Source organism: Burkholderia sp. LS-044, from assembly GCF_004803625.1.
GTDB classification, from domain to species: domain Bacteria; phylum Pseudomonadota; class Gammaproteobacteria; order Burkholderiales; family Burkholderiaceae; genus Burkholderia; species Burkholderia cepacia.
In genome coordinates, this window is record NZ_SSWO01000008.1 from 114,323 (window position 1) to 170,712 (window position 56,390).

General features: G+C 65.5%; 55 protein-coding genes (1 of these 55 cut by a window edge). 38 read left to right on the top strand and 17 right to left on the bottom strand.

Going from position 1 to position 56,390, the window contains the following annotated elements:
• From E9536_RS21535 to E9536_RS21565, 7 genes are all read left to right on the top strand, one after another.
• Positions 1-44 carry the final stretch of a biopolymer transporter ExbD gene (locus E9536_RS21535; RefSeq protein WP_027792450.1) on the top strand. The gene continues 382 nt to the left of window position 1, outside the view, so 44 of the gene's 426 nt are visible here — the last part of the coding sequence; the start codon falls outside the window, past its left edge; the stop codon is at positions 42-44.
• A gap of 270 nt (positions 45-314) precedes the next feature.
• Complete coding sequence (locus E9536_RS21540; protein ID WP_060193696.1) at positions 315-890, top strand: XRE family transcriptional regulator; 576 nt, start codon at positions 315-317, stop codon at positions 888-890.
• 272 nt (positions 891-1,162) lie between these two features.
• Positions 1,163-3,937, top strand: coding sequence for a TonB-dependent receptor (locus tag E9536_RS21545; protein ID WP_059619712.1), 2,775 nt, complete (start codon positions 1,163-1,165; stop codon positions 3,935-3,937).
• A gap of 114 nt (positions 3,938-4,051) precedes the next feature.
• On the top strand, positions 4,052-5,938 hold the full coding sequence (locus E9536_RS21550; protein ID WP_136470717.1) for an extracellular solute-binding protein: 1,887 nt from the start codon (positions 4,052-4,054) through the stop codon (positions 5,936-5,938).
• A 19-nt stretch (positions 5,939-5,957) separates the two neighbouring features.
• Positions 5,958-7,010 (top strand): ABC transporter permease subunit, encoded by a 1,053-nt coding sequence (locus E9536_RS21555; RefSeq protein ID WP_027792453.1) that lies wholly within the window; start codon positions 5,958-5,960, stop codon positions 7,008-7,010.
• Positions 6,964-8,076, top strand: coding sequence for an ABC transporter permease (locus E9536_RS21560; protein WP_060180903.1), 1,113 nt, complete (start codon positions 6,964-6,966; stop codon positions 8,074-8,076). Before E9536_RS21555 ends, E9536_RS21560 begins: the two co-directional genes overlap by 47 nt.
• A complete protein-coding gene (locus tag E9536_RS21565; protein ID WP_247873484.1) occupies positions 8,076-9,746 on the top strand; it encodes a dipeptide ABC transporter ATP-binding protein in 1,671 nt (556 codons plus the stop codon). The genes E9536_RS21560 and E9536_RS21565 overlap by 1 nt, the downstream gene beginning before the upstream one ends.
• A gap of 105 nt (positions 9,747-9,851) precedes the next feature.
• On the opposite strand, the gene E9536_RS21570 is transcribed toward E9536_RS21565, so the two are convergent.
• A complete protein-coding gene (locus tag E9536_RS21570; RefSeq protein WP_027792455.1) occupies positions 9,852-10,775 on the bottom strand; it encodes a recombination-associated protein RdgC in 924 nt (307 codons plus the stop codon).
• A gap of 374 nt (positions 10,776-11,149) precedes the next feature.
• Here E9536_RS21570 and E9536_RS21575 point away from each other — a divergent pair, with 374 nt between their 5' ends.
• Positions 11,150-11,551 carry a hypothetical protein gene (locus E9536_RS21575; protein ID WP_060193700.1) on the top strand — a complete coding sequence of 134 codons (402 nt, stop codon included), beginning with the start codon at positions 11,150-11,152 and terminating at the stop codon, positions 11,549-11,551.
• 90 nt (positions 11,552-11,641) lie between these two features.
• On the opposite strand, the gene E9536_RS42145 is transcribed toward E9536_RS21575, so the two are convergent.
• Complete coding sequence (locus E9536_RS42145; protein ID WP_247873485.1) at positions 11,642-11,872, bottom strand: DUF2147 domain-containing protein; 231 nt, start codon at positions 11,870-11,872, stop codon at positions 11,642-11,644.
• A gap of 152 nt (positions 11,873-12,024) precedes the next feature.
• On the opposite strand from E9536_RS42145, the gene E9536_RS21585 reads away from it, so the two are divergent.
• Positions 12,025-12,855: an oxidoreductase gene (locus E9536_RS21585; protein WP_027792457.1), complete on the top strand. Its 831-nt coding sequence runs from the start codon at positions 12,025-12,027 to the stop codon at positions 12,853-12,855.
• A 79-nt stretch (positions 12,856-12,934) separates the two neighbouring features.
• Positions 12,935-13,951 carry an AraC family transcriptional regulator gene (locus E9536_RS21590; RefSeq protein ID WP_247873486.1) on the top strand — a complete coding sequence of 339 codons (1,017 nt, stop codon included), beginning with the start codon at positions 12,935-12,937 and terminating at the stop codon, positions 13,949-13,951.
• Between the two features lie 308 nt (positions 13,952-14,259).
• Here the strand turns inward: E9536_RS21590 and E9536_RS21595 are convergent, their stop codons facing one another.
• Together E9536_RS21595 and E9536_RS21600 are read right to left on the bottom strand one after the other, a co-directional pair.
• On the bottom strand, positions 14,260-15,279 hold the full coding sequence (locus E9536_RS21595) for an AraC family transcriptional regulator (RefSeq protein WP_027792459.1): 1,020 nt from the start codon (positions 15,277-15,279) through the stop codon (positions 14,260-14,262).
• 15 nt (positions 15,280-15,294) lie between these two features.
• A complete protein-coding gene (locus E9536_RS21600) occupies positions 15,295-15,747 on the bottom strand; it encodes a GNAT family N-acetyltransferase (RefSeq protein WP_059695816.1) in 453 nt (150 codons plus the stop codon).
• A gap of 638 nt (positions 15,748-16,385) precedes the next feature.
• On the opposite strand from E9536_RS21600, the gene E9536_RS21605 reads away from it, so the two are divergent.
• The 5 genes from E9536_RS21605 (at position 16,386) to E9536_RS21625 (ending at position 20,446) form a co-directional block, all read left to right on the top strand.
• Positions 16,386-17,255: an ABC transporter permease gene (locus E9536_RS21605; RefSeq protein WP_060317443.1), complete on the top strand. Its 870-nt coding sequence runs from the start codon at positions 16,386-16,388 to the stop codon at positions 17,253-17,255.
• Positions 17,242-18,093 (top strand): ABC transporter permease, encoded by an 852-nt coding sequence (locus E9536_RS21610; RefSeq protein ID WP_136470608.1) that lies wholly within the window; start codon positions 17,242-17,244, stop codon positions 18,091-18,093. Before E9536_RS21605 ends, E9536_RS21610 begins: the two co-directional genes overlap by 14 nt.
• Positions 18,090-19,121 carry an extracellular solute-binding protein gene (locus E9536_RS21615; protein ID WP_059695812.1) on the top strand — a complete coding sequence of 344 codons (1,032 nt, stop codon included), beginning with the start codon at positions 18,090-18,092 and terminating at the stop codon, positions 19,119-19,121. Before E9536_RS21610 ends, E9536_RS21615 begins: the two co-directional genes overlap by 4 nt.
• Positions 19,122-19,490: 369 nt before the next feature.
• The gene (locus E9536_RS21620) at positions 19,491-19,841 is read left to right on the top strand and encodes an H-NS histone family protein (RefSeq protein ID WP_049097964.1); all 351 of its coding nucleotides are present in this window, start codon (positions 19,491-19,493) and stop codon (positions 19,839-19,841) included.
• A gap of 95 nt (positions 19,842-19,936) precedes the next feature.
• Positions 19,937-20,446, top strand: coding sequence for a hypothetical protein (locus E9536_RS21625; RefSeq protein WP_136470609.1), 510 nt, complete (start codon positions 19,937-19,939; stop codon positions 20,444-20,446).
• A 469-nt stretch (positions 20,447-20,915) separates the two neighbouring features.
• On the opposite strand, the gene E9536_RS21630 is transcribed toward E9536_RS21625, so the two are convergent.
• Entirely contained in the window at positions 20,916-21,326 is a 411-nt protein-coding gene (locus E9536_RS21630; protein ID WP_247873487.1) for a fatty acid desaturase, read from the bottom strand.
• 19 nt (positions 21,327-21,345) lie between these two features.
• On the opposite strand from E9536_RS21630, the gene E9536_RS21635 reads away from it, so the two are divergent.
• On the top strand, positions 21,346-21,672 hold the full coding sequence (locus E9536_RS21635; protein WP_247873488.1) for a helix-turn-helix transcriptional regulator: 327 nt from the start codon (positions 21,346-21,348) through the stop codon (positions 21,670-21,672).
• Positions 21,673-21,858: 186 nt separating this feature from the next.
• Here the strand turns inward: E9536_RS21635 and moaD are convergent, their stop codons facing one another.
• From moaD to fdhD, 5 genes are all read right to left on the bottom strand, one after another.
• On the bottom strand, positions 21,859-22,116 hold the full coding sequence (moaD, locus tag E9536_RS21640; protein ID WP_059695806.1) for a molybdopterin converting factor subunit 1: 258 nt from the start codon (positions 22,114-22,116) through the stop codon (positions 21,859-21,861).
• Between the two features lie 52 nt (positions 22,117-22,168).
• Positions 22,169-22,741, bottom strand: a complete 573-nt coding sequence (locus tag E9536_RS21645; RefSeq protein WP_021157914.1) for a molybdenum cofactor biosynthesis protein MoaE — start codon at positions 22,739-22,741, stop codon at positions 22,169-22,171.
• Between the two features lie 46 nt (positions 22,742-22,787).
• Positions 22,788-23,912, bottom strand: a complete 1,125-nt coding sequence (gene moaA, locus E9536_RS21650) for a GTP 3',8-cyclase MoaA (RefSeq protein ID WP_136470610.1) — start codon at positions 23,910-23,912, stop codon at positions 22,788-22,790.
• Positions 23,913-24,111: 199 nt separating this feature from the next.
• Positions 24,112-25,326: a gephyrin-like molybdotransferase Glp gene (glp, locus tag E9536_RS21655; protein WP_136470611.1), complete on the bottom strand. Its 1,215-nt coding sequence runs from the start codon at positions 25,324-25,326 to the stop codon at positions 24,112-24,114.
• The gene (fdhD, locus tag E9536_RS21660; protein ID WP_124840919.1) at positions 25,326-26,195 is read right to left on the bottom strand and encodes a formate dehydrogenase accessory sulfurtransferase FdhD; all 870 of its coding nucleotides are present in this window, start codon (positions 26,193-26,195) and stop codon (positions 25,326-25,328) included. Before fdhD ends, glp begins: the two co-directional genes overlap by 1 nt.
• A gap of 425 nt (positions 26,196-26,620) precedes the next feature.
• Here fdhD and E9536_RS21665 point away from each other — a divergent pair, with 425 nt between their 5' ends.
• The 5 genes from E9536_RS21665 to E9536_RS21685 all read left to right on the top strand — a co-directional run bounded on the left by E9536_RS21665 (position 26,621) and on the right by E9536_RS21685 (position 31,212).
• Complete coding sequence (locus E9536_RS21665) at positions 26,621-28,021, top strand: cytochrome ubiquinol oxidase subunit I (RefSeq protein ID WP_027792471.1); 1,401 nt, start codon at positions 26,621-26,623, stop codon at positions 28,019-28,021.
• 3 nt (positions 28,022-28,024) lie between these two features.
• Complete coding sequence (gene cydB / locus E9536_RS21670) at positions 28,025-29,032, top strand: cytochrome d ubiquinol oxidase subunit II (RefSeq protein WP_136470612.1); 1,008 nt, start codon at positions 28,025-28,027, stop codon at positions 29,030-29,032.
• 163 nt (positions 29,033-29,195) lie between these two features.
• Positions 29,196-30,116 carry a bestrophin family ion channel gene (locus E9536_RS21675; protein ID WP_136470613.1) on the top strand — a complete coding sequence of 307 codons (921 nt, stop codon included), beginning with the start codon at positions 29,196-29,198 and terminating at the stop codon, positions 30,114-30,116.
• Between the two features lie 80 nt (positions 30,117-30,196).
• Positions 30,197-30,790, top strand: a complete 594-nt coding sequence (locus E9536_RS21680; protein WP_027792474.1) for an SMI1/KNR4 family protein — start codon at positions 30,197-30,199, stop codon at positions 30,788-30,790.
• 35 nt (positions 30,791-30,825) lie between these two features.
• Positions 30,826-31,212, top strand: a complete 387-nt coding sequence (locus tag E9536_RS21685; protein WP_136470614.1) for a VOC family protein — start codon at positions 30,826-30,828, stop codon at positions 31,210-31,212.
• Between the two features lie 22 nt (positions 31,213-31,234).
• Here the strand turns inward: E9536_RS21685 and E9536_RS21690 are convergent, their stop codons facing one another.
• The gene (locus E9536_RS21690; protein WP_136470615.1) at positions 31,235-31,501 is read right to left on the bottom strand and encodes a hypothetical protein; all 267 of its coding nucleotides are present in this window, start codon (positions 31,499-31,501) and stop codon (positions 31,235-31,237) included.
• A 557-nt stretch (positions 31,502-32,058) separates the two neighbouring features.
• Between E9536_RS21690 and E9536_RS21695 the strand changes: the two genes are divergently transcribed.
• On the top strand, positions 32,059-32,469 hold the full coding sequence (locus E9536_RS21695) for a VOC family protein (RefSeq protein ID WP_021157925.1): 411 nt from the start codon (positions 32,059-32,061) through the stop codon (positions 32,467-32,469).
• A gap of 113 nt (positions 32,470-32,582) precedes the next feature.
• Here the strand turns inward: E9536_RS21695 and trpS are convergent, their stop codons facing one another.
• Together trpS and E9536_RS41515 are read right to left on the bottom strand one after the other, a co-directional pair.
• Positions 32,583-33,596 (bottom strand): tryptophan--tRNA ligase, encoded by a 1,014-nt coding sequence (trpS, locus tag E9536_RS21700; protein WP_027792476.1) that lies wholly within the window; start codon positions 33,594-33,596, stop codon positions 32,583-32,585.
• 209 nt (positions 33,597-33,805) lie between these two features.
• Positions 33,806-33,961, bottom strand: coding sequence for a hypothetical protein (locus E9536_RS41515; RefSeq protein WP_021157927.1), 156 nt, complete (start codon positions 33,959-33,961; stop codon positions 33,806-33,808).
• A gap of 929 nt (positions 33,962-34,890) precedes the next feature.
• Between E9536_RS41515 and E9536_RS21705 the strand changes: the two genes are divergently transcribed.
• From E9536_RS21705 to E9536_RS21735, 7 genes are all read left to right on the top strand, one after another.
• Complete coding sequence (locus E9536_RS21705; protein ID WP_060193722.1) at positions 34,891-36,519, top strand: tyrosinase family protein; 1,629 nt, start codon at positions 34,891-34,893, stop codon at positions 36,517-36,519.
• Between the two features lie 87 nt (positions 36,520-36,606).
• Positions 36,607-37,038, top strand: a complete 432-nt coding sequence (locus E9536_RS21710) for a hypothetical protein (RefSeq protein WP_027792478.1) — start codon at positions 36,607-36,609, stop codon at positions 37,036-37,038.
• A 108-nt stretch (positions 37,039-37,146) separates the two neighbouring features.
• Positions 37,147-37,809, top strand: coding sequence for a hypothetical protein (locus tag E9536_RS21715; RefSeq protein ID WP_136470616.1), 663 nt, complete (start codon positions 37,147-37,149; stop codon positions 37,807-37,809).
• 385 nt (positions 37,810-38,194) lie between these two features.
• A complete protein-coding gene (locus E9536_RS21720; RefSeq protein WP_136470617.1) occupies positions 38,195-38,842 on the top strand; it encodes a hypothetical protein in 648 nt (215 codons plus the stop codon).
• A 108-nt stretch (positions 38,843-38,950) separates the two neighbouring features.
• The gene (locus E9536_RS21725) at positions 38,951-39,283 is read left to right on the top strand and encodes a RebB family R body protein (RefSeq protein ID WP_021157934.1); all 333 of its coding nucleotides are present in this window, start codon (positions 38,951-38,953) and stop codon (positions 39,281-39,283) included.
• A 198-nt stretch (positions 39,284-39,481) separates the two neighbouring features.
• Positions 39,482-39,856, top strand: coding sequence for a RebB family R body protein (locus E9536_RS21730; RefSeq protein WP_034196216.1), 375 nt, complete (start codon positions 39,482-39,484; stop codon positions 39,854-39,856).
• Positions 39,857-40,051: 195 nt separating this feature from the next.
• On the top strand, positions 40,052-40,375 hold the full coding sequence (locus E9536_RS21735) for a RebB family R body protein (protein ID WP_060060907.1): 324 nt from the start codon (positions 40,052-40,054) through the stop codon (positions 40,373-40,375).
• A 76-nt stretch (positions 40,376-40,451) separates the two neighbouring features.
• Here E9536_RS21735 and E9536_RS21740 read toward each other — a convergent pair whose 3' ends face one another.
• Positions 40,452-41,282: a Crp/Fnr family transcriptional regulator gene (locus E9536_RS21740; protein WP_240690315.1), complete on the bottom strand. Its 831-nt coding sequence runs from the start codon at positions 41,280-41,282 to the stop codon at positions 40,452-40,454.
• Between the two features lie 249 nt (positions 41,283-41,531).
• On the opposite strand from E9536_RS21740, the gene E9536_RS21745 reads away from it, so the two are divergent.
• From E9536_RS21745 to argE, 8 genes are all read left to right on the top strand, one after another.
• Entirely contained in the window at positions 41,532-42,089 is a 558-nt protein-coding gene (locus E9536_RS21745) for a sigma-70 family RNA polymerase sigma factor (RefSeq protein WP_027792484.1), read from the top strand.
• A 105-nt stretch (positions 42,090-42,194) separates the two neighbouring features.
• Positions 42,195-42,488, top strand: coding sequence for a RebB family R body protein (locus E9536_RS21750; RefSeq protein ID WP_027792485.1), 294 nt, complete (start codon positions 42,195-42,197; stop codon positions 42,486-42,488).
• Positions 42,489-42,517: 29 nt separating this feature from the next.
• Positions 42,518-43,129, top strand: a complete 612-nt coding sequence (locus E9536_RS21755) for a hypothetical protein (protein ID WP_247873489.1) — start codon at positions 42,518-42,520, stop codon at positions 43,127-43,129.
• 157 nt (positions 43,130-43,286) lie between these two features.
• The gene (locus E9536_RS21760) at positions 43,287-43,733 is read left to right on the top strand and encodes a hypothetical protein (RefSeq protein ID WP_124546998.1); all 447 of its coding nucleotides are present in this window, start codon (positions 43,287-43,289) and stop codon (positions 43,731-43,733) included.
• Between the two features lie 226 nt (positions 43,734-43,959).
• Positions 43,960-45,300: an NAD(P)/FAD-dependent oxidoreductase gene (locus E9536_RS21765; RefSeq protein WP_060172001.1), complete on the top strand. Its 1,341-nt coding sequence runs from the start codon at positions 43,960-43,962 to the stop codon at positions 45,298-45,300.
• Between the two features lie 85 nt (positions 45,301-45,385).
• Positions 45,386-45,835: a RidA family protein gene (locus E9536_RS21770; RefSeq protein WP_059682437.1), complete on the top strand. Its 450-nt coding sequence runs from the start codon at positions 45,386-45,388 to the stop codon at positions 45,833-45,835.
• Positions 45,832-46,509 carry a DUF1028 domain-containing protein gene (locus E9536_RS21775; RefSeq protein WP_136470619.1) on the top strand — a complete coding sequence of 226 codons (678 nt, stop codon included), beginning with the start codon at positions 45,832-45,834 and terminating at the stop codon, positions 46,507-46,509. Before E9536_RS21770 ends, E9536_RS21775 begins: the two co-directional genes overlap by 4 nt.
• Positions 46,502-47,665, top strand: a complete 1,164-nt coding sequence (gene argE, locus E9536_RS21780) for an acetylornithine deacetylase (RefSeq protein ID WP_136470620.1) — start codon at positions 46,502-46,504, stop codon at positions 47,663-47,665. Before E9536_RS21775 ends, argE begins: the two co-directional genes overlap by 8 nt.
• A gap of 57 nt (positions 47,666-47,722) precedes the next feature.
• Here the strand turns inward: argE and E9536_RS21785 are convergent, their stop codons facing one another.
• Complete coding sequence (locus E9536_RS21785; RefSeq protein WP_042973786.1) at positions 47,723-48,646, bottom strand: LysR substrate-binding domain-containing protein; 924 nt, start codon at positions 48,644-48,646, stop codon at positions 47,723-47,725.
• Between the two features lie 403 nt (positions 48,647-49,049).
• Here E9536_RS21785 and E9536_RS21795 point away from each other — a divergent pair, with 403 nt between their 5' ends.
• On the top strand, positions 49,050-50,471 hold the full coding sequence (locus E9536_RS21795; RefSeq protein WP_059695768.1) for a cytosine permease: 1,422 nt from the start codon (positions 49,050-49,052) through the stop codon (positions 50,469-50,471).
• 137 nt (positions 50,472-50,608) lie between these two features.
• Here E9536_RS21795 and E9536_RS21800 read toward each other — a convergent pair whose 3' ends face one another.
• Positions 50,609-52,888: an FdhF/YdeP family oxidoreductase gene (locus E9536_RS21800; protein WP_136470621.1), complete on the bottom strand. Its 2,280-nt coding sequence runs from the start codon at positions 52,886-52,888 to the stop codon at positions 50,609-50,611.
• 124 nt (positions 52,889-53,012) lie between these two features.
• On the bottom strand, positions 53,013-55,838 hold the full coding sequence (locus E9536_RS21805; RefSeq protein ID WP_136470622.1) for an AAA family ATPase: 2,826 nt from the start codon (positions 55,836-55,838) through the stop codon (positions 53,013-53,015).
• Between the last annotated feature and the right edge of the window lie 552 nt (positions 55,839-56,390).

A 56,390-nucleotide genomic window follows, 5' to 3' on the forward strand; every position in this document is an offset into this window, starting at 1 on the left:
CGACCAAGATCGGCCTCATCGGCAACGAGCAGTACATGCCGTGAAGCAGGCGGCAGGGCCGGAGACCGGCACCTTGCGAGGCCCGACGAACCCTTGACGGAGCGGACGATGCGACACGACAACCGGGAATCCATATCGATCAGTAGTGCAAATGTAGCGACGCGATGTGAAAACCGGGAAAGCCGTAACATCGAATGTCCGCCGCGCGATCACGGTTTCCGTCGGTACGCAGTCGCGCTGAATGCGCACTGCGATCGCGTCGACCGGGGGAGCGTATTCATCAAACAGTTTCGACTACGGGTTCGTGTCTCACTATGGTTTCGTCTTCCGATGAATCGATGCTTGTCGCCACCTCGATGGGAAACAAGATTCGCACGCTGCGCCGGCAGCTCAAGCTCACGCTGGATGTAACCGCCGCTGCGGCCGGCATTTCCAAACCGTTCCTGTCGCAGATCGAACGTGGACGCGCGATGCCGTCGATCGCGACGCTCGTCGGCATCGCGAAGGCGCTGGGCGTGACGATCGACCATTTCGTCGGCGCGTCGCGCGACATGCCGCCGGCGTGCCAGTGCGAATCGCTGCAGCACTGCGGTGTCGAGTCGCTCGCCAGTGCGTTCGCACAGCTTTCGCATCTGGCGAGCGGAACGAAGCTGGATGCGAGGCTGTTCCGGATTCCACGCGGCCGGGCCACGCCTGAAGCAGCACCTTACGCCGGCGAGGCATTCGTCTACGTGATGAACGGCGAGCTCGAGCTGACGCTGGACGACCGCACCGTCGTGCTGAAAGCGGGCGATGCCGCGCACTACGAGTCGACCCCGACCCAGGTCTGGAGCAACGCCACCAACGAGGAAGCGGTGATCGTCTGGGTCGGGGCGCCGGCCGGAGCCTGAGAGAACACGAAAACGCATCCGTTTCACCGGGTGCTTACATAAGTATTACTGAATGTTTTTGGACGGAACGTGTGAGGCGTGCGGTCGGGATGGCCGCGCCAAACGAAGGAGCCGGCAACACGGGGCGCAGTTCGCGTTGCCGGCGGGCTCGAGGCAGTGCAGGTGGCAGGTCGGAAATCACGGGGCCGGTGCGCAGGGCCCGGAAGCGGGCGGGGATTCACAAGATCCCGGGCAAAACCGGTGGGTTCTTATTGATGAACGAGTGGACCAAGATGAAGCAGAAAGTTTTGGCGTTGGCTATCAAGAGGATGATCTGGGCGGAAATGGCGCTGACGGCCACGCTGGCGGCGCCGGCATTCGCGCAGAGTCAGCCGTCGCCCGGGGGGGCAGAGATTGCGACGGCGGTCGCGCAGGATGCGCCTGTGCCGACCGGTGAGCCGGGCCCGGGAGCCGGCGTGCCGGCCGGTGGCGCGGCGGCGCAGGGCAAGGTCGCGCAGATCAAGCGCTTCGAGGTGACGGGCTCGCTGATCCGCAGTGCGGACAAGGTCGGCTTCAACCAGGTGCAGACCGTCACGGCCAAGGACATCGAGAACAGCGGCTACACGACGGTATCGGATTTCCTGCGCGGCGTGTCGGCGAACTCGTCAAGCAGCTGGGGCGAAGGCTCGGGCGCGCAGGGCAGTTTCGCGCCGGGCGGTGCGGGCATCGCATTGCGCGGTCTCAGCGAAAAGTACACGCTGGTGCTGGTGGACGGGCAGCGCGTGGCACCCTACGCGTTCGCCGTGAACGGCACCGACCAGTTCTTCGACCTGAACACGCTGCCGATCAACATCATCGACCGCATCGAGATCGTCAAGACCGGCGCTGTGTCGCAGTACGGCTCGGATGCCATCGCGGGCGTCGTGAACATCATCACCAAGAAGAACTTCCAGGGGCTCGAGCTTGGCGGCAGCTACGGCGGCGCGACGCAGGGCGGCGGCGGCGCGGGCACGACCCAGTTCAGCATCCTGGGCGGCATCGGCGACCTGAACTCGGATCGCTTCAACGTGACCGCGGCGCTCAGCTACTACAAGTCCAACGGGATTCTGGCGTCCGATCGCGACATGTCGCAGAACCAGAATTTCTCGAATTTCCCCGGCGGCCTGAACAACGAATCGCTGTCGTACTGGCGGCGCAATGGCACCGACGTGCCGCTGTCGCCATGCCCGCGCGGCGGCAAGGCGATTCCGGCCGGCTCGACCGCGCAGGCATTCGGCGAAAGCGGCAGCGTGTGCGGCAACAACACCGCGTACGCATCGTCGATCTCGCCGTGGACCGAACGCTTGAGCGCGAAGGTGCATGCCGACTTCAAGATCAACGACGCGATGCAGGCATTCGCTGACCTGTGGGAAAGCAACAATACGACGGTCACGAACACCGGCGTCGAGCGCCTGCGTTCGAATACGCAGACGTACGATCCCGCGACGGGGGGCGTCAAGCTGGTGCCGAACGTCGTGCCGGGCAGCAATCCGTACAATCCTTTCGGCACGCCGACGCAGCTTCGCTACACGTTCGGAGACACGCAGTCCGTTCGCACGAGCGCGAATTTCTGGCGGGCGGCGACGGGCGTCAAGGGTACCTTCTCCACACCCAAGGTGGGCGACTGGGATTGGTCGGTGGCGTACTCGCACTCGCAGAGCGAGGTGTCGAACGACTTCTCGAACCGGATGCGGGCATCCGCGCTGGAGAACATCGTTCAGAACGGCGGGTTCGACTTCGCGAATCCGGCCGCGACGCCGCATGGCCTCGATGGCGCCTATGGCAGCACCAGCACGCAGGCGATCACGAAACTCGACTCGGTCGATGCGACGATTGCGACGCCGAACCTGTTCACGCTGCCCACCGGCAACGTCGGCCTCGGCCTGGGTACGCAATTCCTGCATGAAACCCAGTACATCGGCACGGGCTCGGGCTGGGCGGACGGCACGCTCATCCGGCCGGCGATGCAGTCGGTCAACGGCCAGCGCAATGTCGCGGCGGTCTACTACCAGCTCGACGTACCGATCCTGAAAAACCTCACCTTCAGCCAGTCGGGCCGCTACGATCACTACAGCGATTTCGGCGGGGCGTTCTCGCCGCGCTTCGCGCTGCGTTTCCAGCCGGTGCGCGAGTTCACGACCTACGCGTCGTACACGCGCGGCTTCCGTGCACCGACGCTGATCGAGAATACGGCGTCACGTACCTTCTCCACGCAAGGCGTGATCGACGCGCACGATCGGAACGCGCCCGGCTCGTACAACCTGACGGAAGAAATCCAGGCGGGCAACCAGAACCTGCAGCCCGAGCGCACGAAGAACTACAACATCGGCTTCCAGCTGTCGCCGACGCGTACGACCGACATCGGCTTCGACTGGTACAAGATCCACGTCGACAACGTGATCGGTACCGACGACGTGCAGAGCGTGGTCGACGCGAACGATCCGTCTCGCGTGATACGCAACCCGAACGGTTCGATCGCGTACGTGGTGATGCCGTACAAGAACCTGTCGCATCTCGACACGGACGGCTTCGAGACGACGTTCCGCCAGTCGGTGAAGACGGCGATCGGCACGTTCACGCTGTCGGGCGACTGGGCGTACGTGTGGCACTTCAAGATGCCGGTGGGCGGCGTCGATACCGACTTCGCGGGCAACAACGGTTCGGTGAACCAGCCGTTCGGCGGCAGCTTCCCGCGCTGGAAGGGCAATACGGACCTGAACTGGAACTACCGGAAGTGGAACACGACGCTGACGTGGATCTACGTGGGCCCGTACAGCCAGGCGATCCTGCCGGCCGGGAACTACCCGAACATGCAGGACAGCGTCGCGTCGTACAGCCAGTTCAACATGACCGTCAGCTATACCGGGTTCAAGCACTGGACGCTGTATGCGGGCATCAACAACATCTTCAACCGCAAGCCGCCGTTCGATCCCGTGTACATGAACGCGGCCTACCAGACCGGCTACGACACGTCGCTGTACACGTACGTCGGCCGCTTTGCGCAGGCCGGTGCGACCTACCGGTTCTGACGGCGCGTGCCCGCGCATGCGGTCGGCCGTTGCGGTCGCCGACCGCATGCGTTTCCGCATTTCGAATCGACATGGCACCGGCCGCGCGCCGGTGCGATCACACGAAGACCGATGATGACAGTATCGATGTTGCATGCGCGGCGCGCGCAGGCGATCGCGGCCCGGGGCGCGATCGCCGTGTGCGCAGCCGCGCTCGCGTACGGCGTCGCGATCGCGAGCGCGGTGGCTGCGCCGGCGATCGCGCAGTTCGGCGCGCCGAAGTATCCGGCGGGATTCACGCATTTCGCGTATGCGGACCCCGACGCGCCGGACGACGGCACGCTGGCCTTTCAGAACTACAACGAAGCGCAGAGCTACGATTCGCTGAACCCGTTCCTCGTGCGCGGCTCGCCCGCACCGGACATCAAGAACCTGATGTTCGACACGCTGATGCAGCGCAGCTGGGACGAGCTTGCATCCGAGTATGCATTGATCGCCGACGACGTTCAGGTCGCGCCCGACGGACTCTCGGCCACGTTCCACATCGATCCGGCCGCACGTTTTTCCAACGGTGACCCGATCACGGCGGACGACGTCAAATACTCGTTCGACACGCTGTCGGGCCCGCAGGCGTCGCCGCTCTTCAACGCGCAGTTTTCGGTGATCCGGCGCGCAGTGGTCGTCGACGGCCACACGGTGCGCTTCGAGTTCAAGCATGCGGAGCGCGACGCCGCGCTGATCGCGGGCGACCTGCCGGTGTTCTCGCCGAAGTGGGGCATGCGGGCCGACGGCACGCGGCCGCCGTTCGACCAGATCGCAACGGTGCCGCCGATCGCGAGCGGCCCTTACCTGATCGAGCAGCGCAAGAACGACAAGCAGATCGTCTATGTGCGCAACCCGCGTTACTGGGCCGCGAATCTGCCGTCGCGGCGCGGCATGTACCGCTTCGCGCGCGTGTCGTTCAAGCTGTATCTCGACCAGTACACGATGCTGGAGGCGTTCAAGGCCGGCGACATCGATGCGCGCATGGAATACAGCGCGACGCAATGGGCACGTCGTTACGTCGGCCGCAATTTCCGCAACGGGATGCTGAAGCAGGGGGAATTCCCGGACGGCCCCGCACAGATGCAGGGCTTTCTGATCAACCTGCGCAAACCGCAGTTCGCCGACGTACGCGTGCGTCATGCATTGACGCTCGCATTCGACTACGACTGGATGAACCGGATGATGTTCTACGGGCAGTACCGCCGCACGGACAGCTTCTGGGCGGCGAGCCGGTTCGGCGCGAAGGGCATGCCGAGCGAGCGCGAGCTGGCGCTGCTCGCGCCGTATCGCGCCGAACTGCCGGCCGAGGTGTTCGGCCCGATGATCCGGCCGCCGTCGACGCTACCGCCTGGCTCGTTGCGCGCGAACCTGAAGCAGGCGCGCGACCTGCTCGCGCAGGCCGGCTGGCATTTCCGGGACGGTGCGCTGCGCGACGCGAACGGCACGCCGATGACGATCGAGATCATCGACGACCAGCCGGGCATGGACCGGTTGATCCTGCCGTACATCCAGGCGCTCGGCACGCTCGGCATCCGCGCGTCGCTGCACGAGCTCGACAGCGCGCTTTACCAGCGGCGCCTGGACAACTTCCAGTACGACATGACGACCTTCATCTATTCGCCCGTCACGATCCCGGGGGCGGAGCTCGCACGCCGTTTCGGCAGCGCGGCGGCGTCCCAGGTCGGCTCGGAGAACTATCCGGGCGTGAGGTCGAAGGCGGTCGACGCGCTGATCCGCGCGGCGCTCGCGGCCGACACGCTCGACGATCTCGAGACGGCCACGCACGCGCTCGACCGCGTGCTGATCAACCTGTACATCCTCGTGCCGCATTACTACCTGCCGAACGCACGGATCGCGTACAAGGCGAGCTACGGACATCCGGCCATCGTTCCGGATTCCTACCAGTATGAGGACTGGATCATCAGCTACTGGTACCGGAAGAAACTGGCGGGCGCCGCCCGGGTTTCCGGTACATGACGGAACGGAGAGCACCACGATGATTGGCTACATATTCCGGCGGCTGCTGCTGATGGTCCCGACGCTGATCGGCGTCGTGACGATCACGTTCGCGGTCACGCAGTTCGTGCCGGGCGGCCCGGTCGAGCAGGTCCTCACGCAGTTGCGCCACGGCAGCGCGCACGGCGGCGAGGCGGGCGGCGGAGGCGGGGGCTACCACGGCAGCCAGGGCGTCGATCCGCAGCAGGTCGAGCAGATCCGCAGGCAGTTCGGCTTCGACAAGCCGCCGCTCGAGCGCTACTGGATGATGTTGAAGGCATACGCGCGATTCGACCTCGGCGACTCGTACTTCGTCCATGCGCGCGTGTGGGACGTGATCCGCTCGAAGCTGCCGGTGTCGATCACGCTCGGGATGTGGACGGTGATCCTCACGTACCTGGTGTCGGTGCCGCTCGGCATCGCGAAGGCGGTGCGCAACGGGTCGCGGTTCGACACCGTGACGAGCGTGCTGGTGCTGGCCGGCTACGCGGTGCCGGGCTTCGTGCTCGGCGTGCTGCTGCTGATGCTGTTCGGCGGCGGCACGTTCTGGCAGGTGTTCCCGATGCGCGGGCTCACGTCCGACAACTTCGACGACCTGACGCTGATCGGAAAGGCGCTCGACTATCTGTGGCACATCGTGATGCCGGTGACGGCGTCGGTGGTCGGCAACTTCGCGATCGTCACGATCCTGACCAAGAACACGTTCCTCGATGAAATCGGCCGACAGTACGTGCTGACCGCCCGCGCGAAAGGCGTACCCGAGCGCGACGTGCTGTGGAAGCACGTGCTGCGCAACGCGGCGATCCCGCTGCTGACCGGGCTGCCGGCCGCGTTTGTCGGTGCATTCCTGAACGGCAACCTGCTGATCGAGACACTGTTCTCGCTCGACGGCATGGGGCAACTGTCATACGACTCGGTGATCCGCCGCGACTATCCGGTCGTGCTCGGCTCGCTGTTCCTGTTCACGCTCATCGGTCTTCTGACCAAACTCATCGCGGATATCTGCTATGTCCTCGTCGACCCCCGTATCCAGTTCAACAGCCTGGACCGCTGACCAGGCATGCGCGGCGTGCGCGGCCTCGCCGTCGCCGTGGCGGCGCACATGGTTGCGTTTTCGCACGCAGCCGCTCGGCTACTGGAGTTTCGTGATCTTCGTCGCGCTGTTCGCGATCAGCCTGTTCGCCGACGTGCTGTCGAACGACCGTCCGCTCGTGCTGCGGTATGACGGGCACTACGCGTTCCCGATCGTGACGGATTATCCGGAAACGCGCTTTGGCGGCGATTTTCCCGCGAAGACGAACTATCTCGACCCTGCCATTCGCGCGAACCTCGACGCGCGCGGCAACTTCGCGATCTTCCCGCCGAACCGCTATCGTTACGACACAATCGACTATTTCGCGTCGCGCCCGTATCCGGCGCCGCCGTCGTCGAGCAACTGGCTCGGCACCGACCAGTTCGGGCGCGACGTGCTCGCGCGGCTGCTGTACGGGTTCCGGCTGTCGGTGCTGATGGCGTTCGCGCTGACCGCGTCGGGCATGCTGATCGGCGTGCTCGCGGGGGCGGTGCAGGGTTTCTACGGCGGGCGCACCGACCTGATCGGCCAGCGCCTGATCGAGATCTGGAGCGCGCTGCCTGACCTGTACCTGCTGATCATCTTCGCGTCGATCTTCACGCCGTCGCTGTGGCTGCTGTTCGTGCTGCTGTCGATGTTCGGCTGGCTCGTGCTGTCCGACTACGTCCGCGCCGAATTCCTGCGCAACCGCGCGCTCGACTACGTGAAAGCGGCACGCACGATGGGGCTGTCGAACGCACAGATCATCTGGAGGCACGTGCTGCCGAACAGCCTGACGCCGGTGATCACGTTCCTGCCGTTCCGGATGAGCGCGGCGATCCTGTCGCTGACGAGCCTCGACTTCCTGGGGCTCGGCGTGCCGCCGCCGACACCGAGCCTCGGCGAGCTGCTCAAGCAAGGCAAGAACAATCTCGACGCGTGGTGGATTTCGGTATCGGCTTTCGCGGCGCTGGTCGTCACGCTGCTGCTGCTGACCTTCATCGGCGACGCGCTGCGCAACGCGCTCGATGCACGCACGCGTGGCTCGGCATTTGGCGGAGGCCGATGATGACGAACCCGTTGCTGGAAATGGATGGCTTCTCCGCCCGATTCGGCGACCGGGCGGTCGTGCGCGAGCTGAGCCTGTCGGTCGAACGCGGTGAGCGGGTCGCGCTCGTCGGTGAGTCGGGCTCGGGCAAGAGCGTGACCGCGCTGTCGATCATGCGGTTGGTGCGGCAGGCAAGCCTGTCGGGGCGCGTGCTGTTCGACGGTGAGGATCTGCTGACGAAGAGCGAGCGGCAGATGCGCGGCATCCGCGGCGCGGACATCGCGATGGTGTTCCAGGAGCCGATGACGGCGCTCAATCCGCTGTATACGATCGGCCGGCAGATCGCCGAGAGCTTGCGGCTGCATGAAGGGCTGAGGCCGGGTGCGGCGCGGACGCGCGGTATTGAGCTGCTGCGCCGCACCGGGATTCCGGAGCCGGAGCGCCGTATCGACAGCTTTCCGCACCAGTTGTCGGGCGGCCAGCGGCAGCGCGCGATGATCGCGATGGCACTCGCGTGCCGGCCGCGGCTGCTGCTCGCGGACGAGCCGACCACCGCGCTCGACGTGACCGTGCGCCAGCAAATCGTCGACCTGTTGCTCGACCTGCAGGAGCAGGAGGCCGCCGCGCGCGGAATGGCCGTGCTGCTGATCACGCACGACCTGAACCTCGTGCGGCGCTTCGCGCAGCGCGTGGCGGTGATGGAGCACGGCGTGCTCGTCGAGGCAAACGAAACCGGGGCGCTGTTCGGCGCGCCGCGGCATCCCTATACGCGCCGGCTGCTCGACAGCGCGCCGCGCCGTGCGATCGAGCCGGTCGCGGCCGACGCGCGAACGATCCTTGACGTGCGTGCGCTCGCGGTCGACTACCGGACCACCGCGAAAGGCTGGCGCGCGGTATTCGGGCAGACCGCATTCCGTGCGGTGCACGACGCGCAACTGAGCTTGCGTCGTGGCGAGACGGTCGGGATCGTCGGCGAGTCGGGTTCGGGGAAATCGACGCTCGCGTCGGCGGTGCTCGGCCTGCAGCGGCCTGCGTCGGGCGAGATCGAGATCGACGGGCTGCCGCTTGCGGCGCTGCGCGCGAAAGCGGAGCGCCGCGCGCTATACGGGCGGCTGCAGGTGGTGTTTCAGGATCCGTTCGGTTCGCTGGCGCCGCGCATGACGATCGAGCAGATCGTCGGCGAAGGGCTCGCGCTGCATCGGCCGGAACTGGCGGGGGCCGCGCGCCGCGCGCGCGTCGCGGCGTTGCTGGAGGAAGTCGGGCTGCCGGCCGACACGATGCTGCGTTATCCGCACGAGTTCTCCGGCGGGCAGCGACAGCGGATCGCGATCGCGCGGGCGCTGGCGGTGGAGCCCGAGCTGCTCGTGCTCGACGAGCCGACCAGCGCCCTCGACGTGTCGATCCAGAAGCAGGTGCTGGCGTTGCTGACGAGCCTGCAGGCCCGGTATCGGCTCAGCTACCTGTTCATCACGCACGATCTGGCCGTGATGCGCGCGATGGCGCACCGCGTGATCGTGATGCAGGCGGGGCGCATCGTCGAAGAAGGCGACACGCTGCAGGTGCTCAATTCGCCGTCACACCCCTACACGCGCGCGCTGCTGGCGTCGTCGATGCTCGACGACGCTGCCGGGGCGCAGATCGTGCAAGCGTGTGCCGGATCGACGGACCGTTCGGCCCGGCTCATCCCCTGAGCCGTCAGCCGGACGCGCGCATGGGGCCGACAGGCGAATCGGCAGACGAATGCGTGGCGGAGCGATTGCGGCAAAGCAGCCATGATCCGCGACAACCGACGGCGGTCAGGCTGCTGCCTTTTGAATCGAGTCGTGCTGCTGTTCACCCCCGAGGCTTTCGACGAGATCGGCGAGCATCCGCGCCAATTCACCCGTCATCAGCGTGACGTCCGAATCGAAGCGCTCATCGTCGTTCTGCGCGGTGGGATCCGCCGCCTCCTTGATCACGTCGAGCGGCGACACGCGCTTGATCGTCAGCGACGGCGTCAGCACGAAGGAGATCCGGTCGTTCCAGGTCATCGCGAGGCGCATGCATTGCTTGCCGGCCTCGATGTGCCGGCGCATGTCGTTCGCTTCCAGCGCGTGGCCGACGTATCGCACCGTGGCGCCGCCTTCGCCGCTCGAACGCAACTCGGCGTCTTGGTCCACGGTGAATCCGCCCGGCGCCTCGCCGGACAGCAGCCAGTCCGTCATCGCGGCAACCGGCGAATGCGCCACTTGAACGCCGGCGAGCGGCAACTGGTCGATCGATTTGACGAGCAGGCCGCGAATCTCGTCGGCGAGCGCCTGTGAAGCCGCATCGATGACGAGCCAGCCGTTCACCGTATCGATCCACACGCGAGTATCGCGGCGAATGCTGAACGCGCGCGGCAGCAGTTCGTCGGTGATCTGCTCCTTGAGTTCGCGCAGCTGCTTTCGTCCGACCTTGAAGCCCTGTTGCTCCTCGACCTCGAGCGCCCGGGCCTTGGTCACCTGATTGATGACCGACGCCGGAAGCAGCTTCTTTTCCGAACGAAACACCAGCAGCATCTGCCGGTTGTTCGAATACACAAGCGCGCCGTCGTCACGCGGCGACGCCCATCCGAAGCGCTGCATCTCGATGCTGTTGCACGGCTGAAACGCGTAGGGCGCCAGCCAGGCTTCCATCTGGTCGGGGGTAACGGCCCAAGGGGCCGGAAGACGATGAAGCTGAAGATTCTTGAACCACATGGGCGTACGCGCAAAGCGCATCATTCTATATGACGGCGACGTTTGCCGGTCAGGCGGGGCGTCAAACGTCGATACACCGGCTGAATTTTCCGTTGACGCCGGACGTCGACTTCGCGCGAAAGCCCGATGCCCGATGCCCGTCATGGATCGAATCGCACCGACAGACGCGAGCGTCGAATGCCGGCCCCGGTCGAAGCAGCGGCCTTCCGATCGTGGAGTAGTATTCCCCCCATGTCCGGGTTATTGTTCTGCCTCTCTGGCCTACGGCCAGCCCATCCATGCGGGGGCGGCAAGCTCGCTGAAGGGTGTGGAATCTGCTTCAACGATACGTGTGGCGGCGTTGGCCATGACAACGGCATCGACGGGAATGCATCATGTCAACCGAGTGGAAACATCGCGTCAGACTGTTTATCCAGCGCTTCTGGCAGCCGACCAGTGCATGCATGACCTGCATGCCGGGGAGCTGGGGCAACATCATGAGCGTTGCCCACTGGACTATCGCATTTCATACAGGTCTGCTTACCGGACTCCTGGCCGTCCTTTTGACGTTCACGCCCGTGGCGAAACTCTATGCGCATCGATACGGCAATGCGCTGATCGTCGGCTGCCTGACGACGTTGGGCGACGCCTACTCGCACACGAGTCACTACCGCATCCCCTATGTCGAGCACATCGTGACGGGCGCAATTTCAGGTCTCCTGACGCTGGCGGCCTCCTATCTCCTCGAAGACCGCGCGCGACGCCTTCGGGCGGTATGGGCTCGGGTATTCGGATAGCTTGTCCGTTTCATCGGAGCACTCCAGGAAATCCGCCGACGAATACCCACGGCGTCGGGGCGTTCTTGGTGCCTTTCGACGTGTATTTCGCTACCCGTTCGCGCGATGAAACACCCTGGTCTCTCCCAGCGCGGAAATGCCGAGGTAGCCGCGCAGAAGCATCTTCCCGTCCTTGATGGTCGCCTTGCAGGTGTACGTGCGCCCGGCGGAGCCGTCGTAGAGAGCGCCGCCGATCCGTCTGCGATAGACAACCGGATCGTAAGGGCCGAGGCTGGATCGGACAGTGACGGATGGCGTCGCTCCCGTTGCGAACGGCGCCATTCCCCGCGGAACAGGGGCCGCGCGGCGGAGCGCTTCCCGGCCGCCGCGCTCGCCTTGGCGCGAATTGCGACCAGAGTGGCGCCTTTCGTTAGTGCGCCGGCGCCGTGCGGCGAGTAACGTTCACGCCAGTCAGAACTCGGTGAGAGACCACGATGTTTGATAGAAGCAAGAAGACGGCCCTCGTGACGGGCGCCTCCTCGGGCATGGGCAAGGAAATTGCCCGGCAATTGATCCAGGACGGCTTTCAGGTCTACGTGGCTGCACGGAACCTGGACAAGATGATCGACCTCGAACGCCTCGGCGCGAGGCTGCTGCGCATGGACATTTCCCGCGACGCGGAGATCGTGGCGGCCGTCGAGACGATTCTCAAGGAAACCGGGGGCGTGGATGTGCTCGTGAACAACGCCGGGTTTGGGCTGTACGGGCCGGTGGAGGACATCGGCATCGAGGAGGCGCGATACCAGTTCGAGGTCAACGTGTTCGGCACGGCCCGCCTCACGCAGTTGCTCCTGCCCGCCATGCGCGAGAAGGGCAGCGGCACGATCGTCAACATCACGTCGATGGGCGGCAAGATCTATACGCTGCTCGGTGCGTGGTATCACGCGACGAAGCATGCCCTCGAAGGCTGGTCGGATTGCCTGCGGCTCGAACTCGCGCCGTTCGGCATCCGCGTCGTGATCGTGGAGCCCGGCCTGATCGAGACGGGGTTCGGCGACGTGGTTTCGCGCAGCCTGCTGACCCGCTCCGGCAGCGGCGCCTATGCGAAGCTGATCCAGGCTGTCGCGAAGGCGACGCAGCAAGCCTACGGCAACGGACGCGGCACCGACCCGGATGTCATCGCCAACGTCGTATCGCAGGCAGTGCGCGCGAGAAAACCGCGCACGCGATACGTCGCCGGCAAGTACGCGAAACCGATGATCCTGATCCGCGCCTGGTTGGGCGACCGCGTGTTCGACCGCATCATCATGAGCCAGATGCGCTAGGATGATCCGCGCGCCCGCCACGAGCCGGGCGCACGAGCGGCAGGGGCTTTTCCACGCAGGGGTAACGATGGGCGCAGTCATGGCAGACAGATGCAAGATACCGCGGGCGTTCTGGCGCTCGATGGCGCACGCCGGCTTGGCGCCGGCCGCGGTACTGCGTCAGGCCCGGTTACCCGCCACGCTGCACCTGAATCCGCAAGCGCTCGTGAGCACCGACCAGTACTTCGCGCTATGGAAAGCGGCCGGGCAACTGGCGCCCGAGCCCGGTCTGGGCATCGCGCTGGTGACCGGGAGCGAAGCCGCAACGCATCCCCCTTTCATCGTGGCTGCGTTCCATGCGCGAGACTATCGCGACGGCCTCGAGCGGGTTGCCCGCTTCAAGCGGCTCTGCACGCCGGAGCAGTTGCATATCGTCGAAGAGGGCGGCGAATGCATCCTTGCCTCGGCCTGGCCGTACGCAACTGAACCGGAACCCGCCGTTGCCACCGACGTCACGTTCGCGATGCTGCTCGAACTCGGCAGGCGCGGCACCGGGCAACACGTGACGCCGCGTCGCGTGGAGTTCGTTCGTACCGGCCCGAGGGACGAGGTCTACCGCGCGTATTTCGGCTGTCCGATTCGCTACGGTGCTTCGCGCAATGCGCTCGTGCTGAAATCGACCGATCTGGGCCGTCCGTTTCCCGGTCACAATCCTGAATTGCTCGACATGCTGACCCCCGCACTGACGGCGGCGCTGGGGGAAATCGACGCGCGCAGCCCGATCCGCGAGCAGGTGAAAGTCGTACTCAAGCGATGCCTCGCAAGCGGCCGGCCGGAACTGTCGGGCGTCGCGCGCGACCTCGGAATGAGCGAGCGGACCCTGCAACGGCGCATCACGGACGAAGGCACGACGTTCCGGGATTTGCTTGCCGAAGCGCGACAGGAGCTCTGGCGCCGGTTGCTTGCGGACCCGGCCGCGGGAATCGATGAGGTGTCCTGCCTGCTGGGTTACCAGGACACGAGCTCGTTCTATCGCGCGTTCCGCGACTGGGAGGGCATCACCCCGAACCGGTGGCGTGAACTGAATTCGCCGGGCGTTGCGACCGAACCGGTCTGACGCGCGGACATACTGCCCCGAACTTCCCTCCGTAGCCGCGACTGGTCGACGGCTACGCAGAAGCAGGCGCCCAAAGCGCGTCGCCCTGTATGACGGTGACGTGCCCCGGACGAAAGATTGCTCAGCGCGCCGAACCAGGCCAGAACGGCGGAACTATCGGCCGGGTTGGCGAGGAAGCGACAGGATTTACCCCTATTGCGCGTCGTGTCGGCGTGCACGCCGCCGTGTTCTTTTCCATACAGTCAAAAAGTTGTAAAACTTCTTCTTGCATGTGGAATCGAGGCAGGGGCGGTAATGAAATGTCGCGATCATTCAGGTGAAAATCTTGACCATCGTTTCATTGCCCGACTGAATGCGGAGGAATTCTTATACCCCAATCTGGCAGCTATCTCCTTGATTGTATATTCCTTTTCCGCAAGATATCGCGACGTCAGATCTTGTCGGACAATATCGTACAGGTCGCTAAACGATGTGCCCATTTCCTGAAGCTTCCGCTGCAAACTCCGCATTGACATTCCGAGTTTTCTGGATTGTTCCGCAATATCCTGGCACGTAGGGTCATCATACATAAGACCGAGCAGCCGCCCGATGAGGTCGGACGGAACCCAGTGCGCCAGTTCAAATTCACGCTTGGCGCACGCTTTCCTCGCGACTTCGAATTCGATCGGATGGGCGAGCGGAAGGGCAATCTCCAGCACCGATGAGCTGAATTCGAGGTAATTTTCGTCGGCCTCGAATTCGATGGGGCAGTCAAAATATTCGGCGTAAGAACTCGCGTGTGGCGGCTCGGGAAAAACAAACCCTATTCTGGAAAAATCGGGATTGTGTCCGATCAAATCGCGTATCTGTCGACGTAAGGCGGTAAATACCATATCGGTATTTACGACAAGCAGGTCGGTACGATAGGTATAGCCGCCAACTATAATTCTCGCGGTCTCGCCTATTGTGGTTATCCGGATTCTGAAATAACTGATCCCGAGCAACGGATGCTCGAAGCCCATGCGCAGCGCATCGCCCAACGTCGGGCTCACCAGCATTGCGTGGCCGCGCAGGCCGTACGACGTCACCGGGATCGCATATCCGATATGCAGTCCGATCGCGCTGTTGCCGGTCGCTTCCAGCGCATTCGCAAACAGGACCATTTCCTGTGCATGCGTCACCATTGCACCGGGCCGCTCGATGTCTGCCGGAGAAATGCCGGTGCCTTTCAGCAAGACGTCGACCGGAACACCCATGCGCTTCATCAAATCGAGCGTGATGAAGATGGTGTGCAGTGGCGCTGGACATTGCGCAGCAGTGCGGCGAATCGCGTCGGCTACCGGCTTCATTCGACTCCTTGGATTCTAGTCCACAAGCAACTTTGTAAATACGACCTGACACCCGTACTCGTCCAATTCGCCGCGCTTCCACCCAAGACGCTGGTAAAAGCCATCGGCCCGCGAGCCTGGATCGGTCACAAGGGTGACATGATTCACTCCCTTGTCTTTCAGCCATGTAAGCGCACGGGCAAGCAGCTCGCGGCCGATGCCGACACCATGGAACTGCGGTGCCACAAACAAGGCCGAGATGAACGGCGTCTCGGTGATGACTGGCAGACAGACCCCGGCGACCTCGTCGCCACATTCACAGATCCAGCCACCTCCCTGCCTGATTTTCTCGATCAGGAGGTTGCGGTTCAGAAGATGAACCTGGTGGGGATGGATTCTATTCTCGCTCACGGAGAATCGCACATCATAAAAAGCGCCGACGTCGCGCTCAGTCATCGGTCGGTATTCTAGCTGCTCAGCAGTGGCCATGTTTTTACCGTCTCTCTTCTCGTTATGTGAAATTTACGTGGCGAAACTCGGATAACTATCTCACGATTTTTGCAAATTCTCCAACGAACGTGATCGCGGGTGTCAGATAGCCGTGGTGGTCAACTGAGCACCATAACGAACATCCGTCAACAGAATTATTGTGAGTGTTATTGATCCGTTTGAAGTGTGTCGCTTGTTGTTCGCGATGGCGCAGTTGGCGCTGCATGGAAACCGTGGCGTCCACGTGTTCGCTCCGGAGGCTGGAGTCAAGCGATTCTGCCGGTGACGTCGTCGCACACCCCGCGAATTATCGGTTTGGCGTCGGCGCATGACGCTGTGCACCGTGACCGAACATTTAGACGAAATGTTCGGTTAGCCCCGAAAATTATGGATGGCGCCCTCAGTAAGACTCGAGCGCGGAAATTTCTAAATATGCAATAATCCGCAATAAAATACATTTCCTCAAATTTATAATGGAAATGGCACACAGGGGTAACACATTGGCGTGATCGGCACACATGCCGACTATAAATGATGCCATCGATTTGGTACGCTTCTTGCCAATCGAACTGAATGATTTGAGGTAGTTGGCAGTGCGCCGAGTCCCAATACTCAATCTGCTGAAATCATGGCGGCCAATGACCAGCCCGACGGCGCTCGTCATGATCGCGGGCGTTGTCCTTCCGATGATCGTTCTGGCAGTGGTCTCGCTCAGTGCACCGCGCGACTTCGGCGGCGTCTCGTGGGGCGACTTCACTGCCGGGGCATACGAGCGGATTCTCTTCGATCGGGACTGGGATGGGGGACGCGTCCTTCAGCAGGGTTATCTCGCCATTTTCATCAGGTCGATGACCATGGCCGTACTGACCACCGCGGGATGTCTGCTGATCGGGTTCCCGACGGCGCTGTTCATGGCGACGCGCTCCCTGAAGTGGAAGGCCGCGTTGCTGATCCTGATCACGATCCCGTTTTGGACCTGCGTCGTCGTCCAGATGTACGGATTGATCATCGTCATTGCGGACGACGGCCTCTTGAATCAGATGCTGTCCCGAGCCGGCCTCATGCATGGCCCGCTCGGATTGCTCTACACCGATCTTGCGACGCTGATCGGTCTCGTTTATGCATTCACGCCGTTCATGGTCCTGCCGATCTTCGCTGCGCTTGATGACTTCGACTGGCGGTTGGCCGAAGCGGCCTACGATCTGGGGGCACACAAGCCGGCGGTACTGGTCCATGTCGTCGTACCGTGTTGTCGTCCGGGCATCATGGCAGGAATCGGGCTCGTCTTTGTTCCGGCGCTGGGTTCCTATACGATCCCGGGTCTGCTCGGCGGTAACCACGCTTTCATGATCGGCAATCTGATCGACTTCCAGTTTGCCGGCGGACGGGATTGGCCATTGGGCGCCGCGATGTCGTTCGCGTTGCTCGCCGCTGTGCTTCTGGCGATGCTCGCGTCTCGACTAGGTTCGCTCTTCCAACGGCAGGAGCGCGTTCATGATTTCGCCTGAACTGCGCCGGTTTCCGTTGACCGCAACGATCGCGTGCGCGGTGCTGGTGTTCCTCTATCTGCCGATGCTGACCGTGATGGCGATGAGCTTCAACGTCGGCCCGTCGGCCCTCATATGGGACGGGTTTGGCATTCGAGGTTACATCGAGGCCTGGTCCGATCCGACGCTGGTCCGCGCCGCGAAGAATTCACTGTTGCTGGCGCTGGCGTCGACGGTGCTCTCCACCACGCTCGCGACGAGCGCGGCGGTCGCCTGGTGGTCGAGAAGTGACCGGCGTGGTTTTGATTCGGTCGGACTCGTCATTGCGCTTCCGCTCGCGATACCTGAAATCGTGCTGGCGATCGCGACCATGATGCTGTTCTCGATGTTCGAGTCAGAGCTTGGATTCGGCGCCGTGCTGTTTGCTCATGTGGTGTTCAGTGTGCCGCTGGCCTATCTGCCGATCAAAGCCAGACTCAAGACGATCGATCGCACGCTGCTCGAGGCGGCCGCGGACCTGTCGGCCACGCCATGGGCTGCATTTCGGCAAATTACCGCGCCTTTGGCTCTGCCCGGCATCATCGCAGGGGCTTTGCTGTCGTTCGTCGCGTCGATGAATGATTACGTCACCAGCTACTTTCTCGCCGGCGCCGGCATGACCACATTGCCGATGTATATCTTCGGTGCATTGAAGATCGGAATCACACCCAAGGTCAGCGCCGTGTCAACCGTCGTCATCGGCCTCTCGACAATCCAACTGACGGTAGTCTGGATCATCGGTGCGCGAGGTAAAAGAAGATCCAGGGCCGAGCAGTCCGAGATACACCACGCCAATCTCCACGCAATAGGAACAGCATGAAAAAAACAATCGGTGCGATGTTGCTTCTTGCCGCTGTCACGACCCAGGCCGCCGAGCTGCATATCGGAAGCTGGCCGAACATCCTGCCTGTCAATTTGCTCAAGAAGTTCCAGGCTGATACCGGCATCGAGACGACACTCGACACCTATGCGAGCGATGCAGCGCTGACCCAGAAACTGCAGGCAGGAGGAGGGGGGTACGACGTTGTGGTCGCCGGAGACTACTACGTTCCGGTGCTCGTGAAGTCCGGCCTTCTGCTCAAGCTCGACAAGCGCAAGTTGCCGAATGTCGCAAACATCAAGCCTGAGTACCGTCATCCGTCGTTCGATCCCCAGCGGGACTACGCGATGCCCTTCACGGTCGTCCTGACCGGGTTTGCCTACGACAGCGCGCGTGTGCCGGGCGGACGCCTCGACGATAGCTGGAAGTCGTTCTTCGAGCCCCCCGTGGCACTTCGCGGCGAGGTCGGCGATCTGGACGTCGAGGAGGAACTGTACATGGCAGCGAGCTGGTATCTGGGACAGGATGAATGCACCGAGCGCCCCGACGATGCGAAACGCGTCCTCGACGTACTGCAGAAGCAGAAACCATTCGTGAAGACCTATAGCAACGACGGAACGGTCGATCGTCTCGCGTCCAGGCAAATCATCGTGCAGCACGTCTGGAATGGTGCCGCTGCGCGAGCACAGGATCGCTTGCCGACTATCCGGTTCGTGTATCCGAAAGAGGGCGTCCGACTGTTCATGGACAGCCTGCTTGTTCCGGCAAAAGCGCGAAATGTCGACTCGGCTTACAAGTTCATCGACTGGATGATGCGACCCGAGAACATCGCGCTGGTGACGAACGCGCTACGGTACAGCAACGAGATTATCGGATCGGAGCGCTACATTGATCCTGCGCTGCATGACAATCCTGCGATCAAGACGCCGGAGCAGTATAAGGATCGACTCAAGCCTTACAAGATGTGTTCACCTGCAGCGATTCAACTGCGTAACAAGGTCTGGCTGAAGCTGAAGGGAAATCAATGAAGCGCGCTGAACGTCGATGGCGTCCCGGATGACCGATCCGCTCTGGCAGAAGTGAAGTCGATCGTGAACGAGGCGCGCCGCGCAAGCGCGCCAGCCACTGCTTCTGCCCGAATCACCCAATGCGGTCGTCGTCCCCAACGGGGATCGAACACCAGGGCACGGAGCCGGTAATCTGTCGCCGGCCCTGCCTGTGTTCGGCGACTCGCGAGATCTCAGCGCAGGCGGTTCGCGATCCCCCTCTCGATCGCGCTTTTGATTTCATACGGGTGCGGTGCGTATGATTCATATAATTCGCATACCTATATTTAATGATCGCAACATCCGAGAACCAAGGTGAGTGCTTGGCGCTCTTCTCTTCGAGAATACGATATGCAAAGCTACCGTGATTTGAAAGAGCAGATTCAGGAACTTCAAAAGCAGGCTGAGCTTGCTCGCACTCAGGAATTGGCGAGTGCGGTTAAGGAAATACAAAAATTGATCGAGGAATTCGACCTGATGCCAGAGGACCTGTTCTCTGAACGCAAGCTCAAGCTGCGTCGCGGCAAGCGTCGCGGCCCGGCCACGGTAAAGTATCGTGATCCGGAGTCTGGCGCCTTATGGAGTGGGCGGGGACGAGAGCCTCGGTGGATCGCTGGCCGGGCAAGGGAACAGTTCCTGATCCACCGGTCGAATTGGATCGCGGAGCCGGCGGCATCATCGGCAACCGATGCACTGAGTTGAATTGCCATGCCATCGTCCGTCGTCACGCATCATCCCGAATACGGTCGTTGGCCACTGAGTGCCGGTCCGGTTCATGCATAGGCTTATGCCCTGCCATGTCCATATCCTTGTCGCTCGACCGAATTCGCGTTGCGTTGGGACGCATTCGTGCTCGGGTTTCGAGTTGCATTCCCGCGGCGAATCGCAAGCCAATCGGCCTTCAATCGTCGAGCGATCTTGTCGAGGATCCGAGCGGGGCCAATGTGGTCCTCGCCGCTACCATTTCTGCCGTCAGAGCGGAAGCGAGTGTCTCCGAACTCGAAAGTCTCGAAGTTCGGCACGCGAGGCTGCCGACCGCGCATTTTCCGAGCACTCGCGCTCACGTAGACCTGATCGGCTCACGTGTCCGGAAAGCTCAGTTCCACGCCGCGCGCGCCCGCGCCCACGCCAACGCGGCGGTTTTGATTTTCATGGGCGGAACGGAGGATCACTTGGGTTCGCCGTTGGAAGACCTCAAGCGCCACGCGGAGCAAGCGAAACAGGCGCAAGTACTCGCAAGTGATCTCCTGGAAATTTCGCTCACATTAGAGCGCAGGGAAAAATCTCGTTCCCCGCGATGCCGATGAAGACACATTTCAAACTCCGGCCTCTCGGAGTCAAGCGCGTAAGCGTGTTCTTTTCCGTTGCATGAAGCGACCCCGCGAAGGAAGGCCTGTGAGCTTGGCCGGGACCGACAACGGTGCTGGCAATATCCGCTGCGCCGCGATGGTCGTGTTCGCGACGATCGTGAGGAAGTGGCTGCATTGATGCGCGCTGCGTTGCCGGGCGGTATGGGCAACGCGTGATTGCCGGAATGATGGACGACCGCACGTTCCCGCGTACAACACGCTTCGCTTCCCGCAAACACTGAACGACAGAATGTGCCGGCATCGATTGCGACGCCGGCACATTCAGCGTACCGGCCGCCACGCTGCCGCGGGCCGCAGCCAGCGCCGCCACGGAGCCGTATCGCGATTCGACGAGGATTTCAACGTGTCACTTCACCCGTGAAAAGCGCAGCGACGCGTTTCGCGTCGTGCCCGCGCGAGGCTTGTATCACGTCGCGGCCACGAACCCCGTCATACCGCTGCGCGCATTGGCGTCGGCCGCGAGGCATCGTTCCGGTTCCGTCGCATGGGTGCGATCCCATGCAAGTACCTTGGGGGGCATCAGCCGGTGCCAAAGCGGCGGAATCATCGCGACGACGATCGTCGTCAGGTAGCCGCCGATCATCATCGGCGCATCGGCAAACGGCTTGAGATCCTGATAGGGCACTTCGCCCTGAGCATGATGATGCGAACGGCGCATCAGGTTGAACATCGACCACGAACTGATGCGTCGATTGGTATTCCATGAATGGCGCGGCTGGACCGGCGTGCCCGGATCGCGAACGATGCCGTAGTGCTCCATGTAGTTGACGATTTCCAGCAGCGCCTTGCCCCACAACGCGCAGAGCAGGAAGTACACGCCCGTTCGCGGCCCGCCGATGCCCCATGCGCTTGCGCCCAGGGGCCGGCGGCTGATGCTCGAGCGGGTGGGCGCGTTCCCGTCGCAACAGTCGACCGCCCAACTGCTGAACATGACGCCTCGCACCTTGCACCGGCGATTGGCCGACGACGGAACGTCGTATCGCGAGATCCTCGAAAGCGTGCGCCACGCGCTGGCGGTCGAGAGCGTGAAGTCGGGCAAGCTCAGCCTGCAGGAAATCGCGTTCCCGCTCGGCTACGACAGTCTCGGGAATTTCCGCCGTGCATTCATCCGCTGGGAGGGCATGTCGCCGTCCGAATTTCGTCGGGCCGAAACCCGATCGTGAAGCGCCTCCGGCGACGATCCTGTCCTCGTGAGGGCCGATCGCGGTGGTGCGTGTTGCCTGCCGAACCAGATGGCATGCGCGCGTACGCATCGGGCTGCCGGAACCCGGAATCTGTATCGCGAAGGGCAAGCAGCCGACACGCGCCGGCCCGTATCCGGCCCCGGAGAGATTCCGTCCGTCGCGACGTCACCCGCCCGTCACCGGCGGGAAAAACGCGACCTCGCTGTCCTCCCGCACGACGAATTCACCCGTCACCATCTCGAGGTTGACGGCCGCGCGCACGGGCCTGTCCATCCGCAGCGCGTCCGCGCTGCGTGCGTCGCGCGCGGCCAGCGTGCTGCGCAGCGCGTCGACGGTGAGTTCGCGTGCGTCGACCTCGATGGTTTCCTCGTCGCGCTCGAGTTGTTCGCGAATGCTTGCGAAGTATTTGATCGTCAGTTTCATTGCGATGTCTTGAATGGAGTCGGCGGAATCGGAAAACGCGCGGCGGACCGGCTCAGCCCCAGCGACGCATCGCCTGGTCGTCGTGCGCCTTCGCCTCGACCCAGCCGGATTCGCCGTCGTGCCGGATCTCCTTCTTCCAGAACGGCGCGTGGGTCTTCAGGAAGTCCATCAGGAATTCGCACGCATCGAACGCACACGCGCGATGCGCGGCGGCCACCACGACCAGCACGACGGCCTGGCCGAGCGGAATGCGCCCGACGCGATGCACGATCTTCACCGCTTCGAGCTGCCAGCGCGCACTGGCTTCCTCGACGATGCTCCACAGGGCCTGCTCGGTCATCGTCGGGTAGTGCTCGACCTCGAGCGCGACGACATCGTCGACATCACCTTCGTTACGCACGACCCCGAGAAAATTCACGACCGCGCCGACATTCGGATTGCGAACGATCGGCGCGAGCTCCGCGCCTGCGTCGATCGGCGCGTACTGCACGCGCACTTCGAAGCCGGCGGTGATCGCGGGCGGCGGTTCGTGGTGCGGGTCGGCCGCATCGACGGGAGGCGGGTGGCCGCCGGCACGCAACGGATCGTCCGGCAGCCCGGCAGGGGATTCGGTGAAGGTCGTCATGACTGGTTCTCCATTTGGCGGCGCGTGCGGTGTCGCGCGGCGGCGCTCAGCCGCCGACGAGCGACATGCGCACGGTCGGATAGGTCTTGCCCGGCACGCGGGCCGGCCGCGCGGCCCGGCGCTCGGAATAGCGGTCGTCGCGGTGCGTCCAGCGATCGCGCACGGCGGCGGCGAGGCCGGCGCTCGACGCTGCTTCGTCGAGCCACGGCCGCAGGTCGGTGCCTTGCGTCGCGAACAGGCACGTATAGAGTGTGCCGTCGGCTGACACGCGGGCGCGCGAACAGGTGCCGCAGAACGGATGCGACACGCTCGCGATGAAGCCGACCTCGCCTGCACCGTCGATGTGCGCGCAACGGATCGCGGTCGCATCGTGCGCCGGTTCGCCGACGAGCACGAGCGGATAGTGCGCATCGATCAGCGCGCGCATCTGCGCGGCCGGCACGACCTTGTCGCCCGACCAGAAGCTCGCGCCGCCGACATCCATGTATTCGATGAAACGCACGGCCACGCCCGTATGCCGGAAGTGCCGCACGAGCGGCAGGATCTGGTCGTCGTTCACCCCGCGCTCGATCACCGCGTTGACCTTGACCGGCGCGAGCCCGGCCGCTTGCGCGGCCTCGATGCCGGCCAGCACGCGCGACACGGGCACGTCGGCGTCGCTCATCCGGCGGAACATCGCGTCGTCGAGCGCATCGAGGCTGACGGTCACGCGCGACAGGCCCGCGTCGCGCAGCGAACGCGCCTTCGCGGCCAGCAGCGAGCCGTTGGTCGTCAGCGCGATTTCGACGGGCTTGCCGTCGACGGTCGTCAGCGCGGCGAGGCGTTCGATCAGTGCTTCGAGGTTGCGGCGCAGCAGCGGCTCGCCGCCCGTGATGCGGATCTTTTCGACGCCGAGCGACGTGAACGCGCGGGCGATCTTTTCCAGTTGCGCGAACGACAGCCGTTCGGACGACGGCATGAACGCATAGTCGGCACCGAAGCTTTCGCGCGGCATGCAGTAGCCGCAGCGGAAATTGCACTGGTCGATGACGGACAGGCGCAGGTCGCGCAGCGGGCGGCCGAGCGTGTCGGTCGGGCGGGGGAAGGCGCCGGGCGATGCGCCGCCGGAAGCTGCGGCGGCGGCCGGCGCGGCGGAAACGATGGCATTCACGATCGGTTCGTCGGCCTGCATGAAGTAAGCGAAGGGGCGGCGCCGGTCGGCCGTGCGCATGCCGAAATGGCGGCGCACGGCGCGTGACGAGCCTCCTCGTGAGGATAGTCCGCCGGGTTTTTCCGGCAGGGACACAATCGCGCCCGAATTGCAGGAATACAGTTCGCGGTGCGGGACGCGCGGCGCATGCGCGGCTGCGGGCGCGAGTCGGGCGTCGCGCTCATGCGAGCCACGGCGCGAATTCGTAATACGGTACCGCGTCGCCGTTCGCGATGCGTCGCCCGGCCGGCAGCCGGGCCAGCCCGCTCGCCTGCACGAGCGACTGCAGCGTGCCGGCGCCTTGCTGGCGCAGCGTATCGAGGACGGGCATGCCGTCGAGGCCGACCGTGCAGTGCACGCGCACGAAGCGCTCGCGCTGCGCGTCCGGTTCGAAGTCGCCGTCGATCGGCAGCGACGGCACGATCGGCAGGCGTGCGGCGCGCCCCTGCAAGCGGCGGATCAGCGGCGCGACGAACAGCGCGAACGCGGTCATCGCCGCGCCGGGGTTGCCGGGCAGCAGCACCACCGGTCGCGTGTCGAGCCGCGCGAGTGCAACCGGCTTGCCCGGCTTCATGCGCACGCCGGCGACGATGAACGATGCGCCGAGTGCGTCCAGCGTGGGGCGCAGCAGATCCTTGTCGCCGACCGACGCGCCGCCGACGCAGATCACCAGGTCGCAGCCCGCGTGCAGATCGCGCAGCGCGCGATCGACGGCGGGCGCGGTGTCGGCCGCATGCAGGCTCATCGCGACCTCGGCGCCGGTGCCCGAGACCAGCGCGCCGAGCATCGGCGCATTGCTGTTGTAAATCTGTTGCGGCGCGCGCGGCTGGCCGCACGCGACGAGTTCGTCGCCGGTCGTCAGGATGCCGACGCGCAGCGCAGGACGCACGTCGATACGCGCGAACCCTTGCGCGGCGGCCACGCCGACATGCATCGCGCCCATGCGCACGCCGGCCGGCACGAGCAGGTCGCCGGCGCGCACTTCCTCGCCCCGGCGGCGGATGTGCGAGCCGCTGCGCTGCGGCGCGTCGAACGCGACCCGGCCGTCCTGCTCGTGCGCATGCTCCTGCATCACGACGGTGTCCGCGCCGGGCGGAATCAGGCTGCCGGTGAAGAGGCGCGCGGCCGTGCGCGGGGCCAGCGGCGCCGGCATGTCGCCCGCATAACAGCGCTGCGCGACGTGCAGCGGCTCACCGAGTGCGAGATCCGCGTGACGCACGGCGTAGCCGTCCATCGCACTCTGGTCGGCCGGCGGCTGGTCGAGCACGGCGGTGAGCGGCGCGGCCAGCACGTGGCCTGCCGCTTCGGCGACCGGGACGGACAGGGTGGCTCCGAGCGGCGCGAACGCGCTCGCGAAATGCTGCTGAGCGGTATCGAAATCGATCAGTGGTTTCATCAGGAGAAGTCCGGGTGTGCTTGCGCAAGCGCCGGTTGGTCGGGGTGAACGGCGTCGGGCGATACGTACTCGACGAAGCCGTCGTTGCGGCAGAAGCCGAGCAGCCGCACGCCGGCTTCGCGGGCGACGTCGATCGCGAGCGACGTCGGCGCCGAGATCGTCGCGATCATCGGGATGCCGACCCGCGCGGCCTTGCGCACCAGTTCGTAGCTCGCGCGGCTCGACAGGAACACGAAGCCGTCGTGCAGGTCGGCGCGGCGCCGGGCGAGCCGGCCGATCAGCTTGTCGAGCGCGTTGTGGCGGCCGACGTCCTCGAACACGTCGAGCACGGCGCCGCCCCGGTCGCACCAGGCGGCCGCGTGGATGCCGCCGGTCTCGCGCATCAGCGTCTGATGGGCCGGCAGCGTGCGCGCGGCGCGTGCGATCGCGTCGGCGCCGATGCCGGCGGCCGCGCCGGCGGCAGCGATGCGCGGCGGGTGCAGGTCGAGCTGCGCGATGCTTTCGATCCCGCAGACACCGCAGCCCGTGCGGCCGGCCAGCGCGCGTCGGTGCGCCTTCAGCGCCATGAACGCCTGCTGCGACACGGTCAGGCGCACTTCGGCGCTGCCGGGTCGGCATTCGCTCTCGATGTCGAACACGTCCGACGCACGCTCGACGATGCCTTCGCTGAGCACGAAGCCGAGGCCGAACGCGTCGAGGTCGATCGGGGTCGCCATCATGACCGTGTGTGCAATACCGTTGACCACGAGTGCAACCGGCGTTTCGTCGACGACGCGGTCGACGGTGTCGCGCACTTCGCCGGCACGGTGACGTGTCACATGACACGCGGTGCTGCCGGTCGGCTCGTCGCGGCGGATGCAGGACTCCATGCGGGTTCTCCAGGCGGATCGGCCGGCGGGCCGGCCGGGTCGGGCGCGTACGCCGGACCAGGGGAATCGGGGCTGCCGGGCGGGCGCGGCCGAGGGGCGCGCCGTGGCCGCGGACAGGCATTGCATCGGATGTTAACGGGGATGAACAGTGCGCCCGATGTACAGCGCTGCAGTGCGGAAAGCAGTACAGCTGATCGTCCCGCCGGCGCGAAATGTGTTTTCCGTACACACATCTTCGGCAACGGAAGCAGCACAGTTTCAGCGCACGTTCGAACGATTGCGAGTATCGTTGCAAACGCGATATCGTCATTCACGCTTCGATGCCATGCGAGTGACCGTTTTGTATTCGCATGTGTCGTCGGCAAGCCGTCGCGCGATTTCCTGCTTCGGGCGGACATCCTCACAAACACGAGCAAATTACGGTCATGGAAATCTTCGATGCGTTCCATCTCGCACGATTGCAATTCGCATTCACGGTGTCGTTCCACATCGTGTTTCCCGCGATCAGCATCGGTATGGCGAGCTTCCTGGCGGTGCTGGAATGGCGCTATCTCGTCACCGGCGACGCCGCCTACAAATCCATGTTCCAGTTCTGGTCGAAGATCTTCGCGATCGGCTTCGGGATGGGCGTGGTCTCCGGCGTCGTGATGGCGTACGAATTCGGCACGAACTGGGCCGGCTTCTCGCGCGTCGCGGGCAACATCACGGGCCCGCTGCTCACGTATGAAGTGCTGACGGCGTTCTTCCTCGAAGCCGGCTTCCTCGGCGTGATGCTGTTCGGCTGGCAGCGCGTGAGCCCGCGCGCCCACTTCTTCGCGACGCTGATGGTCGCGGTCGGCACGCTGATCTCGACGTTCTGGATCCTCGCGTCGAACAGCTTCATGCAGACGCCGCAGGGCTACAAGATCGAGAACGGCCTCGTCGTGCCGGTCGACTGGTTCAAGATCGTGTTCAACCCGTCGTTCCCGTACCGTCTCGTGCACATGACGATCGCGGCGTTCATCGTCGCGGGCTTCATCGTCGCCGCGTGCGGCGCGTGGCACCTGCTGAAGGGGCGCCGCGACGAGCCGGTGAAGCGCAGCTTCTCGATGGCGCTGTGGATGCTGCTGGTGCTCGCGCCGATCCAGATCGTCGTCGGCGACGCGCACGGGCTGAACACGCGCGAATACCAGCCGGCGAAGATCGCGGCGATCGAGGGGCTGTGGGAAACCGAGAAGGGCGGCACCGCGCTGAACCTCGTCGGGCTGCCCGACATGCAGGCCGAAACCACGCGCTATGCGATCCAGGTGCCGCACCTCGGCAGCCTGATCCTCACCCACAGCTGGGACGGCGAGATTCGCGGTCTGAAGGAATTCCCGCCGCAGGACCGCCCGTATTCGCCGATCATCTTCTGGACGTTCCGGATCATGGCCGGCCTCGGGATGCTGATGCTGCTCACCGCGCTGCTCGGGTTGCTGCTGAGAAAGGGCGGGCGCCTCTATGAAACGCGCTGGTTCCAGTGGTTCGTGGTCTGCATGGGGCCTTCCGGCATCGTCGCGCTGCTGGCCGGCTGGATCACGACCGAGGTCGGGCGGCAGCCGTGGACCGTGTACGGCGTGCTGCGCACCGTCGATTCCGTCGCGCCGCTCAGCGCGCAGCAGGTCGGCGTGTCGCTCCTGATCTTCGTGGTCGTGTATTTCCTGGTGTTCGGAACGGGTGTCTACTACATGCTGAAACTGATGAAGCGCGGGCCGGCTGCCCAGGCCGGGTATATCGAGCTGCACCGGCATCCGGGGCTGCGCAAGAGCGCGCTGTCCACGCCGCTGAACGTGACCGAAGCGGAGTAAGCCATGCAAATCGATCTTCCTGTCGTGTGGGCCGCGATCATCGGCCTCGGTGTATTCATCTACGTGATGCTGGACGGTTTCGATCTCGGCATCGGCCTGCTGTTTCCGTTCTTCGATGCGAAGGCCGAGCGCCAGGTGATGCTCGACACCGTCGCGCCGGTGTGGGACGGCAACGAGACGTTCCTGGTGCTCGGCGGCGCGGGGCTCTACGGCGCGTTCCCGGTCGTCTATTCGACGCTGCTGCCCGCGAACTACCTGCCGCTGGTCCTGATGCTGGTCGGGCTGATCTTTCGCGGCGCGGCGTTCGAGCTGCGCGCGAAGGCCACCCGCACGCAACACATGTGGGATCTCGCGTTCATCGGCGGCTCCGCGCTCGCGGCGTTCTGCCAGGGGATCGTGCTCGGTTCGCTGCTGCAGGGGATCAAGATCGTGAACAACCAGTTCGCGGGCGGGCCGTTCGACTGGCTGTCGCCGTTCAGCCTGATGTGCGGGATCGGCGTGCTCGTCACGTATGCGACGCTCGGCTGCGGCTGGCTGATCCTGAAGGTCGACGGCGAGCTGCAGCGCAAGATGCGGCTCCTGATGAAGCCGCTCGCGGGTGTGCTGCTCGCCGTGATGGGCGTGGTCAGCCTGTGGACCGTGATCGGGCTGCCGGCCGTCGCGCACCGCTGGTTCGGCAGCGGCAACCTCGGCTGGTTCCTGCCGGTGCCGATCCTCGTCATCGCGTGCGTGTGGGGCATCTTCCACTCGGTGAAGCGCGCGCACGAGGCGACGCCGTTCCTGCTGACGCTCGCGCTCGTGTTCCTCGGCTACACGGGGCTCGTGATCAGCATCTGGCCGAACATCGTGCCGCCGTCGCTGTCGATCTGGGATGCATCGTCGAGCCATTCGAGCCAGAAGTTCGCGCTGATCGGCACCGTGATCGTGCTGCCGATCATCCTCGTGTACAACGCGATGCAGTACCGCGTGTTCCGCGGCAAGGTGCGCGAGGGCGACGTCGGTTATCACTGAGCGCCGCATGATGTGACGGGCGCGGCGCGCGCGGGCGTATCATCTCGCGCAGCACGGCGCCCGGCCCGGCATCCACCCGACAGCGGCCCGCCACGCGCGGGCCGCTGCGCATCGGGCGCCGGCGTGCCGTAGCGCGTATTTCCCTGGCAGTCGAGAAAACACCATGATCGTCCGACCACGACAAAACTGGCTCAGGATGCTGTTCGTCTGGAACGGCTCCGTGCTGCAATCGATCATTCCGCAGCTCGTGTTCATGGCGATCGTCAGTACGCTGGCGGTCTTCACGAACGGGCGCATCTTCGGCGAGAAGATTCCCCTCAATACCGCGCCGTTCACGCTGTTCGGGCTGGCGCTCGCGATCTTCCTCGCGTTTCGCAACAACGCGAGCTTCGAGCGGTTCAAGGAGGCGCGGCATCTGTGGGGCAACCTGCTGATCGCGGCGCGCGCGCTGACGTCGCAACTGAATCGCTACCTGCCCGACAGCGTCGACGACGCCGAGCGCAACCGGCTCGCCGACCTGCTGATCGCGTTCACCTATGCGCTGAAGCATCAGCTTCGCCATACCGATCCGACGCAGGACCTGCAGCGGATCCTCGGCGCGGAGCGCACCGCCGCGCTCGCGGGCAAGTGTTTCAAGCCCGTGGCGATCCTCGACGAGCTGCGCGGCAGCATCGTCCACGCGCTGGGCCGCGCGCCCGGCAGCGACGCGACCTGCTGGATGTTCGAGGCGCAACTCGACGAGCTCGGCAAATCGGTCGGCGGTTGCGAGCGCATCCTGTCCACGCCGATCCCGTTCTCGTACAGCGTGCTGCTGCATCGCACCGTGTATGCGTATTGCGTGCTGCTGCCGTTCGGTCTCGTCGATTCGACGGAGTTCTTCACGCCGCTGATCTGCGTGTTCATCGCGTACACGCTGATCGCACTCGAGGCGATCGCGAACGAGGTGGCCGAGCCGTTCGGCCTCGCGCCGAACGCGCTGGCGCTCGATGCGATGGCGCGCACGATCGAACGGTCGGTGCTCGAACTGGGCGATCGCCCGCTGCCGGAGGAATTCGTGCCGGCGTCGACTTACCAGATCACATAGGCGGGTGCGCGGAAGAAGCTGAACGAGCGGGTCGCGTCGGGCGCTAGAATGGCGCTGGCCTGTTCTTCGGATCTGACGCGATGACCCTCGTCGACACCTATCTCGCCGGCCTGCGTGCCGTGCTGCCCGACACCGACAACGCGGCGCTCGCCGCCGCCACGGGCGCGACGCCCGCGCAGCTCGACGCGCTGCGTGCCGCGTATCCGCAGTGCCCGGCCAGCCTGCTCGAACTGCTCGGCACGCTCGACGGCACCTACTGGCGCGACTACGGCGGCACGACGGTCAACGTGCTGGTGCTGGGCTCCGACGTCTACGAATACCCGTATTACCTGCTGTCGGCCGCGCAGATGCTCGAGGAAGGGGCGAAGTACCGCGACAGTATCGCCGAGATCTACGGCGACGACGCGAACGACGACGGCGAACTCGTCGATCCACGCATTGACATCGCGCTGCCGATGGGCCGGCGGCTGTGCTTCTCGCATTGCATGAACAACGGCGGCACGTCGCAGCTCTACATCGACTTCGAGCCGGCGGCGGGCGGCAAGGTCGGGCAGGTCGTGCGGTTCCTGCACGATCCCGACAGCTACGCGGTGATCGCCGACGACTTCGACGGCTACCTGCGCCAGCTGATCGACGGCGGTTATGCGTTTGTCATCGATTTCGACGAAGAATAGCGGCGGCGACGGCTGCTATTTCAGGAGAGGTTGAAATGCGAATCTACGTGACGAGTATTTTTGTCGACGACCAGGACAAGGCGTTGACGTTCTATACCGACAAGCTCGGTTTCAAGCTGAAGAACAACGTGCCCGTGGGCGGGTACCGCTGGCTGACCGTGGTGTCGAAGGACCAGCCGGACGGCACCGAGCTGCTGCTCGAGCCGAGCAACCATCGCGCGGTCGGGCCTTACAAGCAGGCGCTGTACGAGGACGGCATTCCGGCGGCATCGTTCCAGGTCGACGATCTCGACGCGGAATTCGCGCGGCTCAGGGATCTCGACGTCCACTTCACGCTGGAGCCGATGGACGCGGGGCCCGTGCGCGTCGCGGTCGTCGACGATACCTGCGGGAACCTGATTCAACTGATGCAGATGAAGTGACGCCGCGCCTCTCGAGGTTGATCTACACGACGTTGTCCAGTGCTTTGACCTCTGCGATTCGTGGCTCGGTGATCCAGAGCGCATCGATCATCTGAAACACCAACGGGGCCAGCGGCGTACCGATGACCTGCTCCCGGGCAAGCGCGAATTCAAACAAGCCGGAATTATCGACACCCCGTTCCACGGCGTTCACGACGGAGACAGGACCGCCTCCCTCGCGCGGAATATAGATCAATGAAACCAGGACGCGGTCGGCAGGCCCGGCGCTTGCCCCCCAGTCGCCCAACACGAGGTCAATGATCGGTGGATGGTCCGGCCTTCCGGTTGCCTATTGGACGAAGTAGACGCCAACCACTGAATCGTCTTGGTGCAGTTCGCCCGTGATTCTCCTCGTCTCGCTACCACAACACGCACAATTGAAAGTGGATTCCTCCCCCGGGTACGCGTGTATCGATTCGTCGGCCGACATTGGGCAGAGTCCCAAAAGTAGTTGCAGGTTGAAGGCGGCGGTTCCTGCGGGAATCCGCGCGGATCGGGTTTCCAGGACCGCGCTCCCGGACAGGAGAGCCGCCGAAATGAAGCCTATCAAGAAACCGGGCCGCCGACCTCGAAGTGCTCCACGCATGCAGTCGGAAGAACGTCGTCCGTGGATCGCATGCGAAACGATAGCGGGTTGCGCGGGCGCGGCATCGGCGGAGTGGACCAAGGGACGGCCCGCTACCGCCATGAACGACATCGCGTGTGACAGTGTCGGGTGTGCAGGTATTGCCCACGAGCGGCAGCGTGGCTTCGGCGCGAATTGTCGCGCTCATGTAGACTCGTGTGCCCTTCAACGGAGTAGATGCAATGCAACTGCTTGATCACGTGTCAATCAGCGTGCCGGATATCGAACTGGCGCGCCCGTTCTACGATGCCATCATGGCCGCGCTGGGCGCGGCCCGGGTCTATGACCGGGGCACCGCACTCGGCTACGGCGAACGCTGCAATGCGAACGACACCGCATCGACCTTTCTCGCGATCTACCTGGATCCCGCCGAAATCGGCGTGAGCAAGCGGCACTGGTGCTTCAAGGCCGCGAGCCGCGCGCAGGTGGATGCGTTTTTCGAGGCCGGCCTCGCGACGGGCGGGCAGTCCGACGGTGAGCCCGGCTTGCGGCCGCATTATCACGGCGACTACTACGGGGCGTTTCTCGTCGACCCGGCCGGCAACCGGGTAGAGGCGGTGTGCCACGCGTCCGTGCCGGCGCATGCATCGTGACGAGAGGCGGTTGCAGCGACGCACGCACGCGCGCCTGATGCGGTGACCGCCGCGCGCCGGCCCGATACTGTCCGGCGCGCGGCGCGCGTTTACGCACGCGCTGCCTGCGCCGCTCAATCGAAGTAGTTCAACCCCATCGCCCCCTTCACCTCCGCGAGCGTCGCGCCGGCCACGTCCCGCGCGTGCATCGTGCCGCGCTTCAGGATCGCCATCACCTCGGCCTTGTCGGCCTCGAATTCGCGGCGGCGCGCGCGGATCGGCTCGATCAGCGCCTGCAGCCGCTCGTTCAGCACGCGCTTGACGACGCTGTCGCCGAGCCCGCCGCGGCGGTAGTGCGCCTTCAACTCGTCGACCTTCTGCACGTCGGGCTCGAACGCATCGAGGAACGTGAACACGACGTTGCCCTCGACCTGGCCGGGATCGCTCACGCGCAGGTGGTTCGGGTCCGTGTACATGTCCTTCACGGCCTGCGTGATCTCGTCCGGCGTCGAGCCGAGCGTGATCGCGTTGCCGAGCGACTTGCTCATCTTCGCCTTGCCGTCGATCCCCGGCAGCCGCGTGACCGCCGACAGCACAGCCTCGCATTCGACCAGCACGGGCCGGTCGACCGTCGCGTTGAAGCGGCGCACGAGTTCGTTGGTCTGCTCGATCATCGGCAGCTGGTCGTCGCCGACCGGCACGTGCGTCGCCTTGAACGCGGTGATGTCGGCCGCCTGGCTCACCGGGTAGGTCAGGAAGCCGGCCGGGATGTCGCGCTCGAAACCGCGCAGGCGGATCTCTTCCTTGATGGTCGGGTTGCGTTCGAGGCGCGCGACCGTGACGAGGTTGAGCAGGTATTGCGACAGCTCGGCGAGTTCGGGCACCTGCGACTGCACGACGATCGTCGAGATCGCCGGATCAATGCCGACGGCGAGATAGTCGAGCGCGACTTCGATCACGTTCTCGGTGACGCGCTGGCGGCGGCCCATGTTGTCGGTCAGCGCCTGCGTGTCGGCGAGCAGCAGGAACTGCTTCGCTTCGTGCTGCATCTGCACGCGCGCGCGCAGCGAGCCGATGTAGTGGCCGAGGTGCAGCGGGCCGGTCGTGCGGTCGCCGGTGAGGATGGTCGGTCGGGTCGGGTGGGTCATGTTGGTCGTTGCTCCGGGTTATCGAAGCCGCCAGCCATGTCGTCTGCGCAGAAACGCAAATGCCGCCATGGCTGGCGGCATCACGTTTGGGACATGCAAAAGGAAACGGGCCGCCTGGGTCAGGCGCGCCACCAGCAATGCACGTTCGGCGAGGCGGGTTGGGTTTCCATTGCGCGAGTATAGCGTAGAGCGGGGACGGACGTGCCGCGTCAGCGGATGACGGACTCCATCGCAAGGTAGGCGGTTTCGGCCGACGGCCACAGCAGGTACAGCAGGCCGGCCATCAGCAGCAGCGCGCCGGCGCGTACCAGCGGCGTACGGTCTTTCTCGCGCGGGAGGCGGGTGGGCGGCTTCGAGTTCTTCATGCTTGCTGGCGCGCGAGGCGCCACTCCAACGGTTGCTGCAACGGGTCGGGTGAGGCGACGCCGGGGTGTTGCGGGGGTTCGACGGGGGCTGGGGTGCGGCCGGGCACCGTGTCGCCCGGGCGGGACGGCGGGTTGGCCGCTGGCGGGCATAAAAAGGGACGGTTGAACGCCCTTTGGCTGCCATCCATGCCGAGGCGACCGGCATCCTACCAGTTCGGCGGCGCGGACACAGTCAAGAATTGTCGGGGACAGGGCCGCAGGGGGCGCGTCGAATGGCCGTGACGCTATCGGCTCGGGATAGCGTCGTCCGGATGCCGCGATGCAACCTTGCCCGTTCTCCGCGAGCTTTCAGCCGCATACGTGGCAACTGACAACCGTAAGGTTTCTTTCGGTCGATTGCATTCGTCAACATCGTCGCGCACCTGTGATTATCCCGAGCCTGTTTTTACTATCGCGTCGTAAATGGGTGTGATTATTTAAGAAAATTAAACGGGCCAATCATTACTCTCGCCTTCTGATTTTTTTGAGATTCCAGGTCGCCTTGTCCTTGCTAAAACCAATTCCATCTGCTTTATTTACTCATACCAAATCAGGATAAAACGCTATCGGGGTATCACAGTCACTTCGTCAGGTATTGGTGCCTGACGAAGTGGCATCGACTCACCACGGCATCCCTACGATCTGAAGGCGCAGCCCCTTTTCCAGCGGGCGTGCTACGCCTGTTGCGCGTGTCCGCGCCCATGGAGGCGATCAGGTGGCCACGCGGGCCCGTCCATGGCCCGCCGATTAATGCTTTCAAAATGACACGCGATATTTGAATAAAACGAATTCGATTGAGCGCGAGTTTAAATGTTTTATTAACTACCTGCTTACGTTCAAAGCCTGGCGGTCAAGCCCTAATGCTACCCACGAAGGAGGCTGGATATATCATGAATAACGCATCTGGAGTCAGAGTTCGTCCGTCGATCGAATCGTTGCAAGCCGAATATCTGAAAGGCAACAAAAAGCCGCTGGAAGACCTGATGCGCGCGTGGAAAGGCATCAAGGCATTGCCGCCCGACGATCCGAACTCGTTCTTCATGATCGGCGGCTTCCACGGCGAGCCGTTCCGCGGCGCCGGCTGGGGCTCGGCGTCGTACTGGGGCGGCTATTGCAACCACGGAAACGTGCTGTTCCCCACCTGGCACCGTGCGTACCTGCTGCGGCTGGAACAGGCGCTGCAGAGCATCCCCGGTTGCGAGCAGGTGATGCTGCCGTTCTGGGACGAAACCAGCGAAGAGTCGCTGACGAAAGGCATCCCGTGGGCACTGACCGACCCGGATTTCGAGCTCGACGGCGAAAAGATTCCGAATCCGCTGGCCTCCTTCACGTTCAACCGGGCGATCACCGACAACATCAACGGCGACGATCCGAACTACAGCAAGCCGCTGCCTTACGTCACGGTTCGCTACCCGCTGTCGGGGCTCGTGGGTACCGACAAGGACCGGGCCGCGACCGAGAAGCACAACGCCAAGTTCAAGGATGCCAAGGAGAACGTGGTGTTGCTGAACCGGAACATCGTGGACTGGCTCACGTCCTACATCGTCGTCAAGGGCAAGGTGGTGCCGACCAACGTGAAGCGCAAGTTCGAGCAGTGCCTGGACGCGCCGAACTACACGGTGTTTTCCAACACGACGTCCGCGGCCCAGTGGAACGAGAATCTGCCGGAAGGCGCGATTCCCGTCGTCCCGCTCGAGTCGCCGCACAACAAGATTCACCTGGCGGTCGGCGGGTTCGACGTGCCGCACGGCCCGAACAAGGGCGACCTCTCGCCGATTCCGGGCGCCAACGGCGACATGGGCGAAAACGACACGGCGGGCCTCGACCCGATCTTCTATTTCCATCACTGCTTCATCGATCGCGTGTTCTGGCTGTGGCAGAAGCGGCACGGCTTCACGCAGCACCTCGACGTCATCGCCGAGTATCCGGGCACCAACTCGGTCGACGCGCAGGGGCCGACGCCGGGCACGGTGCCCAACTCGTGGCTCACGCTCTCGTCGCCGCTCGATCCGTTCAAGAAGAGCGAGAACGGCAAGGAGCGCGCCTATACGTCGCTCGACTGCATCAACATCGAGGAGCAGCTCGGCTACACGTACGGCCCCGGTTCGCTGGAAGACCTGCCGAAGCTCTCGCTGGCGGCGACGACCGTGCCGGCCGGCAACAGCAGCAAGGTCGTGCGCGTGTCCGGGCTGAATCGCGCGCCGATCGCGGGGTCGTTCCTGGTCTCCGCGTACGTCAACGTGGACGGCGAGCGGCACCTGCTCGGCACGGAGGCCGTGCTGAGCCGCTGGAGCGTGCAGTACTGCGCGAACTGCCAGACGCACCTCGAAGTGAAGGCGTTTTTTCCGCTGGACCAGTTCTCGGTGAGTGCGGTGGAGGGGGCCCAGTACGACGTCGAGATCCATACGCGCGAAGGCGTACGCCTGCAGACACAACCGGCTTCGCCGCCCGTTTCGCAAGCCGTCGCCGGTGCGGCTCCGCAAGCCGCGCCGAAACTGTTCCGGCTCGAGGTCCGGTAACGACGGCGCGTGACGAACCGGCGCCATCGCGTGGCGCCGGTTCACTTCGGTATTTTGACGACATGGACATGAAGGGGAGACGCGCGCATGAGCTACACACCCGAAACCGGCAGCCTGGTGGGCCAGTGGACCTATCGCAGTTTCCTGAACGATCCCGATCCGGCCACCGCATTCAACGACCTGGAATTCGGCCTCGGCACGATCGAGATCGCGCAGGCACCGGCGGGCATCTTCAAGGGGCGCATTTTTGGCCCGGGATGGGAGCTGCAGCTCAACGGCTGGATCAGCTACGGGAATCCCGGCACCGTCCGCTTCCAGGGGCGCGGCGTGGTCAGCGGCGAGGAGTGGGTCTACGACTATGTCGGGTACGTGAGCGCGCCCTGGCCCAACGGCATCAACCAGCGTCCGGCGCTGACCGGTTCGATCGTCCGGACTGTTCCGCATGCGAGCGGCAACGGCGGCGTCGCGCCGGCCGGGGTGGTGTGCTCGTGGTACGCGGTCATGCGAGATCCCGCCTGAACGGCCATGACTGCCCGGAGTGTTCCGCCGGCTGACCCGGCCGGGCGTCCGGCGACGGTGACGGACGCGATCCGCGCATGCGTGGAGGCCGGGGCTGCGCGAACGGCCATGCTCCCGATGCCCGAACGCGTGCGCGGCGCGCTGGCGTTCGCGATCCTCGGCCACCTGGCGTGCGACCTGCCGACGCGGCTGCATGGTGCCCCTTCCAGCTGGATATGGAACGGCATCGGTGCGTTTGCCTGCGGCGTGGCGGGGTACGCGACGAGAGGCGGATCGCCGGGCAGGTGCGCGCGCCGGTCGATGCTCTGGTGCATGGCCGCCATCTGCGCGGGATTGACGCTCGATGCGATGCGGGCGCCCCTCGAGGCCATTCTCGACATCTGCGGCGGCACGCTCGATACCGGTGCCATGTGGAACATGCTGGTGCTCCATCTCCAGTGGTTTCCGATGTCGATGCTGGCCATGCTGGCGCTGTTGATTCGGCGCGAGGCCGACCGCAAGGACGGGCATCGACGCGGCCCGGTACGCGTGCTCGTCCGGGCGCCGGTGCGGGTCGCGCTCGAATTCGCGGGGATGTTGCTCGTCATGGCGCTCGGCATGACCGCGATCAGGGCAATGGCGTTCAGCGTGGGGCTGCGCTGGGATACGAGCGGCGTGGCCTTTGCGATGCTCGTCAGCATGCTGGCGTTCTACGCACTGAGCGATCGAGCCGCCCTCGCAGAGGAATCGTTGAAAGGCCGCTTGCGAAACAAGAACGGCCAGATTACTTAGGATGGCAAAAGCAGGTTGGAGATCGAATTCGGCGGAACATGATCGTGGCGCAGGTCGATTTCAATAAGAGAGACCACGCACCGGGCAGCGGGTGAACGCAGCGCAACGGTATCGGCCGGCATGCGCGCCGGCACTGCTTGCCTGCGCATGGCCCGCCGGCGTAGGCGCGACGCACGGCGACAACCGATTTCACAGACCCGTCGCACGGTTCGTCCCTGCAGCGGTCCCGCCGAAATTTTCGGCGGGGCCGCCGCCTGTCCATTTCCCGGAGAACACCATGCGATATCCATTGCAGTGCGCCGGCGCTGGCGCCCCTGCGCCGCGTCCATCCGAACCCGAACCGCACGCACCGGCGCCGCGGGCCGACCTCGAGGAGGTGTGAGCCATGAGCGACGACGCACTCGACCCGTTGCTGCGGCAGTTCGCGGAGAAGCGATTGGGACGGCCCCTCGAGCCGGCTGAAGAACGGGCGCTGCTCGAGCGGCTGCCGGGTCGTCACGCGGCCCAGCCGGCCCCGGCGGCCGGCGCGGCCACGCAGGCGAGCGCCGCGCCCCCGCCATTGCCGCGCTTGAAAACCCGGCAGGAGGCGCGCGAGCAGGTCAAGCATTTCCTGCAGCTCAACCAGCAGAAGGCGTACGAGAAGATGCGCGGCATCCTGCAGACGATCGACGCGCAGAACGAGACGACCCTCGGCATGCTGGCGTCGGAACAGCAGAAGGTGTCCGGCGTACTCGACGCGCACGAGCCGCCGGACGACGCACCGGCATCCGGCGCGGCCGACATCCAGGACAGCACACGCGAGGCGCTGGCGGTGATCGGTGAACAGCTGACCGGCCTCATCCGGCAGGAAATCGACGCCTGCTTCCGGCACTACGTCGATTCGCTTGCCGAACGGCTCGCCGTGCGGCTCGACGCGATCGACGAGCGGCTGCAACGCATCGGCGCCCGTCCGGCCGACCTGCACGAACCGGCCGCTGCCGCCACCGCCGCCGCTTCTGTTCACGATACCCCCGGGCCAGCGTCCATGGAGTAGCACACCGGGCATGCGGTTGAAGTCGAGCGGCTGAAGTCCGGCGGCTGGACGGGAGACCGGCCGGCCCCGATGTGCGACCTCTCAACTACGTGAATCAAGGAGCAAAAAATGGGTGATACGTGTCAGGTGTGCCAGGTCAATCCCGCGATTACCGATGCCGTCACGCAGGTCAACGTCAAGGTGGTCGCCGAGGCGCCGGCGATGGCGATGGGCTCGCTGTACCAGGCCCAGAGCCATTCGCTCAGCATCCTGTTCGAGAACGCGGTGCAGCAGCAGTCGCAGGCCGCGATCCAGTCGCAGACGTCGACGAACGTGGGGACGATGCAGCTCTACACGATCGGGCCGGAAAGTGCGGGGGCGGCCGCCACGGAAATCGGCGCGAACGGGATCATTTCCATTCTGGCCGACGTGATCGCGATCGGGAAGGCGATGCGCCCGTAACGCACGGTCGCCACGCCGCGGTCGAGCGGCGGCGCAAGCGGCTCGGGCCGCCGATACCGCCGCAGCACCGCAGCACCGCCGAACCGCAGCACGTCCGCCGGCGCCTGAACAGCGGTGCCGCGCGGTGTTCCGGAGCAAACGACAGGACGGGTAGAGCCGATTCGATGCGGCGCCCGTTCGCAAACCAGGAGAAATTCGATGGCAAATGATACAAGCGCCCCGACGGATTCGAAGGATCCGAAAGACCCCTGCAACTGCAAGACGTGCGCGGTCAATGCCGCGATCACCGACGCCGTCACGCAGACCAACGTCAAGGTGGTGGGTGAAGCGCCGGCGATGGCAACGGGCTCGCTGTACCAGGCCCAGAGCCATTCGCTCAGCGTGCTGTTCGAGAACGCCGTGCAGCAGCAGTCGCAGGCCGCGGTACAGCTGCCGACCTCGACGAACGTGGGCACGATGCAGCTCTACACGCTCGGGCCGGCGAGCGCCGGCGCCGCCGCGACGGAAATCGGCTCGAACGGCGTGCTGTCCGTGCTGGCCGATGTGCTCGCGCTCGGCAAGGCGCTGGCCTGACGCGTAACCCGGCGTCGACGCCGGGCGGCGGCCTTGATTCCCGTGGCCGCCGCCCGGCGCCTGTCGTCATCCCGACGCTCGCGACGGCGAGCGCTCGCGCGCACCGATGCTATCGTCCGGCGCACGTCGCCGGCCGACCCATTCATGCGTTCGCCGTGACTGCATCGCAGCGGCGGGCAAACCAGGAGCAACGACATGCCGGAACAGGTTTCCGCCGCGGTGACCGATGCGGTCACGCAAGCCAACGTCAAGGTGGTGGGCGAAGCGCCCGCCGTGGCCTTGGGCACGCTCATGCAGTCGAACAGCCATGCGTCCGCGATCCTGCTTCACAACGCGGTGCAGATGCAGGCGAACCAGGCGATGTCCAACCTCGCCGCCACGACCGTCGGCATCATGCAGCTCTACGCCGGCTCGCCGGTGGCGGTGGCCGCCGCGGCGCGCTCCGCGAACGACAACTTCGCGTCGCAACTGACCGCCGTCGCGCAGTTGATGAACGCCATCGGCCACTGGCGCGGCTGATCTTCACCGCGCGCCGCGCAACCCGGCGCGCGCGACCTCCTGCCGCCGCGGCGTCGCGGCGCACGCGCCTGGCGCGTCAATTGGCGTTGACGATGGTCCGCAGCTGCTCCGGCTTCTCGATCGTCACGCCGTGCGCGTGAAGCCGGATCAGGCCGTCGCGCTGCATCTTCCGCAGGCTGCTGTTCAGTCGCGGCCGGCTGACGTTGAGCATCGCGGCGAGGATGCTCTGGCTCTCCGGCAGCCTCACCTCGAGATCGTTCCCTTGCATGCGGTTCAGCAGATGGCGCGCGAGCCTGGCTTCGAGCCGGTACAGGCACGTCGATTCGACGAAGTCGCTCAGCTGGTGGACGTGCCGGCACAGCTGCTCGTGGATGCGCGCCATGAAATCCGCGTTGGCCAGCAGCGGCGCGAAGTACTGGCGATGCAGCAGCGACACGCGGCAGTCGGGGCTCAACTGCGCGGTGAAGCTGCGCCGGTGGGCGCGAACCAGCGTGTTTTCGCCGATGAGTTCGCCCGGCAATGAATGGCCGAGAATGAGTTCGCGTCCGCCGGGTTCGTGCAGCGTCTTGTACACGCGGCCGCAGTGCACGAAGGCGACGAAATCGCCCGGATCGCCCTTGAAGAACAACAGGCGGTTACCGTGTTCGGGCCAGGGCGCGAGATGCCGCTCGATGTGAGCGAGCAGGCTTTCCGGAAGATCGGCGAGTATCGGGATATTGCACAGCGTTCGACCGTTGACGAGGGCAGGCATGTTTTCCGTGCAAGGTTGTTTGACGATGCGGCCACCTAGCGAAAAACGCTGCCTTTGGCATTGCGTGAAAAATGAATGATGAAAATAACCAGATAATGGGAAAGCGATCCCGATATGGTTTTGCTTCGGCGCCAGGGACCTTTGGTCGACCGACATCGACAGCAGCGTGCCGGCGTAATCACGTCGCGGCGGCAGTCGCCATTTTTCATCGAAATGCCATTGGTTACGCTCGGCGGCGCGCCCGAAACGACGGATGAGGATATGCCGGGGAATTAAAGTTTCCGTTCACAATAATCAAGAAAATTTACACGAAGCGATTATCTTTAAAACGGTGTTACGCGGGTAACAGCGCCATTCCCGGCGTCGAATCGATTCTGTGTTTTCCATAAAAAAGGAAGGCACGGGATGACAACCTCGAACCAGCACGCTGTTTCGACGCCTGAGTCGCCAGCGCAGCAGCTCGATCACACGTGGCGGGAAATGCAGGGGAAATTGCGGCGCCGCGCGCGCCTGTTGTGCAAGGGCGATATCCACCGTGCCGACGAACTGCTCTCCGATACCGCGCTCAAGGTCCACATCTACCTGCAACGTTCGCCCGAACGCGTCCGAAACCTGGCCGGCTTTCTCTTTCTGGCGCTGAACCACGCGTTCCTCGACGGCGCGCGCCGCCGTGTGCGCGAAAGCGGCATGCTCGAATTCGACCCGGGCTGGGACGACGATCACACCGTCGAGCTGGCCGGCCACGCGCCGTCGGTGGAGCAGCAGTTGCTGCTCCGGCAACAGCTGCTGCGTCTCGAGCAGGTGTTGTCCACGCTCTCCTCGCAGCAGCAGATGCTGTTCACGCTGAAGTTCGAGGAGGACCGGCCCTATCTGCACATCGCGGCGACGCTCGGGATCAACGAGCCGCTGGCCAGAAAGCGTGTCGAGCTGCTGCGCAGGAAATTGCGCGAGGAACTCGCGTGAGCGCGTTCACGAACGCGGGCATGCAGCGTTCCTAACGGCATGCGCGGCGTCGATGGCTTGCCGTTCCTTCAATCGCATGCCGGAGCCGAGATCCGAGGAGGCCTCGTGGCAGACAAAGTCAATGAGCAGGTTACCGACGCGCTGACGCAGACCAATGTCAACGTCGTCGCGGGATCCCCGGCCCAGGCGCTGGGCATGCTTTACCAGATGTTCAGCCAGGCCGTCGGCATCTCGGCGCAGAACATGACGCAGCAGCAGGCGGCGCTGAACCAGATTTCGAACGCCGTCGTGTCGAAGGCGGTGGCCATGATCCTGTCCGTCGAAGCGTCGCCGAAGCCGGCAGCGGGCGGCGCGGCGCAAGCGCCGGCGGCCGGGCCGCAGACGGGTTCCACGCATTAGTCGACTCTCGGGATACCTGAACCATGAACATGAAAGGCCTTTTGGGCGGACGCGGCGACGGTGCGCCGCAGGCGCCGCACGATGGCGCGTCCGCGGCAGCAGGCGCAACGACGCCGGCCGACGCAACGACGTCCGCCGACGTCGCGGCGCCGAAAGCAGGCGCGCGCGCATGGCCGGTCAACCGGCTGCGCAGGCTCACCGATGCGCTGAAGGCGCCGAACCAGGTCGCCGATCCGGCCGGGGGCGGCGGTTCGGCGCTGCAGACCGTGCAGGCGATCAACGCGGAGGCGGCGTCCTACGCGACGACGCAGATCGCCGTCGGCCCGAACATGATGATCACGCAGGCGGGCGGGATGGTCGCGCAGGCGGCGGCCAACTACTTCGAGGCGTCGACGTCGCTGGCGATCGCGGGCAAGAGCGTGCTGATGAAGGATCTGGCGCAGAAGACCATCGACGAGAACGTACGCGGGATGGCGATGGATGCGGTGGGCCTGCTGTTGACCGACCTGTTCGTCGCGACGGCGGCGGTCGTCGCGGGTGCCGCGGAGGCGATCGAAGGCGAGGCCGCGAGCGTCGCGCTCGACAAGATCGACGAGAGCCTGCAGCGGTATCAGGCGCTGCTGGACAAGAAGGGTGCGTAGCGCGCGACCGCGCGCGGCGACCAGGAATCAATCGACACGACCCGCCGGGCCGTCAGGCCCGCCGCGGGATGTGAGCGGCGGGAACGACGCGTGTCCGCTTTCCCGGACACGCGTCGTTCCCGCCACCGGCAGTCCCATCGAGTCAAGTGAGGAACCCATGCCCTACGACATTCAGAACGTACAAGGTCCCGCGCCGCTGGCGGTTGGCGAGCGCATCTGGGGAGATGCGTCGGAAATCGATTTCGGCGCGATGACGAGCTGCATCGCGCTCGTCGAGCAGACGCCGGGCCAGCCGGCGTCGGTGCGCGCGATCCATCTGTCGATCGTCAGCGACGACGGTACGAAGGTGTACGACCCGTCGGCGAACGTGGCCGGGCAGGTCGAAACGATCATGCAGCAGAGCGGCGACCTGCGTACCTGCCTCGGGCGCATCGATCTCTGGCAGGCCAGCCAGTCGCAACAACTGCGGGATTTCTTCGCCGCGCTGATGCTGAGCCTCGACATGCAGAACTGGGTGCAGCTGCCGGACGGCAACTTGCGGGTGCGGATCAACGGCGGCGTGATCCAGTATCGGCAGGGCGCCGGCCCATGGACGAACGCGTAGCCGGCGCGACCGGTTGAAGCCGGCGCCCGCCGTCCGGGCGGGCGCCGGTGCAACACGGGCGCGTCGTCCCGTGCCGCTCGACGCCCGCGCCCCCCCAGCTTTTTGCTCATCAACACCAACAAAAATCATCATTTCGCCGCAAGCGGCGTGTCAGCAGAATGTCTCCATTCCAGCTCGAGCGACAGCACGCGCGTCGCGCCGAGCCGCACTTCAGAAGGAGACAGCCGTGGCAGTCGAAACAACCTCAATCGATACGCTCGTCGTCGGCGCCGGTCAGGCCGGCGTGGCCATGAGCGAGCACCTGGGCAAGCTGGGCGTGCCGCATCTCGTGCTGGAGCGCAGCCGCATCGCCGAACGCTGGCGCACGGGGCGCTGGGATTCGCTGGTCGCGAACGGCCCCGCGTGGCACGACCGCTTCCCGGGGCTCGAATTCGACGGCCTCGACCCCGACGCGTTCGCGTCGAAAGACCAGGTCGCGGACTACTTCGAAGCGTATGCGCGCAAGTTCGACGCGCCGATCCGCACCGGCGTCGAGGTGAAGCGGGTCGTGCGCAATACCGGCAAGCCGGGTTTCGTCGTCGAGACGTCCGACGGCACGATCGAGGCGAACCGCGTGGTCGTCGCGACGGGGCCGTTCCAGCGCCCGGTGATTCCGCCGATCGCGCCGGACGACGCGCGCCTCGTGCAGCTCCATTCCGCCGACTACCGCAACCCGGGCCAGCTCCCGGACGGCGCGGTGCTGGTGGTCGGCGCGGGTTCGTCGGGTGTGCAGATCGCCGACGAGCTGCAGCGCGCGGGCCGCCGGGTCTACCTGTCGGTCGGCCCGCACGACCGCCCGCCGCGCGCGTATCGCGGCCGTGACTTCTGCTGGTGGCTCGGCGTGCTCGGCGAATGGGACAAGGAAGTCGCGACGCCGGGCCGCGAACACGTGACGATCGCGGTGAGCGGCGCGCGCGGCGGCCATACGGTCGATTTCCGCAAGCTCGCGAACCAGGGCGTGACGCTCGTCGGGCTGACGAAGTCGTTCAGCGGAGGCGTGGCCACGTTCGAGCGCGATCTCGCGATCAATCTCGCGCGCGGCGACGAGAACTACCTGTCGCTGCTCGACGCGGCCGACGCCTATGCGGCCCGCAACGGCCTCGACCTGCCGGCCGAACCCGACGCCCGCCACATCCTGCCGAACCCGGACTGCGTCGCGCACCCGATCCTCGCGCTCGATCTCGCCGGCGCGGGCGTCACGTCGATCGTCTGGGCGACGGGATATGCGGTCGACTACGGCTGGCTGAAGGTCGATGCGTTCGACGCGAACGGCAAGCCGCGGCACCAGCGCGGCGTGTCGAAGGAGCCGGGCATCTATTTCCTCGGGCTGCCGTGGCTGTCGCGGCGCGGCTCCAGCTTCATCTGGGGCGTGTGGCACGACGCGCGGCACATCGCCGATCACATCGCGACGCAGCGCACCTACCTCGAATACCACGACGCATCGCAGCGCCGCTCGGCATCGCGCCCGGAACCGGGCGGCGCCGCGTCGCACGCCGACGCGCAGCCGCTCGCCGACGCGGTCAACTGACCGACCCCATGCCGCCCGCCTGCCGCACCGCGATCGTGTTCGCGCCCGGTGCGGCGGCGTGCCCCCTGACGACTGAAGGATTTCGATGAGCCAACCGACCCATACCCGTATCCGCATGTTCAACACGAAGGATACCTACCCGAACCAGACGCTCGACAACGACCTGTGCCAGGCCGTGCGGGCCGGCAACACCGTCTACGTGCGCGGCCAGGTCGGCACCGATTTCGACGGCAACCTGGTCGGCCTCGGCGACCCGCGCGCGCAGGCCGAGCAGGCGATGAAGAACGTCAGGCAGTTGCTGGAGGAAGCCGGCAGCGACCTCACGCACATCGTGAAGACGACGACCTACCTGATCGACCCGCGTTATCGCGAGCCGGTGTACCAGGAAGTCGGCAAGTGGCTGAAGGGCGTGTATCCGATCTCGACGGGGCTCGTCGTGTCCGCGCTCGGCCAGCCGCAGTGGCTGATGGAAATCGACGTGATCGCCGTGATTCCGGACAACTGGCAGCCGAACCGCGCCCGGGAGGCCACATGACTTTCTCCATCGTCGGGCGCTGCCCGGAGACGGGCCAGCTCGGCATCGCGATCAGCTCGTCGAGCATTGCGGTGGGCGCGCGCTGCCCGTGGGTGCGCGCGGGCGTCGGCGCCGTCGCGACGCAGAACATCACGCTGCCGGCGCTCGGCCCGCAGATCCTCGACCTGATCGAGCACGAACAGCTTGCGCCCGCCGCGGCGCTCGACCGCGCGCTCAGCGCGAACGGCTGGAGCCAGTACCGGCAGGTCACGGTGATCGACGGGCAGGGGCAGACCGCATGCTTCACCGGTAAGGAGGCGCTCGGCACGCATCGCGCGGTGCGCGGCGAACAGTGCGTGGCGGCCGGCAACCTGCTGGCTTCGCCGGACGTGATCGACGCGATGGCGCGCGCCTTCGAGCAGGCGCCCGGCCTGCTCGCCGATCGCCTGCTCGCCGCGATGCACGCGGCGATCGCGGCCGGCGGCGAGGCGGGGCCGGTGCACTCGGCCGCGCTGAAGGTGGCCGGCGACGTGACCTGGCCGATCGTCGACCTGCGCGTCGACTGGGCCGATGCCGATCCGGTCGGGCAGCTCGATGCGCTGTGGCGGGCGTATCGGCCGCAGATGCAGGACTACCAGACGCGCGCGCTGAACCCGACCGCCGCGCCGAGCTACGGAGTGCCGGGCGATGAATGACACGTCGAGCCGCGCGTTGCTCGAGCGGCTGATCGGTTTCGCGACGGTCAGCCGCGATTCGAATCTCGAGATGATCGGTTTCATCCGCGACTATCTCGCGGGCTTCGGCGTCGAGAGCGAACTGTTCTACAACGCGGAACGGACGAAGGCGAGCCTGTACGCGACGATCGGGCCGCGCGATCGCGGCGGCATCGCGCTGTCGGGCCATACCGACGTGGTGCCGGTCGACGGACAGGCGTGGACGGTCGAGCCGTTCCGGCTGACCGAGCGCGACGGCCGCCTGTACGGGCGAGGCACGGCCGACATGAAGGGCTTCATCGCGTCGGCGCTCGCGGCCGTGCCGGCGTTCGTCGCACGGCCGCTGCGCGTGCCCGTGCATCTCGCGTTCTCGTACGACGAGGAAGTCGGCTGCCTCGGCGTGCGGCCGATGCTCGACGCACTGGCCGAGCGCCCGCACCGGCCGCGCCTGTGCCTGATCGGCGAGCCGACCGAGCTGAAGCCGGTGCTCGGCCACAAGGGCAAGCTCGCGATGCGCTGCCACGTGAAGGGGGCCGCGTGCCATTCGGCGTATGCGCCGTCGGGCGTCAACGCGATCGACTATGCGGCGAAGCTGATCGGCCGGCTCGGCGAGATCGGCGCGGCGCTCGCGCGGCCCGAACGGCACGACGGCCGTTTCGATCCGCCGTTCTCGACCGTGCAGACGGGGCTGATCAAGGGCGGCCGCGCGCTGAACATCGTGCCGGCCGAATGCGAGTTCGACTTCGAGGTGCGTGCGCTGCCTGATTTCGACGCGCACGACGTGCCGCGGAAGCTGCAGGACTATGCGGAATCCGAACTGTTGCCGCGAATGCGTGCGGTGCAGCCCGATACCGACATTCGATTGCAGCCGCTGGGCGCGTATCCGGGGCTGGCCACGGCGCCGGACAGCGAGGCCGCGCGCCTGCTCGCGACGCTGAGCGGTTCCGATGCGTTCGGCACGGTCGCATTCGGCACCGAGGGCGGGCTGTTCGGGCAGGCCGGGATTCCGGCCGTCGTATGCGGGCCCGGCAGCATGGACCAGGGGCACAAGCCCGACGAGTTCGTCACGCTCGACCAACTGCATGGATGCGACGCGATGCTGAGTCGTCTGGCCGCCTATCTGTCGTCGGCCGCCTGAAATCGTCACTGCAAACACGTACGCACCGCCTCGCGCGGTGCGTGCGTGTTTCGCGTCTTATCTCGCCGTTTCCGCGACGATCTGCGCGAGCCGCTCGCGGCAGAAGTCGACGAACGACTGCGCCTGCTTCGTGAGCTGGCCGCGCTTCAGCCGCGCGCTCACGAGCCCCGACGGGCTCACCGTTTCGCTGAGGCCGATCGTCACGACCCGCTGGCCGTCGTACGTGTATTCGGAATGCGGGCGCGTGACGAGCAGCGAGAAGCCGAACCCCTGGCCGACCATCCCGCGCACCATCTCGATCGACGGCGACCCGAACACGATGTTCGGCGTCAGCCCGAGTTCGTGAAAGAGGCTGACGAAATACGTGCGGCTCGGCTGCACGTCGAGCAGGATCATCGGCTCGACGCAGAGGTCGCGCAACGACACGTGCGTCTGGCCCGCGAACCGGTGGTTCTCCGGCAGCAGCACGTACGGCTGCTGCGGCGGCATCAGCGGTTCGGTCTCGATCGTGCCGTCGAGATCGTGGTCGTACATGAGCGCGAGATCGAACGTGCCGGACGTCAGGCCCTGCACGAGTTCCTGCTGGTCACCGTCGCGCAGACGGATGTTCACGCCCGGGTAGCGCTCGCGAAAGCCCGCGATCAGCTGCGGCAGGTAGAGCGGCGCGACCGTCTCGAAGCAGCCGATGTCGATCTGCCCGGTGATCACGTCGTTGTCGGCGAGCGCGTTCTGTTCGAATTCGTGCGCGATGCGCAGCAGCTCCTGCGCTTTCCGGTAGAAGCGCGTGCCGCCCGGCGTCAGCGACACGCCCTGCGCATGATGGCGGATGAACAGCTTCACGCCGAAGCTTTCTTCCAGCCCCTTGATCGCGCTGGAGATCGACGGCTGCGCGATGAAGAGCTGGCGCGAAGCCTCGGCCACGCTGCCGGATTCCACCGTCGTCACGAAATATTTCAGTTGCCGCAAAGTGTAGTGAGCCACATGCACCTCTGATGCACGGCCCCGGCGTGCCGCCGCGGGCGCAATCTGTCCATGGTTGTGCGTAGCACCTTACCTGAAAGGCCTTGGCGCCGGAATTTCCGCTGCAGAGCTTTTTCGTATGTCCCGGAAATATTTTTAGTATTTTCCGGTCGCGATGCCCGTGGCGCACCATCGTCTCCAACCTGGATCGCGAAGATCACCACGATCACGAAGCGGCCGCATACGCGCCCGCGGGGCATGTCGTCCGTCCCCGCGAGCGGTTCGTTCGCTGCGTTCGACTCCGCCGCGCGTGCACGCGGTGCGTCGTCGTTCGCGTATCCGGACCCGATTGCAGGCGCGCACCCCGACGCGCGCCGGCTGACACGGCACGCGCGCATCGCCGCGCAGGACAGGAGACTTCACCATGACGAACGCGGAACGCAATGCGTCCCCGATGATAGAGAAGCACACGATCGGCTACGTGCCGCCCGCCGAGCGCCACGGCAAGGTGCGCGACCTGTTCACGCTCTGGTTCGGCGGCAACATCGCGCCGCTGCCGATCGTGACCGGCGCGCTCGGCGTGCAGATGTTCCACCTGAACCTGCTATGGGGCATCGTCGCGATCGTCGTCGGCCAGGCGGTGGGCGGCGTGCTGATGGCGCTGCATTCGGCGCAGGGGCCGCAGATGGGCATCCCGCAGATGATCCAGAGCCGCGCGCAGTTCGGCTCGTGGGGCGCGTTGCTCGTGACCGTGATCGCGGCCGTGATGTACGTCGGTTTCTTCGCGTCGAACATCGTGCTCGCCGGCAAGTCGGTGCACGGCATCGCGGCGTCGGTGCCGGTGCCCGTCGGCATCGTGATCGGCGCGGTGGGTTCGGGGCTGATCGGGATCGTCGGATACCGGTTCATCCACATCCTGAACCGGATCGGCACGTGGGTGCTCGGCATCGGCATCGTCGTCGGCTTCTGGATGATCCTCTCGCACGTGACGACCGACGATTTCCTGACGCGCGGCGGCTTCGACTTCGCGGGCTGGCTCGCAACGGTGTCGCTGTCGGCGTTGTGGCAGATCGCGTTCGCGCCGTACGTGTCGGACTATTCGCGTTATCTGCCGGAAAACGTCGGCGTGGCGTCGACGTTCTGGGCGACCTACCTCGGCTGCACGATCGGCTCGACGCTCGCGTTCATCTTCGGCGCGGTCGCGGTGCTCGCGGTGCCGGCCGGCGCGGACACGATGGATGCGGTCAAACAGGCGACCGGCCCGCTCGGCCCGCTGATGCTCGTGCTGTTCCTGCTGAGCGTGATCAGCCACAACGCGCTGAACCTGTACGGCGCGGTACTCGCGGTCATCACGTCGGTGCAGACGTTCGCGTACCGGTGGATTCCGACCGCGAAGGCGCGTGCGGTGGTGTCGGTCGTGATCTTCGTCGCGTGCTGCTACGCGGCGATCGGCGCGTCGACGAACTTCGTCGGCAACCTCGTCGATCTCGTGCTCGCGCTGCTCGTCGTGCTGGTGCCGTGGACCGCGATCAACCTGATCGACTTCTACGTGATCCACAAGGGCAAGTACGACATCCAGTCGATCTTCATGGCCGACGGCGGGATCTACGGCCGCTTCAACCCGCAGGCGCTGCTCGCGTATGCGATCGGCATCCTCGTGCAGATCCCGTTCATGAACACGCCGATGTATGCGGGCCCGATTCCCGCGCATCTCGGCGGTGCGGACCTGTCGTGGCTCGTGGGGCTCGCGCTGACGTCGCCGCTGTACTACTGGCTCGCGACGCGCGACAGCGCGTATCGACGCCGGCAGACGGGCGCGACGATGCCGCCGACGGCGGTGCGGTAAGCCGGGCGTCGTTCGGCGCGATGAAACGAAACGGCCGCCGCATCGGTTGCGATGCGGCGGCCGGCAAAGGCGGGCGCGGGGCGGCAGGCGGGTTCAGGCGCGCGGCGTGCCGCGACGCGAACCCGCCTGCCCGCGGATCAGACCACCGCCGAGCGCACGACGTGGACCGGCACCGACTTGTACGACGGCGTGCCGCTTTCCTTGTCGATGTAGTCGAGCGGCACGAGTACGTTCGCTTCCGGGTAGTACGCGCCGACCGAACCCGGCGCGATGTCGTACTCGATCGCGGTGATCTTCTCGAGACGCAGCGTGCGGCCCGAGGCGGTGATCGTCTCGATGTCGACGAGGTCGCCGTGTTCGAGCCCGTACTTCGCGAGATCGGCCGGGTTCATGAACAGCACGTCGCGACGCCCGAACACGCCGCGATAACGGTCGTCGAGCCCGTAGATCGTCGTGTTGTACTGGTCGTGGCTGCGCAGCGTGATGAGCCGCAGCACCTGCTCGCCGCCGAGCACGTCGGCATCCTCCTTCACGCCCTTGTAGACCGAGAACATCGCCTTGCCGGTCGGCGTCGGCCATACGCGCTCGGTGGGCGGCAGCGGCAGCCGGAAGCCGCCCGGCGTGCGGATGCGCTCGTTGAACGCCTCGAAGCCGTCCACGGTGCGGTCGATCAGGTCGCGGATGCGGTCGTAGTCGGCGATCAGGTCGAGCCATGCGACCTTGCTGTTCGGCAGCGTCGCATGCGCGATCCCCGCGACGATCGCGGGCTCCGAGCGCAGCTGGTCGGACGCCGGCTTGAGCTTGCCGGCCGACGCGTGGACCATCGACATCGAATCCTCGACGGTGATCGACTGGCGGCCGGTGGCCTGCATGTCGAGTTCGGTGCGGCCGAGCACCGGCAGGATGAAGGTTTCCTTCGCGACCAGCAGGTGCGAGCGGTTCAGCTTCGTGCCGAGATGCACGCTCAGGTCGAGCTTCGCCATCGCCGGGAACGACTGTTCCGGATCGGGCAGCGCGACCGCGAAGTTGCCGCCGAGGCACAGCAGCGCCTTCGCGGTGCCGTCGATCATGGCCTGCATCGCCTGCACCGCGTCGTGCCCGTGATGCGCGGGCGGCGTGAAGCCGCACACGTCCTCGATCTTCTTCAGGAACTCGGCCGACGGCTTCTCGGTGATGCCGACCGTGCGGTTGCCCTGCACGTTCGAATGGCCGCGCAGCGGGCACACGCCGGCGCCGGGCTTGCCGATGTTGCCGCGCATCAGCAGCAGGTCGGCGATCAGGCGCACGGTTGCGGTGCCCTTGTTGTGCTGCGTGACGCCCATCCCGTACGTGACGATCGTCGCGTTCGACTTCGCGTACGCGATCGCGACCTGTTCGAGCTGCGCCTGGCTGAGGCCGCTCGCGCGTTCGATGTCGTCCCACGACGTGGCCTCGAGGTCGGCCGAGAACGCGTCGAAGCCGTTGGTGTGCTGCGCGATGAAATCGCGGTCGAGCACGTTGCCTTGCTCGGCTTCGAGCTTCAGCAGCGCCTTCATGATGCCCTTCAGCGCGGCCGCGTCGCCGCCGGCGTCGACCTGGTAGTACGTCGACGCGATCCGCGTCGAGCCGAACGACGCCATCTCGATCATGTCCTGCGGGTCCGCGAAGCGTTCGAGCGCGCGCTCGCGCAGCGGGTTGAACACGATGATCGGCACGTTGCGCCGCGAGCACTCGTGCAGCGTGCCCATCATCCGCGGGTGGTTCGTGCCGGGGTTGTGGCCGATCGAGATGATCAGCTCGCAGTGGTCGAAATCCTCCAGCGACACGGTGCCCTTGCCGATGCCGATCGACTGCGGCAGGCCGACGCTGGTCGGCTCGTGGCACATGTTCGAGCAGTCGGGGAAGTTGTTGGTGCCGAGCTCGCGCGCGAACAGCTGGTACAGGTACGCGGCTTCGTTCGATGCGCGGCCCGACGTGTAGAACTCGACCTGCTCCGGCGGCAGCGCGCGCAGCACTTCGCCGATGCGGGCGAACGCATCGTCCCATGCGATCTCGCGGAACGTGTCGGTCGCGCGATCGTAGACGAGCGGATGCGTGAGCCGGCCCATGTTCTCCAGTTCGTAGTCCGACATGCGCAGCAGCGACGACACGGTGTTCGCCGCGAAGAACTCGGGCGTCACGCGCTTGGTCGTCGCTTCCCACGTGACGGCCTTCGCGCCGTTCTCGCAGAACTGGAACGTCGACTTGTGTTCCTTGTCGGGCCACGCACAGCCGGGGCAGTCGAAGCCGTCGGGCTGGTTGGTCCGCATCAGCACGATCGGCGCCTCGATGGTCTCCATCTGGGTGCGCACCGCGTCGGCTGTCGCGCGAAGCGCGCCCCAACCGCCGGCGGGCCCGTCGTACTTCCTGATGCCTGGCACTTCGCGTCGATTTGTCATGGTGAATCTCCAATAGCCGGGCCCGGTGCGGGTGGCTCGGTTGCGCCGTGTCGCGGCGTGGGGCGGCTCCGTCCGGCGGACGGAGCCGGTCATGCGTGCCCCGGGTTGCAGGGCATGCGTTGTTTTAGTGTGCGTCCTTCTTCGCGCCGGACGACTTCTTGCCGGGTTTCGCCGCGGGCGGCGGGGCGTCGGCGGGCGTGTCGTCCGGTTTCGCGTCTGCTGCCGCCTTGGCGGCCCGGCCGTTGGGCTTGGCCTTGCCGTCGGCGTCCTTCGCTTCCTTCGCTTCAGGCGCGGCGAGCTTGTTGAACTTCACTTCGTCGCTGTCCTTGTCGTAGTCGACCTCGCACTTGTCGCCCGACTTCAGCCGGTCGGCGAGGATCTCCTTGGCGAGCCGCGTCTCGATGGTCTGGCGGATCTGGCGCTTCAGCTCGCGCGCGCCGAACTCCGGCTGGTAGCCGGCTTCGGTCAGGTGCTCGACGAGCGAATCGCCCATCACGAGCGTGATGTCCTGCGCGGCGGCCGTGCGGATCACGCGGTCGAGCTGGATCTGGACGATCGAGCGGATGTTCTCCTTCGACAGCGCGTGGAAGACGATCACCTCGTCGATGCGGTTCAGGAACTCGGGGCGGAAATGGCCCTTCAGCACCTGCATCAGTTCCTCGCGGACCGCCTTGTCGGTCTTGCGCGCGGCTTCCGGCTGCGTGAGGTTGTCCATGATGATCGCGGCGCCGAGGTTGCTCGTCGCGATGATGATCGTGTTGCTGAAGTCGACCACGCGGCCCTTGCCGTCGGTCAGGCGGCCGTCGTCGAACACCTGCAGCAGCACGTTGTACACATCCGGGTGCGCCTTCTCGATCTCGTCGAGCAGGATCACGCTGTACGGGCGGCGCCGCACGCGCTCGGTGAGCTGGCCGCCTTCGTCGTAGCCGACGTAGCCGGGCGGCGCGCCGATCAGCCGCGCGACCGCGTGCCGCTCCATGTACTCGGACATGTCGATGCGGATGATCGCCTGCTCGTCGCCGAACACGGTCTCGGCGAGCGCCTTCGCGAGCTCGGTCTTGCCGACGCCCGTCGGCCCGAGGAACAGGAACGTCGCGATCGGCCGGTGCGTCTGGCCGAGCCCCGCGCGCGACAGCCGCACGGCATCGCTGACGGCGACCACCGCGTCGCTCTGGCCGACCACGCGCTCGCGCAGCTGCTCTTCCATCTTCAGCAGCTTCTGGCGTTCTTCCTGCGTGAGTTCGGACACGGGGATGCCGGTCAGGCGCGACACGACCTCGGCCACGGATTCGACCGTCACCTCGAGCGTCTCGGAGCCCGTCTTGCGCTGCCACGCCTCCATCTTCTCGTCGACGGCCTTCTGCTTCGCGTTGATCTGCTCCTCGAACTGCTTCGCTTCGTCGAAGCGCTTGCGCGAGGTCGCGTAGTCCTGCTCGCGCTTCAGTTGCGCGATCTGCGCTTCGCCTTCCTGAATGTCGACCGGGCGCGACGTCGCGCCGATCCGCACGCGTGCGGCGGCCTGGTCGATCAGGTCGATCGCCTTGTCGGGGAGGAAGCGCGACGTGATGTAGCGGTCGGCGAATTCCGCGGCCGCGACGAACGCGTCGTCGGCGAACGTCACCTGGTGATGCGCCTCGAGGCTGTCGCGCAGCCCGCGCAGGATCACGATCGTCTGCTCGACGCTCGGCTCCGGCACGAACACCGGCTGGAAGCGCCGCTCGAGCGCGGCGTCCTTCTCGATGTACTTCTGGTATTCGTTGAGCGTCGTCGCGCCGATCAGGCTCAGCTCGCCGCGCGCAAGCGCGGGCTTCAGCACGTTCGCGATGTCGAGGCCGCCTTCGCCGCCGCCCTGGCCCGCGCCGACGATCGTATGCAGCTCGTCGATGAACAGGATCAGTTCGTCCTGCTTCGCCGTGACTTCGTCGATCAGCTGCTTCGCGCGCTCCTCGAACTCGCCGCGATACTTGGCGCCTGCCACCATCGAGTTGATGTTGACTTCGACGAGCCGCTTGTCGCGCAGCACCTCGGGCACGTCGCCGTTGACGATCCGCTGCGCGAGCCCTTCGACGATCGCCGTCTTGCCGACGCCCGGCTCGCCGATCAGCACCGGGTTGTTCTTCTTGCGGCGCGCGAGCACCTCGATCGTGCTCTCGATTTCCTGCGCGCGGCCGAGCACCGGGTCGAGCTTGCCCTGGCGCGCGATCGCGGTGAGGCCGCGGCCGAACTTGTCGAGGTTCGGCGTGCCGGTCGGCGCATCGACGCGGCCGTCCTCGGCACCCTTGCCGACCACCTTCACGACTTTCTGGCGCAACGCCTCGGGCGTCACGCCGTATTTCTTCAGCAGCGTGCCGGCGACGCTGTCCGGCACCGACGCGAGCCCGATCAGCAGGTGCTCGGGGCCGATGTACGAATGGCCGAGATCGCGCGACGCCTGGAACGCGTACTGCACGGCCTTCTTCACGCGGGGCGAGATCGACAGCTTGTCGAGCGGCGCATCGGGGTCGGCCGTGCCGGTGTGCGCGTGCTCGTCGATGTACGACCGGATGTCCTGCGGCGACAGCTTCAGTTCTTTCAGCAGCGCGGCGCACACGTCCGTGTCCGCGAGCGCGTAAAGCAGGTGTTCGGAATCGAGTTCGCTGCGGCGCAGCTCGTGCGCCTTCTCGGCCGCGCGCTGCAGCAGTTCCAGCGTCTGCTCGCTGAACGCGTCGGTCGGGTCGACCGATTCGCGCGGGACCTCGGCGGCGAGCGGCGATTCGTCACCGAGCCCGCCGAACAGCGACGACGAGCCGCCGCCCAGCAGCGAATCGAACGGGTTCAGCATGCTTTGATGCCGCATCAGCTGACGGAAGTGGTAGTCGCAGATCGAGATGGTCTTGCGCTCGCCGTCCTGCATCACGGTTGCGCGCGCGACGGCCGGCCGGGCGTGGCAGATATCGCAAAGTGCGGGCATGGTGGTCTGGCTCCTGTCGGTGAAAGTGGGTCGAAGGGTGAAGTCCCGATGCGGTGCGGCGCTTGCGCGGCCCGACCGCGAACGCACGACATGAAGCAGGGCGGCACGGCGGCGCGCGGGCCGTGCCCGGGCTGTCGCGCAGTGCGCGCCGGCGTCGTGCGCGGTCGCGGTCAGGACGGCAGGCGTGCGTGCCGGGAGGAGCCCACGGCATCGCTTCGACTGCGTTCAAAATAGCGAATCGGCGGAGGCCATCCAAGACACAGTTCCGCGCCGGCCCGGCTGCGAATTGCACCCTCGGATGCGGGCGCGCACGGGCGAAGAGGAGCACAGACGGGCGGATGCGCGGCGGCGCGGGCGTGCGCGGCGCGCGTAGCGTGCGGTGACCGGAAAGCGGGGCGGGCGCCACGCGAACGGGGGGCGGTGCGACATGGGCGCGCAGGGCGCCGGTGGCAGGTGGATGGAGGGCGCCGCGGGTGGTCGGGCGCGACGGAAGCGCCGCACGGGGGACGTGCGGCGAGCGGCCGGATGCAACCATGCGCGCACCGCGGACGA

Bases quoted from the DNA above. Each gene is read 5' to 3' on its own strand.
- E9536_RS21645 (WP_021157914.1), bottom strand. From the start codon at position 22,741: ATGACGACCTTCACCGAATCCCCTGCCGGGCTGCCGGACGATCCGTTG.
- E9536_RS21635 (WP_247873488.1), top strand. From the start codon at position 21,346: ATGCCCCATGCGCTTGCGCCCAGGGGCCGGCGGCTGATGCTCGAGCGG.
- E9536_RS21685 (WP_136470614.1), top strand. From the start codon at position 30,826: ATGCGAATCTACGTGACGAGTATTTTTGTCGACGACCAGGACAAGGCG.
- E9536_RS21725 (WP_021157934.1), top strand. From the start codon at position 38,951: ATGGGTGATACGTGTCAGGTGTGCCAGGTCAATCCCGCGATTACCGAT.
- glp (WP_136470611.1), bottom strand. From the start codon at position 25,326: ATGAAACCACTGATCGATTTCGATACCGCTCAGCAGCATTTCGCGAGC.
- E9536_RS21745 (WP_027792484.1), top strand. From the start codon at position 41,532: ATGACAACCTCGAACCAGCACGCTGTTTCGACGCCTGAGTCGCCAGCG.
- argE (WP_136470620.1), top strand. From the start codon at position 46,502: ATGAATGACACGTCGAGCCGCGCGTTGCTCGAGCGGCTGATCGGTTTC.
- moaD (WP_059695806.1), bottom strand. From the start codon at position 22,116: ATGAAACTGACGATCAAATACTTCGCAAGCATTCGCGAACAACTCGAG.
- E9536_RS21550 (WP_136470717.1), top strand. From the start codon at position 4,052: ATGACAGTATCGATGTTGCATGCGCGGCGCGCGCAGGCGATCGCGGCC.
- E9536_RS21775 (WP_136470619.1), top strand. From the start codon at position 45,832: ATGACTTTCTCCATCGTCGGGCGCTGCCCGGAGACGGGCCAGCTCGGC.
- E9536_RS21680 (WP_027792474.1), top strand. From the start codon at position 30,197: ATGACCCTCGTCGACACCTATCTCGCCGGCCTGCGTGCCGTGCTGCCC.
- E9536_RS21560 (WP_060180903.1), top strand. From the start codon at position 6,964: ATGTCCTCGTCGACCCCCGTATCCAGTTCAACAGCCTGGACCGCTGAC.
- E9536_RS21720 (WP_136470617.1), top strand. From the start codon at position 38,195: ATGAGCGACGACGCACTCGACCCGTTGCTGCGGCAGTTCGCGGAGAAG.
- E9536_RS21610 (WP_136470608.1), top strand. From the start codon at position 17,242: ATGATTTCGCCTGAACTGCGCCGGTTTCCGTTGACCGCAACGATCGCG.
- E9536_RS21675 (WP_136470613.1), top strand. From the start codon at position 29,196: ATGATCGTCCGACCACGACAAAACTGGCTCAGGATGCTGTTCGTCTGG.
- fdhD (WP_124840919.1), bottom strand. From the start codon at position 26,195: ATGGAGTCCTGCATCCGCCGCGACGAGCCGACCGGCAGCACCGCGTGT.
- E9536_RS21735 (WP_060060907.1), top strand. From the start codon at position 40,052: ATGCCGGAACAGGTTTCCGCCGCGGTGACCGATGCGGTCACGCAAGCC.
- E9536_RS21805 (WP_136470622.1), bottom strand. From the start codon at position 55,838: ATGCCCGCACTTTGCGATATCTGCCACGCCCGGCCGGCCGTCGCGCGC.
- E9536_RS21595 (WP_027792459.1), bottom strand. From the start codon at position 15,279: ATGAAGCCGGTAGCCGACGCGATTCGCCGCACTGCTGCGCAATGTCCA.
- E9536_RS21545 (WP_059619712.1), top strand. From the start codon at position 1,163: ATGAAGCAGAAAGTTTTGGCGTTGGCTATCAAGAGGATGATCTGGGCG.
- E9536_RS21540 (WP_060193696.1), top strand. From the start codon at position 315: ATGGTTTCGTCTTCCGATGAATCGATGCTTGTCGCCACCTCGATGGGA.
- E9536_RS21590 (WP_247873486.1), top strand. From the start codon at position 12,935: ATGGCAGACAGATGCAAGATACCGCGGGCGTTCTGGCGCTCGATGGCG.
- E9536_RS21585 (WP_027792457.1), top strand. From the start codon at position 12,025: ATGTTTGATAGAAGCAAGAAGACGGCCCTCGTGACGGGCGCCTCCTCG.
- E9536_RS41515 (WP_021157927.1), bottom strand. From the start codon at position 33,961: ATGAAGAACTCGAAGCCGCCCACCCGCCTCCCGCGCGAGAAAGACCGT.
- E9536_RS21800 (WP_136470621.1), bottom strand. From the start codon at position 52,888: ATGACAAATCGACGCGAAGTGCCAGGCATCAGGAAGTACGACGGGCCC.
- E9536_RS42145 (WP_247873485.1), bottom strand. From the start codon at position 11,872: ATGGCGCCGTTCGCAACGGGAGCGACGCCATCCGTCACTGTCCGATCC.
- E9536_RS21620 (WP_049097964.1), top strand. From the start codon at position 19,491: ATGCAAAGCTACCGTGATTTGAAAGAGCAGATTCAGGAACTTCAAAAG.
- E9536_RS21795 (WP_059695768.1), top strand. From the start codon at position 49,050: ATGACGAACGCGGAACGCAATGCGTCCCCGATGATAGAGAAGCACACG.
- E9536_RS21615 (WP_059695812.1), top strand. From the start codon at position 18,090: ATGAAAAAAACAATCGGTGCGATGTTGCTTCTTGCCGCTGTCACGACC.
- E9536_RS21710 (WP_027792478.1), top strand. From the start codon at position 36,607: ATGAGCTACACACCCGAAACCGGCAGCCTGGTGGGCCAGTGGACCTAT.
- E9536_RS21570 (WP_027792455.1), bottom strand. From the start codon at position 10,775: ATGTGGTTCAAGAATCTTCAGCTTCATCGTCTTCCGGCCCCTTGGGCC.
- E9536_RS21715 (WP_136470616.1), top strand. From the start codon at position 37,147: ATGCTCCCGATGCCCGAACGCGTGCGCGGCGCGCTGGCGTTCGCGATC.
- moaA (WP_136470610.1), bottom strand. From the start codon at position 23,912: ATGCAGGCCGACGAACCGATCGTGAATGCCATCGTTTCCGCCGCGCCG.
- E9536_RS21555 (WP_027792453.1), top strand. From the start codon at position 5,958: ATGATTGGCTACATATTCCGGCGGCTGCTGCTGATGGTCCCGACGCTG.
- E9536_RS21740 (WP_240690315.1), bottom strand. From the start codon at position 41,282: ATGTCGGTCGACCAAAGGTCCCTGGCGCCGAAGCAAAACCATATCGGG.
- E9536_RS21730 (WP_034196216.1), top strand. From the start codon at position 39,482: ATGGCAAATGATACAAGCGCCCCGACGGATTCGAAGGATCCGAAAGAC.
- E9536_RS21705 (WP_060193722.1), top strand. From the start codon at position 34,891: ATGAATAACGCATCTGGAGTCAGAGTTCGTCCGTCGATCGAATCGTTG.
- E9536_RS21695 (WP_021157925.1), top strand. From the start codon at position 32,059: ATGCAACTGCTTGATCACGTGTCAATCAGCGTGCCGGATATCGAACTG.
- E9536_RS21665 (WP_027792471.1), top strand. From the start codon at position 26,621: ATGGAAATCTTCGATGCGTTCCATCTCGCACGATTGCAATTCGCATTC.
- E9536_RS21575 (WP_060193700.1), top strand. From the start codon at position 11,150: ATGTCAACCGAGTGGAAACATCGCGTCAGACTGTTTATCCAGCGCTTC.
- trpS (WP_027792476.1), bottom strand. From the start codon at position 33,596: ATGACCCACCCGACCCGACCGACCATCCTCACCGGCGACCGCACGACC.
- E9536_RS21565 (WP_247873484.1), top strand. From the start codon at position 8,076: ATGACGAACCCGTTGCTGGAAATGGATGGCTTCTCCGCCCGATTCGGC.
- E9536_RS21770 (WP_059682437.1), top strand. From the start codon at position 45,386: ATGAGCCAACCGACCCATACCCGTATCCGCATGTTCAACACGAAGGAT.
- E9536_RS21760 (WP_124546998.1), top strand. From the start codon at position 43,287: ATGCCCTACGACATTCAGAACGTACAAGGTCCCGCGCCGCTGGCGGTT.
- E9536_RS21600 (WP_059695816.1), bottom strand. From the start codon at position 15,747: ATGGCCACTGCTGAGCAGCTAGAATACCGACCGATGACTGAGCGCGAC.
- E9536_RS21755 (WP_247873489.1), top strand. From the start codon at position 42,518: ATGAAAGGCCTTTTGGGCGGACGCGGCGACGGTGCGCCGCAGGCGCCG.
- E9536_RS21625 (WP_136470609.1), top strand. From the start codon at position 19,937: ATGTCCATATCCTTGTCGCTCGACCGAATTCGCGTTGCGTTGGGACGC.
- cydB (WP_136470612.1), top strand. From the start codon at position 28,025: ATGCAAATCGATCTTCCTGTCGTGTGGGCCGCGATCATCGGCCTCGGT.
- E9536_RS21605 (WP_060317443.1), top strand. From the start codon at position 16,386: ATGACCAGCCCGACGGCGCTCGTCATGATCGCGGGCGTTGTCCTTCCG.